At 72.2% G+C, this 54,534-nt stretch carries 53 protein-coding genes (1 of these 53 running past the window's edge); 24 read left to right on the top strand and 29 right to left on the bottom strand.

All coding sequences use genetic code 11. The features are described from left to right. Positions 1-15: 15 nt before the first annotated feature. Both ACWENQ_RS34225 and ACWENQ_RS34220 read right to left on the bottom strand, forming a co-directional pair. Positions 16-924, bottom strand: a complete 909-nt coding sequence (locus ACWENQ_RS34225) for a glycosyltransferase (protein WP_452417916.1) — start codon at positions 922-924, stop codon at positions 16-18. Further along, a complete protein-coding gene (locus ACWENQ_RS34220; RefSeq protein WP_354907020.1) occupies positions 921-1,445 on the bottom strand; it encodes a D-glycero-alpha-D-manno-heptose-1,7-bisphosphate 7-phosphatase in 525 nt (174 codons plus the stop codon). Before ACWENQ_RS34220 ends, ACWENQ_RS34225 begins: the two co-directional genes overlap by 4 nt. A gap of 61 nt (positions 1,446-1,506) precedes the next feature. On the opposite strand from ACWENQ_RS34220, the gene ACWENQ_RS34215 reads away from it, so the two are divergent. The 9 genes from ACWENQ_RS34215 to ACWENQ_RS34175 all read left to right on the top strand — a co-directional run bounded on the left by ACWENQ_RS34215 (position 1,507) and on the right by ACWENQ_RS34175 (position 10,761). Further along, the gene (locus ACWENQ_RS34215; RefSeq protein WP_452417914.1) at positions 1,507-3,126 is read left to right on the top strand and encodes a carbamoyltransferase family protein; all 1,620 of its coding nucleotides are present in this window, start codon (positions 1,507-1,509) and stop codon (positions 3,124-3,126) included. Then, positions 3,123-4,109 carry a glycosyltransferase family 2 protein gene (locus ACWENQ_RS34210; protein WP_452417912.1) on the top strand — a complete coding sequence of 329 codons (987 nt, stop codon included), beginning with the start codon at positions 3,123-3,125 and terminating at the stop codon, positions 4,107-4,109. The genes ACWENQ_RS34215 and ACWENQ_RS34210 overlap by 4 nt, the downstream gene beginning before the upstream one ends. Then, on the top strand, positions 4,106-5,098 hold the full coding sequence (locus ACWENQ_RS34205; RefSeq protein WP_452417910.1) for a glycosyltransferase family 9 protein: 993 nt from the start codon (positions 4,106-4,108) through the stop codon (positions 5,096-5,098). Before ACWENQ_RS34210 ends, ACWENQ_RS34205 begins: the two co-directional genes overlap by 4 nt. Beyond that, positions 5,095-6,282 (top strand): glycosyltransferase, encoded by a 1,188-nt coding sequence (locus ACWENQ_RS34200; protein WP_452417908.1) that lies wholly within the window; start codon positions 5,095-5,097, stop codon positions 6,280-6,282. Before ACWENQ_RS34205 ends, ACWENQ_RS34200 begins: the two co-directional genes overlap by 4 nt. Then, positions 6,267-6,818 carry a D-sedoheptulose-7-phosphate isomerase gene (locus tag ACWENQ_RS34195; protein WP_449925494.1) on the top strand — a complete coding sequence of 184 codons (552 nt, stop codon included), beginning with the start codon at positions 6,267-6,269 and terminating at the stop codon, positions 6,816-6,818. The genes ACWENQ_RS34200 and ACWENQ_RS34195 overlap by 16 nt, the downstream gene beginning before the upstream one ends. Then, positions 6,815-8,158 carry a PfkB family carbohydrate kinase gene (locus ACWENQ_RS34190; protein WP_449925497.1) on the top strand — a complete coding sequence of 448 codons (1,344 nt, stop codon included), beginning with the start codon at positions 6,815-6,817 and terminating at the stop codon, positions 8,156-8,158. The genes ACWENQ_RS34195 and ACWENQ_RS34190 overlap by 4 nt, the downstream gene beginning before the upstream one ends. 94 nt (positions 8,159-8,252) lie before the next feature. Then, positions 8,253-8,930, top strand: coding sequence for an SDR family oxidoreductase (locus ACWENQ_RS34185; protein ID WP_452417907.1), 678 nt, complete (start codon positions 8,253-8,255; stop codon positions 8,928-8,930). Further along, positions 8,921-9,778, top strand: coding sequence for a glycosyltransferase family 9 protein (locus ACWENQ_RS34180; protein ID WP_452417905.1), 858 nt, complete (start codon positions 8,921-8,923; stop codon positions 9,776-9,778). Before ACWENQ_RS34185 ends, ACWENQ_RS34180 begins: the two co-directional genes overlap by 10 nt. Then, positions 9,775-10,761: a UDP-glucuronic acid decarboxylase family protein gene (locus ACWENQ_RS34175; protein ID WP_452417903.1), complete on the top strand. Its 987-nt coding sequence runs from the start codon at positions 9,775-9,777 to the stop codon at positions 10,759-10,761. Before ACWENQ_RS34180 ends, ACWENQ_RS34175 begins: the two co-directional genes overlap by 4 nt. Here the strand turns inward: ACWENQ_RS34175 and ACWENQ_RS34170 are convergent. The 7 genes from ACWENQ_RS34170 to ACWENQ_RS34140 all read right to left on the bottom strand — a co-directional run bounded on the left by ACWENQ_RS34170 (position 10,690) and on the right by ACWENQ_RS34140 (position 16,582). Further along, positions 10,690-12,186, bottom strand: coding sequence for an FAD-dependent oxidoreductase (locus ACWENQ_RS34170; protein WP_449925507.1), 1,497 nt, complete (start codon positions 12,184-12,186; stop codon positions 10,690-10,692). The two genes, ACWENQ_RS34175 and ACWENQ_RS34170, sit on opposite strands and share 72 nt — an antisense overlap. A 5-nt stretch (positions 12,187-12,191) precedes the next feature. Further along, complete coding sequence (locus ACWENQ_RS34165) at positions 12,192-12,608, bottom strand: CBS domain-containing protein (protein ID WP_354907030.1); 417 nt, start codon at positions 12,606-12,608, stop codon at positions 12,192-12,194. A gap of 65 nt (positions 12,609-12,673) precedes the next feature. Further along, positions 12,674-13,906 carry a cysteine--1-D-myo-inosityl 2-amino-2-deoxy-alpha-D-glucopyranoside ligase gene (gene mshC, locus ACWENQ_RS34160; protein WP_354907031.1) on the bottom strand — a complete coding sequence of 411 codons (1,233 nt, stop codon included), beginning with the start codon at positions 13,904-13,906 and terminating at the stop codon, positions 12,674-12,676. 9 nt (positions 13,907-13,915) lie between these two features. Beyond that, positions 13,916-14,575 carry an NRDE family protein gene (locus ACWENQ_RS34155; protein WP_452417901.1) on the bottom strand — a complete coding sequence of 220 codons (660 nt, stop codon included), beginning with the start codon at positions 14,573-14,575 and terminating at the stop codon, positions 13,916-13,918. Positions 14,576-14,588: 13 nt separating this feature from the next. Further along, positions 14,589-15,341 (bottom strand): SCO1664 family protein, encoded by a 753-nt coding sequence (locus tag ACWENQ_RS34150; RefSeq protein WP_354907033.1) that lies wholly within the window; start codon positions 15,339-15,341, stop codon positions 14,589-14,591. Continuing rightward, positions 15,338-15,886, bottom strand: coding sequence for a DUF3090 domain-containing protein (locus ACWENQ_RS34145; RefSeq protein ID WP_449925516.1), 549 nt, complete (start codon positions 15,884-15,886; stop codon positions 15,338-15,340). The genes ACWENQ_RS34150 and ACWENQ_RS34145 overlap by 4 nt, the downstream gene beginning before the upstream one ends. Positions 15,887-15,895: 9 nt before the next feature. Further along, positions 15,896-16,582, bottom strand: coding sequence for a histidine phosphatase family protein (locus ACWENQ_RS34140; RefSeq protein WP_449925519.1), 687 nt, complete (start codon positions 16,580-16,582; stop codon positions 15,896-15,898). A 101-nt stretch (positions 16,583-16,683) separates the two neighbouring features. Between ACWENQ_RS34140 and ACWENQ_RS34135 the strand changes: the two genes are divergently transcribed. Both ACWENQ_RS34135 and ACWENQ_RS34130 read left to right on the top strand, forming a co-directional pair. Next, a complete protein-coding gene (locus ACWENQ_RS34135) occupies positions 16,684-17,631 on the top strand; it encodes an aldo/keto reductase (protein ID WP_354907036.1) in 948 nt (315 codons plus the stop codon). Positions 17,632-17,850: 219 nt separating this feature from the next. Then, positions 17,851-18,735, top strand: coding sequence for a hypothetical protein (locus ACWENQ_RS34130; RefSeq protein ID WP_449925522.1), 885 nt, complete (start codon positions 17,851-17,853; stop codon positions 18,733-18,735). Positions 18,736-18,799: 64 nt separating this feature from the next. On the opposite strand, the gene fabI is transcribed toward ACWENQ_RS34130, so the two are convergent. Continuing rightward, positions 18,800-19,564 carry an enoyl-ACP reductase FabI gene (gene fabI / locus ACWENQ_RS34125; RefSeq protein WP_452417899.1) on the bottom strand — a complete coding sequence of 255 codons (765 nt, stop codon included), beginning with the start codon at positions 19,562-19,564 and terminating at the stop codon, positions 18,800-18,802. 2 nt (positions 19,565-19,566) lie between these two features. Beyond that, complete coding sequence (gene fabG / locus ACWENQ_RS34120) at positions 19,567-20,262, bottom strand: 3-oxoacyl-ACP reductase FabG (protein ID WP_354907039.1); 696 nt, start codon at positions 20,260-20,262, stop codon at positions 19,567-19,569. Positions 20,263-20,339: 77 nt separating this feature from the next. Here fabG and ACWENQ_RS34115 point away from each other — a divergent pair, with 77 nt between their 5' ends. Further along, complete coding sequence (locus ACWENQ_RS34115) at positions 20,340-21,833, top strand: TldD/PmbA family protein (RefSeq protein WP_452417897.1); 1,494 nt, start codon at positions 20,340-20,342, stop codon at positions 21,831-21,833. A gap of 14 nt (positions 21,834-21,847) precedes the next feature. After that, complete coding sequence (locus ACWENQ_RS34110) at positions 21,848-23,203, top strand: metallopeptidase TldD-related protein (protein ID WP_452417895.1); 1,356 nt, start codon at positions 21,848-21,850, stop codon at positions 23,201-23,203. A 21-nt stretch (positions 23,204-23,224) separates the two neighbouring features. Here the strand turns inward: ACWENQ_RS34110 and ACWENQ_RS34105 are convergent, their stop codons facing one another. After that, positions 23,225-24,376, bottom strand: a complete 1,152-nt coding sequence (locus tag ACWENQ_RS34105; protein WP_452417893.1) for a linear amide C-N hydrolase — start codon at positions 24,374-24,376, stop codon at positions 23,225-23,227. Between the two features lie 89 nt (positions 24,377-24,465). Then, positions 24,466-24,678, bottom strand: a complete 213-nt coding sequence (locus ACWENQ_RS34100) for a dodecin (RefSeq protein WP_354907043.1) — start codon at positions 24,676-24,678, stop codon at positions 24,466-24,468. 99 nt (positions 24,679-24,777) lie between these two features. Here ACWENQ_RS34100 and ACWENQ_RS34095 point away from each other — a divergent pair, with 99 nt between their 5' ends. Further along, positions 24,778-25,092 (top strand): DUF3099 domain-containing protein, encoded by a 315-nt coding sequence (locus ACWENQ_RS34095; RefSeq protein WP_354907044.1) that lies wholly within the window; start codon positions 24,778-24,780, stop codon positions 25,090-25,092. Between the two features lie 258 nt (positions 25,093-25,350). On the opposite strand, the gene ACWENQ_RS34090 is transcribed toward ACWENQ_RS34095, so the two are convergent. Both ACWENQ_RS34090 and ACWENQ_RS34085 read right to left on the bottom strand, forming a co-directional pair. Continuing rightward, positions 25,351-26,196, bottom strand: coding sequence for an NTP transferase domain-containing protein (locus ACWENQ_RS34090; RefSeq protein WP_452417891.1), 846 nt, complete (start codon positions 26,194-26,196; stop codon positions 25,351-25,353). 54 nt (positions 26,197-26,250) lie between these two features. After that, the gene (locus tag ACWENQ_RS34085; protein ID WP_449925539.1) at positions 26,251-27,411 is read right to left on the bottom strand and encodes an acyl-CoA dehydrogenase family protein; all 1,161 of its coding nucleotides are present in this window, start codon (positions 27,409-27,411) and stop codon (positions 26,251-26,253) included. Positions 27,412-27,477: 66 nt separating this feature from the next. Between ACWENQ_RS34085 and ACWENQ_RS34080 the strand changes: the two genes are divergently transcribed. Both ACWENQ_RS34080 and ACWENQ_RS34075 read left to right on the top strand, forming a co-directional pair. Then, on the top strand, positions 27,478-28,599 hold the full coding sequence (locus ACWENQ_RS34080) for a CaiB/BaiF CoA transferase family protein (protein ID WP_449925542.1): 1,122 nt from the start codon (positions 27,478-27,480) through the stop codon (positions 28,597-28,599). Beyond that, positions 28,596-29,261, top strand: a complete 666-nt coding sequence (locus ACWENQ_RS34075) for a GntR family transcriptional regulator (protein ID WP_452417889.1) — start codon at positions 28,596-28,598, stop codon at positions 29,259-29,261. The genes ACWENQ_RS34080 and ACWENQ_RS34075 overlap by 4 nt, the downstream gene beginning before the upstream one ends. A 43-nt stretch (positions 29,262-29,304) precedes the next feature. On the opposite strand, the gene moaA is transcribed toward ACWENQ_RS34075, so the two are convergent. After that, a complete protein-coding gene (gene moaA, locus ACWENQ_RS34070) occupies positions 29,305-30,294 on the bottom strand; it encodes a GTP 3',8-cyclase MoaA (RefSeq protein WP_449925547.1) in 990 nt (329 codons plus the stop codon). A gap of 254 nt (positions 30,295-30,548) precedes the next feature. Here moaA and ACWENQ_RS34065 point away from each other — a divergent pair, with 254 nt between their 5' ends. Together ACWENQ_RS34065 and ACWENQ_RS34060 are read left to right on the top strand one after the other, a co-directional pair. After that, a complete protein-coding gene (locus ACWENQ_RS34065) occupies positions 30,549-31,706 on the top strand; it encodes an RtcB family protein (protein ID WP_452417887.1) in 1,158 nt (385 codons plus the stop codon). Positions 31,707-31,808: 102 nt separating this feature from the next. Then, positions 31,809-32,129, top strand: a complete 321-nt coding sequence (locus ACWENQ_RS34060; RefSeq protein WP_452417885.1) for a hypothetical protein — start codon at positions 31,809-31,811, stop codon at positions 32,127-32,129. Here the strand turns inward: ACWENQ_RS34060 and ACWENQ_RS34055 are convergent. Both ACWENQ_RS34055 and ACWENQ_RS34050 read right to left on the bottom strand, forming a co-directional pair. Continuing rightward, the gene (locus ACWENQ_RS34055; protein WP_452417883.1) at positions 32,097-33,323 is read right to left on the bottom strand and encodes a cytochrome P450; all 1,227 of its coding nucleotides are present in this window, start codon (positions 33,321-33,323) and stop codon (positions 32,097-32,099) included. The genes ACWENQ_RS34060 and ACWENQ_RS34055 overlap by 33 nt on opposite strands. Positions 33,324-33,391: 68 nt before the next feature. Next, positions 33,392-34,252, bottom strand: a complete 861-nt coding sequence (locus ACWENQ_RS34050) for an aldo/keto reductase (protein ID WP_452417881.1) — start codon at positions 34,250-34,252, stop codon at positions 33,392-33,394. A 55-nt stretch (positions 34,253-34,307) separates the two neighbouring features. Here ACWENQ_RS34050 and ACWENQ_RS34045 point away from each other — a divergent pair, with 55 nt between their 5' ends. Beyond that, positions 34,308-35,516: a cysteine desulfurase-like protein gene (locus ACWENQ_RS34045; RefSeq protein WP_449925561.1), complete on the top strand. Its 1,209-nt coding sequence runs from the start codon at positions 34,308-34,310 to the stop codon at positions 35,514-35,516. Positions 35,517-35,607: 91 nt separating this feature from the next. Here ACWENQ_RS34045 and ACWENQ_RS34040 read toward each other — a convergent pair whose 3' ends face one another. The 3 genes from ACWENQ_RS34040 to ACWENQ_RS34030 form a co-directional block, all read right to left on the bottom strand. Beyond that, a complete protein-coding gene (locus tag ACWENQ_RS34040; protein WP_354907055.1) occupies positions 35,608-36,096 on the bottom strand; it encodes a hypothetical protein in 489 nt (162 codons plus the stop codon). Between the two features lie 114 nt (positions 36,097-36,210). Continuing rightward, a complete protein-coding gene (locus tag ACWENQ_RS34035; protein WP_452417879.1) occupies positions 36,211-37,512 on the bottom strand; it encodes a hypothetical protein in 1,302 nt (433 codons plus the stop codon). Between the two features lie 67 nt (positions 37,513-37,579). Then, on the bottom strand, positions 37,580-39,409 hold the full coding sequence (locus ACWENQ_RS34030; protein WP_452417877.1) for an AMP-dependent synthetase/ligase: 1,830 nt from the start codon (positions 39,407-39,409) through the stop codon (positions 37,580-37,582). A gap of 150 nt (positions 39,410-39,559) precedes the next feature. Between ACWENQ_RS34030 and ACWENQ_RS34025 the strand changes: the two genes are divergently transcribed. Further along, positions 39,560-41,056, top strand: coding sequence for a peptide MFS transporter (locus ACWENQ_RS34025; protein ID WP_449925570.1), 1,497 nt, complete (start codon positions 39,560-39,562; stop codon positions 41,054-41,056). Between the two features lie 5 nt (positions 41,057-41,061). Beyond that, the gene (locus ACWENQ_RS34020; RefSeq protein WP_354907059.1) at positions 41,062-41,676 is read left to right on the top strand and encodes a trimeric intracellular cation channel family protein; all 615 of its coding nucleotides are present in this window, start codon (positions 41,062-41,064) and stop codon (positions 41,674-41,676) included. Here the strand turns inward: ACWENQ_RS34020 and yczR are convergent. Further along, positions 41,660-43,093, bottom strand: coding sequence for a MocR-like transcription factor YczR (gene yczR, locus ACWENQ_RS34015; protein WP_449925573.1), 1,434 nt, complete (start codon positions 43,091-43,093; stop codon positions 41,660-41,662). The two genes, ACWENQ_RS34020 and yczR, sit on opposite strands and share 17 nt — an antisense overlap. A 64-nt stretch (positions 43,094-43,157) precedes the next feature. On the opposite strand from yczR, the gene yczE reads away from it, so the two are divergent. Next, on the top strand, positions 43,158-43,763 hold the full coding sequence (gene yczE, locus ACWENQ_RS34010; protein ID WP_452417876.1) for a membrane protein YczE: 606 nt from the start codon (positions 43,158-43,160) through the stop codon (positions 43,761-43,763). A 77-nt stretch (positions 43,764-43,840) separates the two neighbouring features. Further along, positions 43,841-45,595, top strand: coding sequence for a glycoside hydrolase family 15 protein (locus ACWENQ_RS34005; protein ID WP_449925578.1), 1,755 nt, complete (start codon positions 43,841-43,843; stop codon positions 45,593-45,595). Positions 45,596-45,699: 104 nt separating this feature from the next. Here the strand turns inward: ACWENQ_RS34005 and ACWENQ_RS34000 are convergent, their stop codons facing one another. Together ACWENQ_RS34000 and ACWENQ_RS33995 are read right to left on the bottom strand one after the other, a co-directional pair. Continuing rightward, positions 45,700-46,569 carry a hypothetical protein gene (locus tag ACWENQ_RS34000; RefSeq protein WP_449925580.1) on the bottom strand — a complete coding sequence of 290 codons (870 nt, stop codon included), beginning with the start codon at positions 46,567-46,569 and terminating at the stop codon, positions 45,700-45,702. A 43-nt stretch (positions 46,570-46,612) separates the two neighbouring features. Further along, complete coding sequence (locus tag ACWENQ_RS33995; protein WP_449925583.1) at positions 46,613-47,581, bottom strand: S66 peptidase family protein; 969 nt, start codon at positions 47,579-47,581, stop codon at positions 46,613-46,615. Positions 47,582-47,611: 30 nt separating this feature from the next. On the opposite strand from ACWENQ_RS33995, the gene ACWENQ_RS33990 reads away from it, so the two are divergent. Then, the gene (locus ACWENQ_RS33990; protein WP_452417874.1) at positions 47,612-48,490 is read left to right on the top strand and encodes a sulfotransferase family protein; all 879 of its coding nucleotides are present in this window, start codon (positions 47,612-47,614) and stop codon (positions 48,488-48,490) included. 100 nt (positions 48,491-48,590) lie between these two features. Here the strand turns inward: ACWENQ_RS33990 and ACWENQ_RS33985 are convergent, their stop codons facing one another. From ACWENQ_RS33985 to ACWENQ_RS33965, 5 genes are all read right to left on the bottom strand, one after another. Continuing rightward, the gene (locus tag ACWENQ_RS33985; protein ID WP_452417872.1) at positions 48,591-50,477 is read right to left on the bottom strand and encodes an ABC transporter ATP-binding protein; all 1,887 of its coding nucleotides are present in this window, start codon (positions 50,475-50,477) and stop codon (positions 48,591-48,593) included. Positions 50,478-50,517: 40 nt separating this feature from the next. Further along, entirely contained in the window at positions 50,518-51,327 is an 810-nt protein-coding gene (locus ACWENQ_RS33980; RefSeq protein WP_354907067.1) for an enoyl-CoA hydratase/isomerase family protein, read from the bottom strand. Between the two features lie 179 nt (positions 51,328-51,506). Beyond that, positions 51,507-51,722, bottom strand: a complete 216-nt coding sequence (locus tag ACWENQ_RS33975; protein ID WP_020547488.1) for a helix-turn-helix domain-containing protein — start codon at positions 51,720-51,722, stop codon at positions 51,507-51,509. Between the two features lie 113 nt (positions 51,723-51,835). Further along, positions 51,836-53,434: an ABC-F family ATP-binding cassette domain-containing protein gene (locus ACWENQ_RS33970; RefSeq protein WP_354907068.1), complete on the bottom strand. Its 1,599-nt coding sequence runs from the start codon at positions 53,432-53,434 to the stop codon at positions 51,836-51,838. Between the two features lie 451 nt (positions 53,435-53,885). Continuing rightward, positions 53,886-54,534, bottom strand: the final stretch of a protein-coding gene (locus ACWENQ_RS33965) for a golvesin C-terminal-like domain-containing protein (RefSeq protein ID WP_452417870.1). 857 nt of this gene lie beyond the right edge of the window; only the last 649 of its 1,506 coding nucleotides appear in the window; its start codon lies beyond the right edge, outside the window; its stop codon occupies positions 53,886-53,888.

The following is a 54,534-nucleotide window of genomic DNA, read 5'->3' as shown; positions in this document are numbered from 1 at the left end:
ACTCCGCGTACCCGGTCACCGGCCCAACAAACTGTTCCAATCGTCAAGGAATCGGGTGAGGCCGTACCGGGAGAGGGCGGCCGTGCGGGCGGCCTTGCCGTACTGGGCGGCCAGGGCGGGGTCGCCGACGAACGCCGACAGCGCCTCGACCAGCGCGGGGAGCCTGGTGGACAGCACGCCCGCCTCCTGGGGGACGGCCTCGACCGCCTCGGTGGCGGCGAGCGCGACGACGGGCAGGCCGATCATCATGGCCTCGATCAGCGAGAGGCCGAGCGAGGTCCAGCGGTAGGGGTGCAGGTAGGCGCGGCGCAGCGCGAGGGCCTGGTGGAGCTCGGCCTGGGGCAGGTCGTAGGCCTTGTAGGGCAGCTCGGCGGCCTTCATCCCGAAGAGGTCGAGCGGCACGTCGAAGGCCGGCAGCAGGTCGGTGCCGGCCACCCGCGCGCGCCGGACCGGCTCGTTGACGACCACGGCGGCGCGCGGCAGCTCGCCGGTGTAGAGGTGGCCGGGGTCGACGACGCCGTGCTCGATGACGTGCACGGGCGCGATGCCGTTGTCCCAGTAGAGGGCGTTGAAGTGGGTGACGTGCACCAGCGGGACGGCCGACTGCCCGGCCAGCGGGTGGCGGGTGGCCGGCACCTCGCCCTTGGGCGTGTTGTGCTCGACGTAGACGCCGGGCACCGTCCTGCCGAGCCAGTCCCTGGCCAGCTCGATCTCGTGCGGGCGCTGGTAGACGACGAGATCGACGTGCTCGGCGGCGAGCCTGTCCCAGGGCACCTCGCGCACCGAGGCCGGCCAGTCGAAGGTCTGCGCCCTGCCCCGCCCGTCGGCGTCGCGTCCCGGCGTGAGCGGGACGAGGTAGGTGTGGCGGCCCTGCACGAAGGAGGTGGTCCACGAGCCGTGGACGTGCCAGAGCAGGATGTTCATGCGCGCACCCGTTCCACCGCTTCGCGCAGGTCGCGGGCGACCTCGGGGGCGGCGGCGATCTCGCTCGGCCGGGTCCTCGGCGTCGGCACCATGATGGCGCGGGCGCCGGCGGCCCTGGCCGCCTCCATGTCCCTGCCGATGTCGCCGATGACCACGCAGTCGGCCGGGTCGACGCCGAGCGTGCCCGCCGCCTTCAGCACCAGGCCAGGGTTCGGCTTGCGGCAGGCGCAGCCGGCGTCCTCACCGTGGACGCAGATGGCCCAGGCGTCGAACGGCCCGAGAAGTTCCTCGACCCGCTCGTTGACCTGATGGAGCTCGTCGGGCGAGATGAACCCTCTGGCCACACCTGACTGGTTCGTCACGACCGCCACGGGAATCCCAGCGGCCCTCAGCGCCCGCAGCGCCTCAACAGCACCGGGCATGGGCTCCACCAGTCGCGGATCATTGTTGTAAGGGACATCTTTTATCAGGGTGTCATCGCGGTCGAAAAGCACGGCCGCCGCTGGGCGTCGCGTGAACATGACCGGTCGCTACCCCGCCTACCTTGTGTTTAACAAGCGCTTCTCTCGGTAGCGGTTCTCCATGAGGTTCCTGGGGATAAACGCGGTCTTCCACGACCCGGCCGCCGCGCTCGTGGTCGACGGCACCGTGGTCGCGGCCGCGGAGGAGGAACGGTTCAGCCGCCGCAAGCACGGCAAGCGGCCCGTGCCGTTCTCGGCGTGGGAACTGCCCGAGCAGGCCGCCGCCTGGTGCCTGGCCGAGGCGGGGCTGCGGCCGGAGGATCTCGACGCGGTGGCCTACTCCTACGACCCCGCGCTGGTCCGGCCGGAGACGGGGGCTCCGTGGGAGGAACTGCGCACCATCTACGCGACCAGGGCGCCGAGCTTCCTGGCCACGGCCCTGCCCGGGCTCGACCCCGCCCAGGTGCGCTTCGTGCCGCACCACATCGCGCACGCGGCGTCGGCGGGGCTGGCCGCGCCGTACGAGGAGTGCGCGGTCCTGGTGTGCGACGGCCGCGGGGAGGCCGTCTCCCACCTGGCCGGGCACTACCGGAACGGCCGGCTGACGACGCTGGCCACGCAGGAGCTGCCGCACTCGCTCGGCCTGATGTACGAGGAGGTGACCGAGCACCTCGGCTTCCTGCGCTCGAGCGACGAGTACAAGGTGATGGCGCTGGCCTCCTACGGCACGCCCCGCCACCTGGACGCGCTGCGCCAGCTCGTCACGGCCACCGGCGACGGCGGCTTCCGCGTCGAGCCGATCGACTGGGGCGGCTTCGCCAAGCGTCTCCGGCCGGGCGAGAGCTGGACCGCCGACCACGCCGACCTGGCCGCCAGCGTCCAGGCGCGGCTGGAGGAGGTGCTGCTGGAGCTGTCGTTCTGGCTGCACGGCAGGACGGGGGCGCGATGCCTGGCGTTGGCCGGCGGGGTGGCGCTCAACTGCGTGGCCAACACCAGGCTGCTGGCCGAGGGGCCGTTCGAGGAGATCTGGGTGCAGCCGGCCGCCGGCGACTCGGGCACCGCGCTGGGCGGGGCCCTGCACCTGGCCCAGGAGCACGGCGAGCCCGCCGCGCCCATGCGAGGCGCCGACCTCGGGCGCGGCTGGAGCGAAGGCGACCTGGCGGCGTGGCTGCGGGTGGCGCGCGTGCCGTACACGCGGCCTGATGATCTGGCCGGCGAGGTGGCCGCGGCGCTGGCCGACGACCGGATCGTGGCCTGGTTCCAAGGCCGCAGCGAGTACGGCCCGCGCGCGCTCGGCCGCCGCTCCCTGCTGGCCCATCCCGGGCACGCCCGCAACACCGAGCGGCTCAACGACGTCAAGGGGCGCGAGCAGTTCCGCCCGATCGCGCCGATGGTGCTGGAGTCGCGGGCGCGTGACATCTTCGGCCGGGGACCGGTGCCCTCGCCGTACATGCTGTTCGTCCACGACGTGCGGCCCGAGTGGCGGGAGCGGATCCCCGCCGTGGTGCACGTGGACGGGACGGCGCGCATCCAGACCGTCTCGCGGGAGCACGACCCGCTCATGGCCGAGGTGCTCGAACGGTTCGAGCGGCTGTCGGGGCTGCCCGTGGTGGTCAACACCAGCCTCAACACGGCGGGCAGGCCCATGGTCGACTCGCCGAGGGACGCGCTGGAGTGCTTCGGCTCCTCGCCGGTCGACGTGCTCGTGTTGGGGCCGTTCGTGGTGCGGAGGCCGGTGTGATCACCGTGGTGATCCCCACGGTCGGGCGGCCCTCCCTGGTGGACGCCATCCCGGACGGGGTGCCGGTGATCGTGGTGGAGGACACCGAGCGGCGGGGGCCCGCGGCCGCGCGCAACAGGGGATGGCGGCAGGCGCGCACGCCGTGGGTGGTCTTCCTCGACGACGACGTGGTGCCCGGCGAAGGATGGCTGAAGACGCTCACCGAGGATCTCGCGGACCTGCCGGAGGACGTGGGCGGCAGCCAGGGCAGGATCGAGGTGCCGCTGCCGGCCGGCCGCCGGCCCACCGACGCCGAGCGCAACACCGCGGGCCTGGCCGGCGCTGACTGGATCACCGCCGACATGGCCTACCGGCGCGACGTGCTGGAGCTGGTGGGCGGTTTCGACGAGCGCTTCCCCCGGGCCTACCGGGAGGACGCCGATCTCGCGCTGCGCGTGCGTGAGGCGGGCTTCCGGCTGGTGAGGGGCGAGCGGCTGACGCGCCATCCGGTGCGGGACGACGGGTTCTGGGCCAGCGTGCGCTTCCAGCGGGGCAACGCCGACGACGCGCTGATGCGCCGGATCCACGGGCCCGGCTGGCGGGCGCGGATCGGGGCGCGGGGGCTGCTGCCGCGCCACGCGGCCACGACCGCGCTGGGGTTGAGCGCGCTGGGCCTGGGCGCAATGGGCCTGGGTGCGCTCGGTCGGGGCGCACTCGGTCGGGGCGCGCAGGGTCGGGGCGCACTCGGTCGGGGCGCGCTGGGTCGGGGCGCGCAGGCTGTCCCGCTCGCCGGCGGCAGGCGCGCCGTGCCGGCCGCCGTGCTGGTCGCCGGGCTGGCCGCCGCGGCCGGGTGGGCGGCGCTCACCGCGAGGTTCGCCTGGGAGCGCATCGCGCCGGGGCCGCGCACGCCTGTAGAGGTGGCCAGGATGGCGGTGACGAGCATCGCCATCCCGCCCGCCGCCTGCCTGCACCGGCTGCGCGGCGAGCTGAGGGTGCGCCGGTGACCGGCACCGTCCTGGTGGCCAGGCCGGACAGCGCGGGAGACGTTCTCCTCGCCGGTCCGGCCATCCGCGCGGTCGCCGCCCATGCCGGGCAGGTGGTGCTCCTGGCGGGGCCGCTGGGCCGGGCGGCGGCCGAGCTCCTGCCGGGCGTCGACCGGGTGATCGAGTGGCGGACCCCGTGGATCGACGCCGATCCGCCGCCCGTCACCCGGCGGCACGTGGCCCGGCTCATGGAACTGCTGCCCGACGCCGACCAGGCGCTGATCCTCACCTCCTTCCACCAGTCGGCCCTGCCTCTCGCCCTGCTGCTGCGGCTGAGGGGCGTCCGGCGGATCGCCGCGATCAGCAACGACTATCCCGGGTCACTGCTGGACGTCAGGGTCCAGGTCGACGAGACCAGGCACCTGCCGGAGGCCGAGCGGATGCTGGCCGTCGCGACGGCGGCGGGCTTCGGGCCCGGTGACGGCGCCGGGCTGGCCGTCATGGCGCCGCCGCCGAGCATCGTCGGCCCGCCCGGCTACGTCGTCGTCCATCCGGGCACGACGGCGCCGGCCCGCGCGTGGCCGCCCGAGCGGCACGCGGAGGCGGTCGAGGCGCTGTCCTGCGAGGGCTTCACGGTGGTGGTCACCGGCGGCAGGGGCGAGCGTGAGCTGACGGCGCGGGTGGCCGGGCGGCACGGCGTCGACTTGGGCGGCATGACGAGCCTGCCCGAGCTGGCCGGGGTGCTCGCCGAGGCGTGCGCGCTCGTGGCGGGCAACACCGGGCCCGCCCACCTGGCCGCGGCCGTCGGCACCCCGGTGGTCAGCCTCTTCGCGCCGGTGGTGCCGGCGGGGCGCTGGGCGCCGTACGGCGTGCCGTGCGTGCTGCTCGGCGACCAGCGGGCCGCCTGCAGGGACACGAGGGCACGCGTGTGCCCGGTCATCGGGCATCCATGCCTGTCGGGAGTGACGGCGGAACAGGTCGTCAAAGCAGTGAGGGAGCTGGTCCCATGAGAGTCGATCTCATCTCCGAGCACGCCGATCCGCTGGCGGCGATCGGCGGGGTCGATGCGGGCGGCCAGAACGTCCACGTGGCCGCGCTGGCCGCCGCGCTGGCGGAACGCGGTCACGAGGTCGTGGTGCACACCAGGCGAAGCTCGCCGGACCAGCCGCGGAGCGTGCCGATGACCTCGGGGGTGCGGGTGGAGTACATCACCGCGGGGCCCGCCGTGCCGGTGCCGAAGGACGAGCTGCCGCCGTACATGCCGGCCTTCGCCAGGGAGCTGGCGCGCCGGTGGGCGGCACGGCCGCCGGACGTGGCGCACGCGCACTTCTGGATGAGCGGCAGGGCCGCGCTGCTGGCCGCGCGGGGGCGGCCGGTGGTGCAGACCTTCCACGCGCTGGGCACGGTGAAGCGGCGCTGGCAGGGCAGGGCCGACACCAGCCCGCCCGGCCGGATCGCCGTGGAGACGCAGATCGGGCAGCGGGCGGCGGCCGTCCTGGCGACCTGCGCCGACGAGGTGACCGAGTTGCGCGCCATGGGCGTGCCCGACCACCGGGTGACGGTCGTGCCCTGCGGCGTCGACCTTCACCACTTCACCCCCGGCGGGCCGCCGGCCGCCAGGGGCGCGGCCAGGCGGGTGCTGAGCATCGGCAGGCTGGTGCCGCGCAAGGGCGTCGACACGCTGCTGCGGGCGCTGCGCGAGGTGCCCGACGCGGAGCTGGTGATCGCCGGCGGCTCGGCCGACGATCCCGAGGCGGTCAGGCTGTCGGAGCTGGCGACCGCCTACGGCCTGGCCGGCCGGGTGCGGGTGATCGGCAGCGTCCCCCGCGACGAGGTGCCCGCGCTGATGCGCTCGGCCGACGTCGTGGTGACGGTGCCCTGGTACGAGCCGTTCGGCATGGTGCCGCTCGAGGCGATGGCCTGCGGCGTGCCGGTGATCGCCTCCGCGGTCGGCGGCCACCTCGACACCGTCGCGGGCTGCGGCGTGCTGGTTCCGCCGCGCCGCCCGCAGGCGCTGGCCCGCGCCCTGCGCGACGTGCTCGACCATCCGGACCGGGCGGCCCAGATCGGCGCGGCGGGCGCGCGCAGGGCCAGGGAGCGCTACGGCTGGCCGCACGTGGCCGAGCAGACGGAGGCGGTCTACCTCAGCGTGCTGGGGGACAGGGTGAGGGGGATGACATGCACAGGCACCTGACCAGGCTGCGCGACGCGCTGTCGATGAGCGCCGACCTGGCGCCGACGGTCGAGGCGTGGGGGCACAAGCTCGCCGACATCCTCGGCTGCGGCGGCAGGCTGCTGGTGTGCGGCAACGGCGGCTCGGCCGCCGAGGCCCAGCACCTGACGGCCGAGCTGGTGGGCAGGTTCAGGGGGGAGCGGCGGCCGTTCGCCGCGATCGCGCTGCACGCCGACACCTCGTCGGTGACCGCCATCGCCAACGACTTCGGCGCCGACGCGGTCTACGCCCGCCAGGTCCGCGCGCACGGCCGCCAGGGCGACGTGCTCATCTGCCTGTCGACCAGCGGCGCCAGCGGCAACGTGCTGGCCGCGGCGCGGACCGCGCGCGAGTGCGGCCTCACCACCTGGTCCATGACCGGCAGGGCGCCCAACCCGCTGGCCGAGCTGAGCGACGAGGTCGTCGCCGTGCCCGAGTCCGACACGGCGACCGTCCAGGAGGTGCACCTGGCGATGATCCACCTGCTGTGCGACTCGATCGAGGAGGCGTGCGCGTGAAGACAGGACCGCTCGTCGTCATCGGCGACACGCTGCTGGACGTCGACATCGAGGGGACGGCCGAGCGCCTCGCACCCGACGCGCCCGTGCCGGTCGTCGACGTCGAGGAGGAACACCGGCGTCCGGGAGGGGCGGGACTGGCGGCGCTGCTGGCGGCCCGCGACGGCGCGCAGGTGGTGCTGGTCACCGCGCTGGCCGACGACCAGCAGGGCCGTACGCTGCGCTCGCTGCTCAACGGCCATCTCGAGGTGGTCAGGCTGCCTCTGCACGGCTCCACCGTGTGCAAGACCAGGCTCAGGGCCCGCGGGCAGACGCTGGCCCGGATCGACACCGGCGACGGGCGCGCGGCCGGGCCCGTGACCGCGGCCGTCCGGGCGGCGGTGCTGGCCGCCGGCGCCGTGCTCGTCTCCGACTACGGCAGGGGCGTGGCCGCCACGCTGGCCGGTCTGCTGGGCGAGGTCGCCGTGCCGATCGTGTGGGACCCGCACCCCAAGGGCACGCCGCCCGTGCCGGGGTGCACGCTCATCACGCCGAGCGAGGCGGAGGCCAGGCAGCTGTGCCCGCTGCCGTACGCCGGCCCCGACCAGGCGGCCCGCCACCTGACCAAGGCCCTGCACGCGCAGGCCGTCGCGGTGACGCTGGGCCCGCACGGCGCGGCGCTGGCCCACGCGGGCGGGCACCACCGCAGGATCCCGCCGCCGACGTTCACCCTGGGCCACGACGTGTGCGGCGCGGGCGACAGGTTCGCGGGCGCGGCGGCGCTGGCCCTGCGCGACAGGCTGCCGGTGGAGGACGCGGTCGCCGTCGGCGTCGGCGAGGCCTCCAGGTTCGTCGAGGGCGGCGGCGCGGCGGCCGTCCGGCTGCAGCACCACGAGATGGGCGACCGGCCGCGCACGCCGCTGGAGGTCGCCGAGCTGGTCAGGGCGAGCGGCGGACGGCTGATCGCCACCGGCGGGTGTTTCGACCTGCTGCACGCGGGGCACGTGAGCCTCCTGCGCCGGGCCAGGGCGCTCGGTGACGCGCTGATCGTGTGCGTCAACTCCGACGCCTCGGCCAAGCGGCTCAAGGGGCCCGGCAGGCCCGTGGTCGGGCAGCGCGACCGCGTGGAGGTGCTGAGGGCGCTGGGCTGCGTGGACGCCGTCATGGTGTTCGACGAGGACACCCCGAGCGCGGCCATCGAACGGCTGCGGCCGCACGTGTGGGTGAAGGGCGGCGACTACTCCGGGCGCCGGCTGCCCGAGGCGGCGGCGCTGCGCCGTGTCGGCGCCGAGACCGTGGTGCTGGCCAGCGTTCCGGGCCGGTCCACGACCGGGCTCATCGCCGCGATGCAGGAGGCATGAGCCGCCACGCGGCAGGCACGAGCCGCCACGCGGCAGGCATGAGCCGCGACACAGGAAGCACGAGTCGCCACGCGGCAAGCACGAGGAGGAATCGATGCTGGGAAACATCCTGATCACCGGAGGGGCCTCCGGACTCGGCCTGGCGGTCGCCGAGGCGGTCGCGAAGGCGGGAGGCAGGCCGCTGGTGATCGACGTCCGCGCCGGGAACGGCTTCGACCAGGCGCCGGCCGACGTGTCCGACCGGGAACAGGCCGAGCGGGCGGTGGCCGAGCTGGCCGAGCGCGCGGGCGGGCTCGACGGGGTGGTCACCGCGGCCGGGATCGACGCCTGCGGCCGGCTGGAGGACGTGCCCGCCGCCGACTGGGAGCGCGTGATCAGGGTCAACCTGCTGGGCACGGCCACGGTCGTGCGGGCGGCGCTGCCGTACCTGCGGCGGTCCTCGGGCCGGGTGGTGACCTGTGCCTCGACGCTGGGGCTGCGCGCGCTCAGCGACGCGACCGCCTACTGCGCGTCCAAGTTCGGCGTCGTCGGCTTCACCAGGGCGCTGGCCGCCGAGCTGGCGGGGCAGGTGGGGGTGACGATGCTGGTGCCGGGCGGGATGTCGACGCACTTCTTCGACGACCGGCCCGAGCAGTACAAGCCGGGCCCCGGCGCCAGGCTCAACCGGGCCGAGGACGTGGCGCAGACGGTGGTGTTCGCGCTGTCGCAGCCGCCCGGCTGCGAGGTGCGGGAGCTGGTGGTCTGCCCGTCCACGGAGACCTCGTGGCCCTAGAGGTCCTGGTGCTGCGGGGGCTGGGGCTCGGAGACCTGCTGACGGCCGTGCCGGCGTTGCGGGCGTTGCGCCGTGCCTTCCCCCGCCACCGTCTCGTGCTGGCCGGGCCCTCGGCGTTGCGGCCGCTGCTGCCGGTGGACGAGGTGATCGAGGTGCGGGGGCCGGGGCCCGTCCCGTACGAGAAGCCTGAGATCGCGGTCAACCTGCACGGCAGGGGGCCGCAGAGCACGCGCGCGCTGCGCGCCACCGGGCCGCGGCGGCTGCTGGCCCACGGGGACGGCGGTCCGGCCTGGCGCGAGGGCGTGCACGAGGTGCGCCGCTGGTGCGAGCTGCTGGAGTGGTACGGCGTGCGGGCCGACCCGGGCGACCTGTACCTCGGGCGCGGCGACCGCGGCGGGCCCGTGGTCGTCCATCCAGGGGCGGCCGCCCCGTCCAGGAGGTGGCCGGCGGACCGGTTCGCGGCGGTGGTCGCCGCGCTGGGCGCCCGGGGCGAGCAGGTGGCCGTCACGGGAAGCGCGGCCGAGCGCGAGCTGGCCGAGCGGGTGGCCGGCGACTCGGGGGCCAGGGTGCTCGCCGGGCGCACCGGGGTGCGCGAGCTGGCCGCGCTGGTCCGCGACGCCCGGATGGTCGTGTGCGGCGACACGGGGGTCGCCCATCTGGCCACCGCCTACCGCACCCCGTCGGTGCTGCTGTTCGGCCCCGTCTCGCCGGCCGTGTGGGGGCCGCCCGCCGACGGGCCGCACACCGTGCTGTGGAAGGGCACGACCGGCGATCCGCACGGCGCCTCCCCCGATCCTGGCCTGCTGGCCATCCACGTCGACGAAGTGATCGAGGCGATGTCGCGATGAGAGCTGTGGTGACGGGAGGCGCCGGGTTCCTCGGCTCCTACCTGTGCGAGAAGCTGCTGGAGCGGGAGGCGGAGGTCATCTGCATGGACAGCTTCCTCACCGGCTCCCCCCGCAATCTGGAGCACCTGCTGGGCCGCCCGGGGCTGCACATCATCGAGTGCGACCTGACCGGGTTCGTGCACGTGCCGGGCGAGGTGGACCTCGTGCTGCACTTCGCGTCCGCGGCCTCGCCCGCCGACTACCTGCGGCACCCGATCGAGACGCTCAAGGTCGGCAGCCTGGGCACGCTGCACGCCCTCGGCCTGGCCAAGGAGAAGGGCGCGCGGTTCGTGCTGGCCTCGACCAGCGAGGTGTACGGCGACCCGCTCGAGCATCCTCAGCGGGAGACGTACTGGGGCAACGTCAATCCCGTGGGGCCGCGCAGCGTCTACGACGAGGCCAAGCGTTTCGCCGAGTCGCTGACCACGGCCTACCGCAACTCGCACGGCACCGACACCGGCATCGTGCGGATCTTCAACACCTACGGCCCCCGCATGCGGCCCTTCGACGGCAGGGCCATCCCCACGTTCGTCAGGCAGGCGCTGGTGGGCGAGCCGATCACGGTGACGGGCGACGGCAGCCAGACCCGTTCCATCTGCTACGTCGACGACACCGTGGACGGCGTCCTGCGCATGGCGGACACCGACTTCGCCGGCCCGGTGAACATCGGCAACCCCGACGAGCTGACCATGATCCGGCTCGCCGAGCTGATCCGCGACCTGGCGGGCTCGTCCTCGCCGATCCGCTTCATCGACCGGCCCGTCGACGACCCGAAGGTCCGCAGGCCCGACACCTGTCTGGCGGCCGCGAAGCTGGGCTGGCGGCCCCGCGTCGGAGCCGAGGAGGGACTGCGCCGTACGGTGGCGTGGTTCTCACAGCTCGATTCGCTTGAGCGGCTCGGTGGCGGGTCCCTGGAGGATCGTGCCGTCCAGCGCGAAGCGTGACCCGTGGCAGGGGCACTCCCAGGTCCGCTCGGCGTCGTTGAAGCCGACGACGCAGCCCAGGTGGCTGCACACGGCCGACACGGCGTGGACCCGCCCGTCGGCGTCGCGGTAGGCGGCGCACCGCTCCCCGCCGACCTTCACCACCGCGGCCTGGCCGGGCAGCAGGCGGGCCAGGTCCTCCTCGCCGCCGGCGCCGAACCGGTCGCCGACGAAGTGGGCGGCCACCGAGGCCTGCGCCTTCAGCAGCGCGCCCGCCTCGCGCAGCGGGTGGATCCTGCGCGGGTCGTACAGACCCGCCCAGGGCCGCTCCTCGCCGCCGATGAGCGCGGCGACGAGCAGCCCGGCCATGACGCCGTTGCTCATGCCCCAGCCGCCGAAGCCGGTGGCCACGTAGGCGTGGCGGGCGCCCGCGTGCAGCGGGCCGACGAACGGCAGGCCGTCGGTGGTGTGGTTGTCCTGGGCGGCCCACCGGTAGACGGGCGCCGCGCCGAACCTCTCCCGCGCCCAGGCGGCCAGCCGGTCCAGCCGGGCGCCGACCCCGCCTTCGCCCGGCCGGTACTGCTCGCCGGTCACCAGCAGCAGCCTGCCGCCGTCGCGGGGCGCCGTCCTGACCGACCGGATGCCGTGCTCGGGGGTGATGTACATGCCGTGCGGGTCGTCGTCCTCGGCGATCGGCACGGCCACGACCAGTTCCCTGCGCGGGACCATGCGGGCGAACAGCAGCGCCCGGTCGAAGATCGGGTAGTGGGTGGCGACCACGACGTCGGTGGCCGTCACGACGCGGCCGTCGGCGGTGCTCACCTTGCCGTCGGCCAGCCGTACGGCGCGGGTCCGCTCGTAGATGCGCGCGCCGCGCGCCTCCATCGCCGCGGCCAGCCCGAGCAGGTACTTGCGGGGGTGGAACTGTGCCTGGGCGCGCACCCTGACCGCGCCCACGACCGGGTACGGCAGCGCCGTCTCGGTGACGAACTCGGCGGGCAGGCCTGCCTGCCTGGCCGCCTCCGCCTCGTCCCTGATCCGGCGCAGTCCCTCGGTGGTGTCGGTGTAGGTGTAGGCGGCGGCCCGCTCCAGCTCGCAGTCGAGGTCGAGCTCCGCGCACGTGCGGGCCACGTGCGCGACGGCCTCCGTCTGCGAGCGGGCGTACAGCCTGCCGTCCTCGGCGTTCAGGGACGAGTAGACGAGCGTGTGCAGGGCCGACAGCTTGGCGGTGGTGTGGCCGGTGACGCCGGAGGCGATCCGGCCGGCCTCCAGCACCACCACCGAGCGGCCGGCCCTGGTCAGCTCCCACGCGATGCTCAGCCCGGCGATGCCGCCGCCGAGCACGGCGACGTCCGCGCGGACGTCGCCGGTCAGCGGCGGCCGGTCGGGCTGGGCCGCGCTGTCCATCCAGTAGGAGGCCATGGACGGCCCGGGGACCTGCTCCATCGCGCTCAGTCGCTGGTGAGCGCGTCGAGCAGGTCGCCCACCTTGGCGTCCGGCAGCGCCTTCGCCACTTCGGCCAGCGCCACGATGCCGACCAGCCGGTGACCGTCGATGACCGGCAGGCGGCGGACCTTGTGCGTGGCCATCGTGCGCAGGATCTCCCTGGCGTCGTGGTCGGCGCCGATGGTGACGGCCTCGCCCTGGGCAAGCTCACCGGCCAGGCAGGACTTCGGGTCCTTGCCCTTGGCCAGCACCTTCACCACGATGTCGCGGTCGGTGAGCATGCCCTTGAGCCGGTCGTCGGTGCCGCAGATGGGCAGCGATCCGACGTCGAGCCTGGCCATCTTCTCCGCGGCTTCCTGGATCGACTCGTCGGCGTTGACGCACTCCGGGTCCGGGGTCATGATCTCCCGTGCGCTCGGCATGATCTGTCTCCCTTCGTCATGCGCCCGCTGCCCGCGGAATCGCCGCCGAAACGGGGACGGATCGGCTACGCGCTCCGGAGGTCGACGCCGAGCAGCGCGTCGGCCAGGTCGCGTACCAGGCCGGGCGCGGCGGCGTCCTGGCCGTCTCCGGCCAGCGCCGCGGCGGCCCACGCGTCGACGGCGGCCAGCGCGCCCGGCGCGTCGAGGTCGTCGGCCATCCGCTCGCGCACCGTGGCCAGCAGCTCGCCGGCGGGCGGCGCGGCGGGCAGCGCCACGGCCGCACGCCACCGCTGCAGCCTGGCCTCCGCCGCCTCGATCTGGTCGCCGGTGTACTCCCAGTCGGCGCGGTAGTGGTGGGCCAGCAGCACGAGCCTGACGGCCATCGGGTCGTGCTCGGTGCGCAGCTTGGAGACGAAGACCAGGTTGCCGCGCGACTTCGACATCTTCTCCCCGTCGAGGGCGACCATGCCGGCGTGCGTGTAGAACTTGGCGAAGGGCCACTCGCCGCTGGCCGCGTAGCCTTCGGAGGCGCCGCACTCGTGGTGGGGGAAGATCAGGTCGGAGCCGCCGCCCGCGACGTCGAAGCCGGCGCCGAGGTTGGCCAGGGCGATCGCCGTACACTCCACGTGCCAGCCGGGACGTCCGGGCCCGAGCGGCGAGGGCCACGACGGCTCGCCGGGCCGCTCGGCCCGCCACAGCAGCCAGTCGAGCGGGTCGCGCTTGCCCTGACGGCCGGGGTCACCGCCGCGCTCGCCGAACAGCGCCAGCATCTGTTCGCGGCTGTAGCCCGACACCTCGCCGAACTTGGGCGCGTCGGCGACGCTGAAGTAGACGTCGCCGTCGAGGGTGTAGGTGACGCCCTTGGCGGCCAGCTGCGCGATCAGCTCAGCGACCTGGTCGACCACCTCGGTCACGCCGACGTACTCGCGCGGCGGCAGGATGCGCAGCGCCCGCATGTCCGTCCTGAACAGCTCGATCTCGCGCTCGGCCAGCTCGCGCCAGTCCTGCCCGGTCTGCTCGGCCCGCTCCAGCAGCGGGTCGTCGACGTCGGTGGCGTTCTGGGTGAAGTGGACCTCGTGGCCGCCGTCCCGCCACACCCTGCTCACCAGGTCGAAGGCGAGGTAGGTGTTGGCGTGGCCGAGATGGGTGGCGTCGTAGGGGGTGATCCCGCACACGTACATCCTGGCGGTCGCCCCCGGCTCGGTGAGCCGCACCTGGCGTGCCGCGGTGTCATACAGCCTCAGGGGTACGGCTCCGCCGGGCAGGCTGGGAACGTCAGGGGCAGACCACGATCGCATGCTTTGACCTTATCCGTCTCGGGAAACACCACGATCAACGCGGGGCAGCGGCACCGCATTCCAGCTGCTGAGATCGGAGAAGTCGTAGTCCAGCCGCGCGCCGATGGTGATCAGCGTGGCCGACAGCGAGGCGTGGACGCGGCCGTCGGGCAGCTCGTGCCGTACGGTGGCCGCCCCCACCAGGTCGTGCCAGTCGGCCGCGGCGTCGAACAGCGGCAGCAGCTCGACCGCCTTGGGGTCGTCGGCGCGGCCGCTGTTGACGATGACGCTGGTGCCCTCGGGCAGGTCGGCGGTCCTCAGCCGCTCGCCGTCCCACGACCACACGCGGGCGCGGGAGCGGTCGGCGACCACCAGGTGGAAGGGGTCGTAGCGGGGCAGCTCGGCCTCGGGCATCCCGCCGGCGACCACGGCGCGCAGCGGCAGCTCGCCCCGGGAGATCTTGGTGCGCTCGTCGGCCGGCAGGCCGTACCCGTTGAGCACCGCGGCGACGCGGGCGCGGGCGGGCAGGGCGGCCAGCCACGTGCCGCCCGCCTTGAGGTCGCGCCCGCCGACGACGCCTGGATACTCGGGCCAGTACTCGCCGGGACCCTCCCACGGCCGATCGGCGAACTCGTCGCGCACACCCAGCAGGCTCAGCGGCTCACCCGTCCGCACGATGACCGTACACACGGGCACAGACTACCTAGATGGGCGGCCAGGGAATCGCGGGCCAGTCCTCCGAGGGGTAGGGGTGCACGCCGGTGTCGAGCAGCCGCCTGACCCGCATCCAGGTGGCCTCCACCTCCGCGAGGGTGAGCAGCTCGCGCAGGCGGCGGCCGAGCGGCCCCGACTCCAGCTCGCGTTCGAGCCTGGCCAGCACGCCGACGGCCTCGCGCGGCAGCGTCTTGCCCCGCCACTGCCACAGCACGGTGCGGAGCTTGTCCTCGGCGGAGAAGCAGACGCCGTGGTCGACGCCGTAGATGGTCTCGCCGTCGGGCAGCGGCAGCAGGTGGCCGCCCTTGCGGTCGGCGTTGTTGACGACGGCGTCGAAGACGGCCATCTTCCGCAGCGCGGGGTGACGGCTGCGGATCAGGCTCATCAGGTCGATGTTCTCGTCGGTGTCGATCCACAGCTGGCACATGCCGGGGCCGAAGGGCCCCTCGCGGTAGACCGTGGGCGGCACGATGCGCCAGCCCGTGGCTCTGGACACCTCGTAGGCGGCCACCTCACGGGCGGCGAGCGTGCCGTCGGGGAAGTCCCACAGCGGGCGCTCGCCGCGCACCGGCTTGTAGACGCAGGCCGCCGAGCGGCCGTCGAGCGTGATGCCGCAGTAGAGGGTCATGTTCGTGGCCTCGACCAGGCGGCCCGCCACTTCCAGCCGGCCGTCTCTGAGTAGCCTGAGGGCAGCGTCTTCGTCGTAGCGAAGGTCTTCAAGCTCGCGCTCGGGCACGCTCACGTAGTGACCTCACCTCCGCGGTAGCCGTTGAGGCGCACGCAGATGTGGCCTTCGGCGTCGAGTGGCTGACCACACAGCGGGCAGGGCGGGCGGCCCTGCGCCACGATCTTCAGCGCGCGCTGGGAGAAGGCCCTGGCGGCGCCCGCGCTGATGTGGACCCTCAGCATGGAGGGCTCCGGCGCTTCCAGGTCCTCTTCGTCGGTGATCTCCTGAGCCTCGACGATGACCTGGTCGCGGTCGGGGTCCCAGGCCAGCGCCATGGTGCCGACCCTGAAGTCCTCGGTGATCGGCTGGTCGAGCGGGGCGTTGTCGATGAGCTCGGTGGGGGCGACGGCCGGCACCTGCGCGCTGCCGCCGGTGCGCCTGAGCACCTCGTCGAGCAGTTCCTCGAGCTTGCCCGCGAGGGCGGCGACCTGCAGCTTCTCGAGAGCGACCGTGGTCAGTCTGCCCTCGGCTCGCGCCTGCAGGAAGAAGATCCGTGCCCCCGGCTGCCCCAGGGCACCCGCCACGAACCTCTCTGGTGGGTCGTAGTCGAAGACCGGCATAGCCCGACCTTACGTGGTTCCTGATCCGCCGCCGACGGCGGCATCGCTCCCGGTGATGTTTTCTCCCCCGTCTTTCTCCTCCGAACCCTCGGGGAGCCGCAATTCCCCCACATCGTTGAGGGTGAGGAGAAAGGGGCGCAAGGGGGTGTAGCGAATGATCGTCACGGAGGCCGGATCAGCCGTTATGCGCTGAAACTGATCGAGGTGGAGGCCCAGAGCGTCGGCGACGATCGCCTTGATCACGTCGCCGTGCGTGCACACCAGGTAGACGCCTTTCTCCCCCAGTCGCTCGTTCCAGTCACGTACCGCGGCCACCGCGCGGCGCTGGACGTCGGCCATCGCCTCCCCGCCGGGGAAGACCGCCGCGCTGGGGTGGTACTGCACGACCTGCCAGAGCGGCTCCTTGGCCAGCTCCGCCAGGGGGCGTCCGGTCCACTGTCCGTAGCCGCACTCGCCGAACCTGTCGTCGGTCCGCACCTCCAAGCCCCGGTCCTCGGCCACGGCCCGCGCGGTCTCCTGGCAGCGGTCGAGCGGGCTGGAGACGACGGCGTCCAGGCGCACCGCGGCCAGCCGTTCGGCCAGCGCCTTGGCCTGCGCGCCGCCGGCGTCGCTGAGATGGACGTCAGGAGTCCAGCCGGCGAGGACGGGACCGGTCAGAGCGGTGAGGCCGTGTCTGGCCAGGAGGACGGTCGCCATGAGACAAGTCTTGCAGGCGTCGATCACGTTTGTTCGCCCGGGCGAGCGGTAGCCTGGCCGGATTCCCTGCCCTGATCGACAGATGGGAGCGCCGGAGCTTCATGGAACAACGCTATGTCGGTCGGAGCGGCCTATCGGTGTCCCGTCTGGGCCTCGGCACGATGACCTGGGGCAGGGACACCGACGCCGAGGAGGCCGCGGCGCAGCTGCGCGCCTTCGCCGAGGCGGGCGGCAACCTGATCGACACGGCCGACGTCTACACCGGCGGCGACGCCGAGCGGCTGCTCGGGCGGCTGCTCAGGGACGCGGTGCCGCGTTCGGAGCTGGTCGTCTCCACCAAGGCCGTGCTCACCCCCGCAGGGCGGCGGCCGCGCGACGCCTCGCGGCGCCACCTCATCGCCGCCGTCGACGCCTCGCTGGCCCGGCTCGGCCTCGACTACGTCGACCTGTGGCAGCTGCACACCTACGACCCCGAGGTGCCGCTGGAGGAGACGCTGGGCGCCCTCGACGCGATCGTCTCCTCCGGCAGGGCGGTCTACGCAGGCGTGTGCGACTACTCCGGCTGGCAGCTGGCCGCGGCGGCGGTGACGCAGCGCGCGACGCCCGGCCGGATCCCGATCACCGCCGCGCAGGTGGAGTACTCCCTGCTGGCCCGCGACCCCGAGCGGGAGGTCCTGCCCGCGGCCGAGCACGTGGGCGCCGGGGTGCTGGCCTGGTCGCCACTGGGCAGAGGGGTGCTGACCGGCAAGTACCGCACCGGCATCCCCGCCGACTCCCGCGCCGCCACCCCGCACTTCGCCGACTTCGTCCGCCCCTACCTGGACGAGCGCTGCCGCAGGGTGGTCGAGTCGGTCACCACCGCCGCCGAGGGGCTCGGCGTCTCCCCCCTGGCGGTGGCCCTGTCGTGGGTGCGTGACCAGCCGGGCGTCTCGTCGGCGATCGTCGGCGCGCGCACCCACACCCAGCTGAAAGGCATCCTTCAGGCGGAGGACGTGGAACTGCCCCGCGAGATCCGCGAGGCGCTTGACGACGTCTCCTCCCTCGACTGACGGGCTCCGCCCGCGCGCGGCCGTGCGGGACATGCGCCGAGATGATCAACGTGAGTAGGCTGGGCCTGTCTTTCGCGCGTCCGGGTTCGTCGCATGTCCGGGCAGCCGAACGAGAGTCACCCTCGCGTATCACTACTCGATATCGAATCGTAACTTTGCGTGGAAAACGGCTTCGCCTCAACAAAGCTGTCCATCGGGAGAACGACACAGGAGGGGTAGATGGGCGCAGGACGCCACAGAACCACGGTCTCGGCCGGCCTCCTCGCGCTGGCGCTGGCCGCGCTTCCGATCGGCGCCGGCTCCGCGCAGGCCCAGGCGCGCGACTGCGAGCGCGGCGGCGGGTTGCTGTCCGGCGTGACCAGCGGGGTGTGCGACCTGGTCGACGGGGTGACCGACGTGGTCGACGGCGTCACGGGCAACTCGCTGTCGCCGGTGACCGAGACCGTCGACAGGACGACGGACACCGTCCTCGCCCCGGTGGGCGAGGTGGCGCCCACCGCCAAGCCCGCTCCCACCTCCACCCGCTCCCCCGGCACCCCGCGCGAGGAGCCCGGCGGGCAGCCGACCGGCCGCGGCGACGACCTGGTCTCCAGCACCCTGGAGGAGGTCTGCCTGCCGGTGCTGGCCTGCGAGGGTGAGGGCGTGCTGAGCCCCGTCGAACGGCCCGCGACCGAGCCGCCCGCCTCCGCCGAGCCCGCCGCGAGCCCTTCGCCCTCCCCCAGCGCCACGCCTGCCAGGCGGCGCAAGGACGCCGTGACGCCGCCCACCGAGGCAACGGTGCCGCCCATGAGCAGGCCGCAGCTCAGGACCACCCGTGAGGTCGTGCCGCCCGAGCCCGCGCCCGTCGACCCCGACGACCCGCGGGTGGAGCTGCTGTGGCCGGGGCCCTTCTCCGAGAAGCTGTCCGACCGCATCGGCGGCCAGGTGGTCCGGCCGAGCGAGCCCGAGTCCGACGTGCTCGGCACCACGCTGACGGCGGTGCTGCTGGCCTCGGCGGTGCTGGCGGCCAGGGTGATGCAGTCGCGGCGGGGCCGCGAGGAGCGTCCCGAGTCGATCCCGTTCGAGCCGATGCGCGTCGGCGGCGGTCGCCACCGCCTGGCCTGACCCGGGGTCGGCGCCCTCCGGCGGGTGCCATGGCCGCCCCGGGCCGCTGGCGGTGCCGGCGGAGCTAGGCGCCCATGGCGTGGACGCCGCCGTCGACGTGGACGATCTCGCCGGTGGTGGCGGGGAACCAGTCGGACATCAGCGCCACGCACGCCTTGGCGGCCGCCTCGGTGTCGGCCAGGTCCCAGCCGAGCGGCGCCTTCTCCGGCCAGCTGTCCTCGAACTCCTTGAAGCCGGGGATCGACTTGGCGGCCATCGTGCGCAGCGGACCGGCGGCCACGAGGTTGACCCTGATGCCCTGCTTGCCGAGGTCGCGGGCCAGGTAGCGGTTGGCCGACTCCAGGCCCGCCTTGGCCACGCCCATCCAGTCGTAGACGGGCCACGCCTTGGTGGCGTCGAAGTCGAGGCCGACGACGGCGCCGCCCTCCTTCATCAGCGGCAGGCAGGCGACCGCGAGCGACTTGTAGGAGTAGGTGGAGATGTGGAGGGCCGTGGAGACGTCCTCCCACGTGGTGTTGAGGAAGTTGCCGCCGAGCGCGGTCTGCGGGGCGAAGCCGATGGAGTGGACGACGCCGTCGAGGCCGTCGACGTGCTCGCCGACGCGGGCGGCCAGGGTGTCGAGATGCTCGTCGTTCTGGACGTCGAGCTCGATCACCGGCGGCGTCTGCGGGAGCCGCTTGGCGATGCGCTCGACGAGCGACAGGCGGCCGAAGCCGGTCAGCACGACCGTGGCGCCCTGCTCCTGGGCCAGCTTGGCCACGGAGAAGGCGATGGAGGCGTCGGTGAGGACGCCCGTGACGAGGATGCGCTTGCCATCGAGGATGCCCATGATCAGTGCCCCATTCCGAGTCCGCCGTCGACGGGGATCACTGCCCCGGTGATGTAGGAGGCGTCGTCGCCGGCCAGGAAGCGGACGACACGCGCGACCTCCGCGGGGGACGCCTGGCGGCCCAGCGGGATGTTCTTGACGATCGCCTCGTGGTCGAGGTCGGCGGTCATGTCGGTCTGGACGAAGCCGGGGGCGACGACGTTGACCGTGATGCCGCGCGAGCCGTACTCGCGGGCGAGGGAGCGGCCGAAGCCGATCAGGCCCGCCTTGGAGGCGGCGTAGTTGGACTGGCCGGCCTGGCCGAGCATCGCGATGACCGAGGAGATGAGGATGATGCGGCCGCGCTTGAGCTTCATCATCGGCCTGATCGCGCGCTTGGCGACGCGGTAGGCGCCGGTGAGGTTGGCGTCGATGACGTCGGTGAAGGTGTCTTCCTTCATCATCGCCAGCAGGGTGTCCTTGGTGATGCCGGCGTTGGAGACGAGCACCTCGACCGGACCCTGCTCGGCCTCCACCTTGGCGAAGGCCGCGTCGACATCCTCCGCGCTGGTCACGTCGCAGCGGACGCCGAACAGGCCCTCGGGCGGCTCGCCCGATCGGTAGGTGACCGCGACGTTGTCGCCTGCCGCGGCGAGTTCGCGGGCGATCGCGAGGCCGATGCCGCGATTGCCGCCGGTGACGAGTACAGAGCGTGCCATGGCACCTGACGCTATCTCCTACCGGCCGGTATCCGCTTGTCCGGGTGGCACAAGATCACAGGGCTAGGATCGTTGACATGCGCCAGATCGATCCCGACTTCCTCGCCCTGCCGCTCAGGCAGCTCGCGGACGCCGCGCTCCAGCGCGCCCGCGACCTCGGCGCCTCCCACGCCGACTTCCGGCTCGAGCGCGTGCGCGCCGAGACGCTCGCCCTGTACGACGCCAGGCTCGAAGGGGCCATGGACGCCGACGACCTCGGCTACGCCGTACGGGTGGTCAAGAACGGCACGTGGGGCTTCGCGGCCGGCCTGGTGCTCACGCCCGAGGCGGCCGCCGAGGTGGCCGCGCAGGCCGTGGCGGTGGCCGAGGTGAGCGCCCCGATCAACAGGGAGCCCATCGAGCTGGCGCCCGAGCCGGTCCACGCCGATGTCACCTGGGTCTCCCCCTACGACATCGACCCGTTCTCGGTGCCGCAGAAGGAGAAGGTCGCGCTGCTGGCCGACTGGTCGGCCGGGCTGCTGAAGGGCGCCGACCACGTCAGCGCCCGGCTCCTGCAGGTCAAGGAGCAGAAGTTCTACGCCGACACCGCCGGCACGGTCACCACCCAGCAGCGGGTCAGGGTGCATCCCGAGCTGAACGCCATGAAGGCCGGCCCCGACGGCTTCGACGACATGTCGACGATCGCGCCGCCGGTCGGCCGCGGCTACGAGTACCTGACCGGCGGCTTCTACGACTGGCAGTCGGAGCTGGCCGCCCTTCCCGAGCTGCTGGCCGAGAAGCTGGCCGCGCCGTCGGTCGACGCCGGCGAGTACGACCTGGTGATCCACCCGTCGAACCTGTGGCTGACGATCCACGAGTCGATCGGCCACGCCACCGAGCTCGACCGGGCCCTCGGCTACGAGGCGGCCTACGCCGGCACCAGCTTCGCCACCTTCGACCAGCTCGGCTCGCTGGTGTACGGCTCGCCGGTGATGAACGTCACCGGCGACCGGACGGTCGAGCACGGCCTGTCGACGGTCGGCTACGACGACGAGGGGGTGGCCACCCGCGAGTTCGACATCGTCAGGGACGGCATCCTGGTCGGCTACCAGCTCGACCGCAGGATGGCGCTGATGAAGGGCCTCGGGGCGAGCAACGGCTGCGCCTTCGCCGACTCGCCCGGCCACATGCCGATCCAGCGCATGGCCAACGTCTCGCTGCGGCCCGAGCCCGACGGCCCCTCCACCGAGGAGCTGATCGGCCGCGTCGAGCGCGGCCTGTACATCGTCGGCGACAAGAGCTGGTCGATCGACATGCAGCGCTACAACTTCCAGTTCACCGGCCAGCGGGCCTTCCGCATCGAGCACGGCGCCGTCGTGGGCCAGGTCCGCGACTTCGCCTACCAGGCGACCACGACCGACTTCTGGGGCTCGATGGAGGCCGTGGGCGGGCCGCAGACCTACGTGCTCGGCGGCGCCTTCAACTGCGGCAAGGGCCAGCCGGGCCAGGTCGCCCCGGTCAGCCATGGCTGTCCCTCGGCGCTGTTCCGCCATGTCAGGATCCTCAACACCGTCCAGGAGGGTGGAAAGTGACGTCTCCTCAGGAAATGGTCGAGAGGGCGCTGGAGCTCTCCCAGGCCGACGACTGCGTCGTCATCGCGGACGAGGGGTCGACGACCAACCTGCGTTTCGCGGGCAACACGCTGACCACCAACGGCGTGGCCAGGTCCGCCCAGCTGACCGTGATCTCGATCGTGGACGGGCGCGTCGGCGTGCTGTCGCGCGCGGCCGTACGGCCCGAGCAGCTGGCCGAGGTCGTGGCGGCGGCCGACGCGGCGGCGCGCGAGGCCCAGCCCGCCGAGGACGCCAGGCCGCTGGTCGAGGGCGCGGCGACGAGCGCCACCTGGGCCGACCCGGTGCGGCCCACCTCGATCGGCGTGTTCGGCGACTTCGCGCCCGCGCTCGGCGAGACGTTCACCGCGGCCGAGGCGGGCGGCAGGAAGCTGTACGGCTTCGCCGAGCACACCCTGACCTCCACCTTCCTCGGCTCCTCCACGGGGCTGCGGCTGCGCCACGACCAGCCGACGGGGCGCCTGGAGCTGAACGCCAAGTCGGCCGACCTCAAGCGCTCGGCCTGGTCGGGGGTCGCCACCCGCGACTTCTCCGACGTCGACGTGGCCGGGCTCGACTCCTCGCTGGCCCAGCGCCTGGAGTGGGCCAAGAACCGGATCGACCTGCCGGCGGGCCGCTACGAGACGCTGCTGCCGCCGAGCGCGGTCGCCGACCTGATGATCTACCTGCTGTGGTCGTCGGGCGCCCGCGACGCCCTCGACGGCCGCACCGTCTTCTCCAGGCCGGGCGGCGGCACCCGCGTCGGCGAGCGGCTGTCGCCGCTGCCGGTCACGCTCACCAGCGATCCCCTCGCGCCGGGCATCGAGTGCGCGCCGTTCGTCACCGCCCACGCGTCCAGCCGCCGCAGCTCGGTCTTCGACAACGGCCTGCCGCTGGCGGCCACCGACTGGGTGAAGGACGGCACGCTGTCGGCGCTGCTGCAGACCCGCCACTCGGCCGAGCTGAGCGGCCTGCCCGTGACGCCCGCGGTCGACAACCTGATCATGCACGGCGGCGACGGCGGCCGGACGCTGGAGGAGATGATCGCCTCCACCGCGCACGGGCTGCTGGTGACCTGCCTGTGGTACATCCGCGAGGTCGACCCGCAGACGCTGCTGCTGACCGGGCTCACCCGCGACGGCGTCTACCTGGTCGAGCACGGCGAGGTCGTCGGCGAGGTGAACAACTTCAGGTTCAACGAGAGCCCGGTCGACCTGCTCGGCCGCGTGAGCGAGATCGGCGAGAGCCGGCAGACGCTGCCGCGCGAGTGGAACGACTACTTCACCCGCACGGTCATGCCGCCGGTGCGGGTGCCCGATTTCAACATGTCGACGGTCAGCCAGGCCAACTGAGCGCCGGCCCGCCCGGAGGGCTCACTCCTGCGGGCGGGCCAGCGACAGCGTGTGCACCTTGCCCCAGCGCTTGGCGGTGACCAGCCTGGCCGTTCCCGCCGCGAGGTCGTAGACGACCGACCAGCGGGTGTGGCCCTGGGCGACGCTCTTGAGCAGCTCGAGGCCGTCGGTCTTGGAGTCGATGGTTCTGGTCAGCCTGGTGTGGCGGTCGTCGGGCGTGCCGCTGACGACGCTCCAGTTGGTCAGCACGCGGTCCTCGACCACGTTCATCCTGCCCTTGCCGTACTCGACGACGGCCGAGTCGCCGCTTTTGTCGACGATCAGGTAGTGCACCTGGGGCCCGCCGGTGAAGTCGACGTTGTAGGTGCGCATCAGGGCCACTGCCTCCTTCACGGTGGCGGCCCGGTCGAGCAGCACCCGCATGATCCGCACGCTGCCGAGCGTGGGCCGGTCCGGCATGGGAGCGGGCAGCTCGGCGGTGGGCGTGGTGGCCAGGCCCACGGCCAGGCCCTTCTCGTTCATGCCGTCGAAGGGGGCCAGCACCGCGTGGCCGAGCCGCCGCCGCTGGACGGGGTCGGACAGGTCGGGGGCGGCGGACGAGCCGAGCAGGTAGGAGGCGTCGGCGATCGACAGGGAGGCGTAGCCGTCGGGCGGGTCGGCCCGCACGACGATCGCCGGGTTGGGGTCCCAGTCGAAGTTGCGGCCGAACTCGGTGCCGCGCAGGAACAGCGAGCACGCCCAGCCGTCGGCCTTGCGGGCGAGCTCGTCCTCGGTGAGCGGCGCCTCGGCGTCGTAGCCGCCGTCGAAGGTCATCTCGTACATGGGCAGGTCGTCGAGCTGCCTGATGCTGGCGGAGGTGCGGGCGATCTGGTCGGGCGTCTGGCGCAGGACGGGCGAGGACGTGGCCGCCCCCTTCTGCTCGCTCGGATGCTGGGCGCTCGGTGCGGGGGAGGCGGCCCGGCCGGTCACGGGAACGCTGGAACAGCCCGTCGCCAGCGGTACGGCCAGCGCCAGCGCGGCCACCAGCGAGCGGGCCCCGCGGCCGCTGTCACGGCCGGCCCTGACGCCGGTCCCGCGGCTGTGGTCGCGGGCGGCTGCCTGGCTGTCGTCGCGGACGGCTCCGCGACCCGCGCCCGGTAACGACCGCGAGCCGATGCGGAGGAGCGGTGCCATCACGTGATCCCTTCGCCGAGCCCTTTTGGTACCGCAGTGTGCCCCGCGAACCCGGCGAAGTCACGCCTCCCACGAAACGGTGACAGAGATCAGGCGTCCTCGAGCCGGAAGCCCACCTTCATGCCCACCTGGTAGTGGGCGATCTCCCCCTGGTCGATGTGTCCGCGGATCTCCGTCACCTCGAACCAGTCGAGGTGACGCAGCGTCTGCGAGGCCCTGCGGATGCCGTTGCGGATGGCGTCATCGAGGCTCTCCCCCGACGTGCCGACTATCTCGGTCACCCGATACGTTCGATCCGACATAGCTGCTCCTCCCTTACCTGAAAGCCATGATCGCATGACCAGCCGTACCGTTCATGGGGCTCATCGCGCCGGCGCCGTCCGAGGTCTACGGTGGAAGGTGTGAAGCGCTGGCGCCGCCAGAAGGACGTGCACAGGGTGACCGACGCCCGGCCGTCCCTGAGTGCGGACATCCACCGCCGGGAAAAGATCTACCTCATCCAGATGGGCATCCGGACGATCTGCCTGATCCTGGCGGTCGTGGTTCCTGTCCCGTGGCCGTACCGGCTGCTGTTCATCGCCGGGGCCGTCTTTTTGCCATACATAGCGGTTATAGGTGCCAATGAGCGGGGAAGAGATGCGCCGCCTCCGACCTTTTCCAACCCCTCCCATGACCAAGGCGAGATACCGCATCACCGACGCGAGATCGGGTCGTGACTAAGTCTTGACGCATCCCACGGGTAGTAGGTGTACGCTTTAGCCAAGCGCTCCGGTCCCCCGTCGGAGTGCTGGTGCCGGCGTTCCGGGCCCCCGTCGGAACGCCGATGAAGCGATGCCGGGTGGTTTGCCCCCGTAACCACCCGGCATCGCCCTTTTCTCCCCCAATTTCGTTGCGGCCCGCCGGTTGGATAGGCCTGCTTTCCCAAAATCGTTTGCCGGCGGGTTCACAGCAAATCTTCAGCTTGACCGGGATCTTCAGTCGTCGGTCAAGGTCTCTGTCGTGGCGCGTTCCCAGTTACGGGCCAGCGTCGTGATCCGTTCGACGGCGTCTTCCGGCGCGGTGCCCATGCCCTGGGCAAGGCCGAGCAGGTAGGCGGTGAGCGGGGCGGCGGGGCGGGCGACGCCGTGGGCGACCTCCTTGGTCAGCTCCAGGACGAGGTCCCTGTCGACCCGGGAAGGGTCGACGCCCAGTTCCTTGCAGGCCAGTGCGGTCCACTCGGCCAACACGTTCATCTGTGCCACCTTTCGAAGATCGTCCAATGTGTCGCAGTCGAGCCACGGGGTTCCCGGCAGGCGCAGCCGTACCGGGTCGAGGGGGGCCAGCAGGGCGTGCAGGGAGCGGCCCTGGTAGCCGGCGAGCGCCGCGCGCAGCGGCGCGGTGCGCCACGCCCCGGCCAGCCACTGCTCGCGCCCCTCGTCGTCGACCAGCACCGCGCCCACCCTCTGCCGGCCCGGCGCGCGCCCCGGGTCCGGAGCGGCGGGGGCGCGGCCGGGTGCGGTGGCGGCCTGGAGGAGGGCGGTCACGCAGGCGGGTTCCATGAGCGGCAGGTCACCGGCCAGCAGCACCACCCACGGGGCCGCCACCAGGTCGAGGCCCGCCCGCAGCGCCGGCACAGGCCCGCCGCCCTCGGGCTCCTCGCGGGTGAACAGCACGCCGGGCAGGTCGCGCGGCGGGCCCACCACCACGACGCGCTCCGCCTCCCGCACGGCGGCGGCGACCCGTTCGAGCAGCGTCCTGCCGCCGAGCCGCAGGCCCGGCTTGTCCCTGCCGCCCATCCGGCGCGCCGCGCCGCCCGCGAGAATGATCGCGTCATGCCCCATGTGCACACCGTACGGCGTCCGCCGGGGTGATCACACGGTCCCCGCCGGGGACCGTCAGGCGAAGGCCGCGTGGCCGGTCAGCGCCTTGCCCAGGACGAGGGCGTGGATCTCCGAGGTGCCCTCGTAGGTGAGCACCGACTCCAGGTTCACCGCGTGCCGGATCACCGGGTACTCCAGGGTGATGCCGCTGGCACCCAGGATGGTCCGGCACGTCCTGGCGATCTCCAGCGCCTCGCGCACGTTGTTGAGCTTGCCCGCGCTCACCTGCTCGGGGGTGATCGTGCCCGCCTCCTTCAGCCGTCCGAGGTGGACGGCGAGCAGCAGCCCCTTGCCCAGCTCGAGGGCCATGTCGGCGAGCTTGTCCTGGGTGAGCTGGAAGGCGGCCAGCGGCCTGGCGAAGACCTCCCGCTCGCCCGCGTAGGCCAGCGCCGTCTCCAGGCAGTCGAGCGCCGCCCCCATCGCGCCGAACACGATGCCGAACCTGGCCTCGTTCAGGCACCGCAGCGGTCCCGACAGGCCGCGGGCGCCCGGCAGCACGGCCTCGCGCGGCAGCCGTACCTCGTCGAGGACCAGTTCGCTGGTGACGCTCGCGCGCAGGGACACCTTGTGCTTCAGGTCCCTGGTGGTGAAGCCGGGCGTGCCGGCGGGGACGAGGAAGCCGCGGATGCCCTCCTCGGTCTGCGCCCACACGACGGCCACGTCGGCGACCGAGCCGTTGGTGATCCACATCTTGGTGCCGTTCAGCACCCAGTCGCCGCCGTCGCGCTTGGCGCCGGCGCGCATGCGGGCCGGGTCGGAGCCGACGTCGGGCTCGGTCAGGCCGAAGCAGCCGATGCGCTCGCCCGCCGCCATGGCGGGCAGCCACGCGTTCTTCTGCTCCTCGCTGCCGTAGCGCCAGATGGCGTACATGGCGAGAGAGCCCTGGACCGACACCAGGCTGCGCAGCCCGGAGTCGGCGGCCTCGAGCTCCAGGCAGGCCAGGCCGTAGGAGACCGCGCCGAGACCCGGGCAGCCGTACCCTTCCAGGTGCATGCCGAGCAGCCCCAGTCCGCCGAACGTGCGGGCCAGCTCGCGCGCGGGGATGACGCCGTCCTCGAACCACTGGGTCAGGTGCGGGCGCAGCTCGCGGTCGCACAGGCGGCGGACCGTGCTCCTGATCTCGCGCTCCTCGTCGGTCAGCAGGCCGTCGACGGCGAACAGGGCGGTGGGGTGCATGGCGGAGCCTCCAGATTGGATCCAATATTGAATATCCAACATGGCACAGCATAGGCTGCCCTGCCTATGGAGACTTCAGGAGCGCTGTCCGGACTGCTGGTGGCCGACTTCAGCAGGGTGCTGGCCGGCCCGTACGCCACGATGCTGCTCGGCGACATGGGCGCCGACGTGGTGAAGGTGGAGCGGCCCGAGGGCGGCGACGACACCAGGGCATGGGGCCCGCCGTACGCCGACGGGCAGGCGACCTACTTCCTCGGCGTCAACCGCAACAAGCGCTCGATCGCCCTCGACCTGCGCGACCCGGACGACCTGGAGGTGGCGCGGGCGCTGGTGGCCAGGGCGGACGTGCTGGTGGAGAACTTCAGGCCGGGCACGATGGAGCGCATGGGGCTGGGCTACGAGGCGGTCCGCGAGCTCAACCCCGGCCTGGTCTACTGCTCGGTCACCGGGTTCGGCGCTGGCAAGGGGGCCGACCTGCCCGGCTACGACCTGGTCGTCCAGGCGGTCGGCGGGCTGATGAGCGTGACGGGCGAGCCCGAGGGCCAGGGCACCAAGACCGGCGTCGCGCTGGTCGACGTGATCACCGGGCTGCACGCGGCCTTCGGGATCCTGGCCGCGCTGCGCCACAGGGACCGGACGGGGCAGGGCCAGCGCGTCGAGGTGACGCTGCTGACCTCGCTGCTGTCGGCGCTGGCCAACCACGCCTCGGCCTACGCCGCGGCGGGCGTGGTGCCGCGCGCGATGGGCAACAGGCATCCCAGCATCGTGCCGTACGAGGTGTTCGAGGCCGCCGACCGGCCGATCGTCATCGCCGCCGGCAACGACCGGCAGTTCCGCGCGCTGTGCGCGGCGCTCGGCCGCGACGACCTGGCCGCCGACGCCCGCTACGCCACCAACGACGCCCGGGTGCGGGCCCGTGGCCTTCTGGTGCCCGAACTGTCGGCGGCGCTGGCCGGGCGGAGCGCCGACGAGTGGTTCGCGGCGCTCACCGCGGCGGGCGTGCCGTGCGGGCCCATCAACGACGTGGCCGGCGCCTTCGAGCTGGCCGCCTCGCTCGGGTTCGAGCCGGTGGTCGACGGGCAGGTGGCCAACCCGGTGGGACTCGGGGCCACGCCCGCCGCCTACCGGCTGCGGCCGCCCGCGCTCGGGCAGGACTCCGACTGGGTCCGTGAGATATTGGGGCGATGAGCCCGCTCGAGGAAGAACGCCGCCGGCCGCCCACGGCCCAGCAGTTCGTGCTCGGCGAGCTCCGCAGGGCCATCACCACGGGCAGGCTGCGCCCCGGCAGCCCGATCAGGCAGGACGCGCTGGCCGAGGAGTTCGACGTCAGCAGAGTGCCGCTGCGGGAGGCGCTGAAGACGCTCCACGGCGAGGGCCTGGTCACCTACCAGGCGCATCGCGGCTACTTCGTCGAGACGCTCTCGCTCGACGACCTGCGCGAGGTCTACCGCATCAGGGAACTGCTGGAGGAGGAGGCGGTACGGCGGGCCGTCCCCCGCCTGACCGCCGGCGATCTGGCGCGGCTCGAAAGGGCGCAGGACGAGGTGGAGCGGGCCGCCGCCGCGGGCGACGTGCAGGAGATGGCGGCGGCCAACAGGGTCTTCCATCTGACGCTCTTCGAGTGCGCCGGGATGCCCCGGCTGGTGCGGCTGATCAGGACGCTGTGGGACACCACCGACGCCTACCGGTCGATGTACTACGGCGACGGGGGCAACAGGGAGCGGGTCGTGAGCGAGCACCGCGCGGTGCTCGGCGCGCTGCGGGCCGCCGACGCCGACGCCGCGGTGCGCCTGCTCGACGAGCACCGCGCGCACGCGGTCGCCGCCCTGTCGGCGGTCCTCGACGGCTGACACCGGCGGCGGACACCGGCGGCGGACTCCTACCGGCGGCTGATCAGCCTCCGATGGCCGACATCGGCCTGACCGGCTGCAGGAACGACGGGTCGTCGATGCCGTGGCCGGCGCGCTTGCCGCGGACCGCGGCGATCCAGCGCTCGGCCAGTTCCTCGTCGGTGGCGCCGTCGCGCAGCGCCGCCTTGAGGTCGGACTCCTCCCTGGCGAACAGGCAGTTGCGGATCTGGCCGTCGGCGGTCAGCCGTACCCTGTCGCAGGCTCCGCAGAACGGGCGCGTCACCGAGCCGATCACGCCCACCCGCGCCGGGCCGCCGTCGACGAGGAAGCGTTCGGCGGGCGCGCTGCCCCGCTCCTCCAGGTCGTCAGGGCACAGGTCGAAGTCGGCGGCGAGCAGGGCGAGGATCTCGTCGGCCGTGACCATGTCGGCCCGGCTCCAGCCGTGCTGGGCATCCAGCGGCATCTGCTCGATGAAGCGCAGCTCGTAGCCGCGCTCGAGGCAGAAGCGCAGCAGCGGCACGGCCTCGTGCTCGTTGACGCCGCGCATGAGCACCGTGTTGACCTTGACCGGCCGCAGCCCCGCCCGCTCGGCCGCCTCGAGACCCGCGATGACGTCCGCGAACCTGTCGCGATGGGCCAGGCGCTTGAACGTCTCGCGGTCGAGGGTGTCGAGGGAGACGTTGACCCGGTCGAGGCCCGCCTCGGCCAGCGGGGTGGCGAGCCTGGCCAGGCCGATGCCGTTCGTGGTGACGGAGATCTGCGGCCTGGGCGCCAGCGCCGAGGTGCGGGCGACGATGTCGACCAGCTCGCGGCGCAGCAGCGGCTCTCCCCCCGTGTAGCGCACCTCGGTGATGCCGAGGCGTTCGACCCCGATGGTGACCAGGCGGACGATCTCGTCGGCGGTCAGCAACTGGGCGTTGGGCATCCAGTCGAGGCCTTCGGGCGGCATGCAGTAGGAGCAGCGCAGGTTGCACTTGTCCGTGAGGGACACCCGAAGGTCGGTCGCCACCCGGCCGAACGAGTCCTTCAGCACTGGGCGGTCACCTCCTAGCTCATCGAGGGGAACACGTGTTCAGCCTATTCCATGGCGCCACATGGAACCGAGCCCGCCCCGTCCGTGCGTCGGCCGTGACCCCGGGTACGGCCGGCTCGGCCATGCGGTTCGGGCGTATCCGCACCGGTGCCGAATATCGTCGGCGGAGTGAGCGTCGGCGAAAAGATAAAATGAGTGGGATTTCCTTTCTGGTCACGCCACACTGATCAAGAACCAGTAAGGAGATTGTTCTCATGTCGCCGAACCAGCCCGCACCCAACCTGCTGTCGTGGGCCAGCGAGATCGACGAAGGCGCGATCATGCAGGCCGCTCGTGCCGCTCGCCTGCCAATCGTCTCCGGCCACGTCGCTCTCATGCCGGACGCCCATGTCGGCATCGGTGCGACCGTCGGCTCGGTGATCCCCACCAAGAACGCGATCATCCCGGCGGCCGTCGGCGTGGACATCGGCTGCGGCATGGTGGCCACGGAGACGACGCTCACCGCCGCCGACCTGCCCGACACCCTGGCCGCGCTGATGCCGATGGTGGAGCGCCGCATCCCCGCCGGCGTCGGCAAGGGCCACGACGACCCGTCGGTGGACCTCGCCCTCGGCGACCTCGGCCTGCCCCACACCGACCTCGACCAGCGGCTGACCAAGAAGGTGTCCGACCAGTTCGGGACCCTCGGCTCCGGCAACCACTTCGTCGAGGTCTGCCTCGACGAGCGTGACCGGGTCTGGACGGTGCTGCACTCGGGGTCGCGTGGCATCGGCAACCAGCTGGCCACGATGCACATCGTGAGCGCCAAGAAGCTGATGAAGAAGCAGGAGATCGGCCTGGAGGACCCGGACCTGGCCTACCTGGTCCAGAACACTCCGGAGTTCACCGCGTACATCGAGGACATGCTGTGGGCCCAGCGCTACGCCATGGCCTCGCGCGCCCGGATGGACAAGGTCCTGATCAACGCCCTGTTCAGGGTCGCCGGCATGGGTCAGCGGGTGCGCACGATCAACTGCCACCACAACTTCACCCAGCAGGAGACCCACTACGGCAAGTCGCTGTGGATCACCCGTAAGGGCGCCATCAAGGCCGACAGGGGCGACGAAGGCGTCATCCCCGGCTCGATGGGGACGCGCTCGTACATCGTGCGCGGCCGCGGGAACCCCGAGTCGTACAACTCCTGCTCCCACGGCGCGGGCCGCCGCATGTCGCGCACCAAGGCGAAGCGGGAGCTGTCGGCGGCGTCCCTGACGGCGGCGATGAGCGGCCGCACCTGGAACGCGGACCGGGCCGCCGCGCTGGTGGACGAGCACCCTGACGCCTACAAGTCCATCGACCAGGTGATGGCGGACCAGAAGGATCTGGTCGAGGTGCAGCACACGTTGCGGCAGATCTTCAACTACAAGGGATGACATTCCCGAACGGGACGCCCTCGCCCATTATCGCGGCGGGGGCGTCCTTTCTGCTTTCACGCTGTCGAAATCGAACTTCACGGGAAAGACGTTCTCCTCGCCATGATCACGCATCCCGAGCGCCTGGAGCGCGGGCATCCGTTCCGGCAGTGGAAGACGTGGACGCTGCCCGGCACCCGGCTGACCCTTACCGGCTATTCGCGCGCCAACGACAAGACCTTCTTCCACGTCCCCGAACTGAAGCTCGCCCTCGACGCCGGGCTGGCCGAGGGCCGTCAGGTCGACACGGTGCTGCTGATGCACACCCATCTGGACCCGGACATCCCGGGCAACCCTTTTACCCCGTACACCTCCGTCCGCGGGCTCCGGCCGGGTGCGCGTCGGCGGGGTTCAGGACCCGGGGGCGGCCGAGGTGACCGGTAACGCGACGGGACGGTAGGTCAGCCCGTCGCTCCACTCGACCGCCTCGGCCGGGATCGCCAGCCGCAGCGTGGGACGTTTGACCGCCAGGGCCCGGACCGCCTCGGTGAGCTCCACCCTGGCCAGCGCGGCGGCCAGGCAGCGGTGCGGGCCGTACCCGAAGGCCAGGTGCGGGTGGGGCGGCTGCGCGCCGAAGCGGTGGATGTCGAAGCGCTCCGGGTCGGGGAAGGCGCTCGGGTCGTGGTTGGCGGCGTTGAGGTTCGGCAGCACGACGGAGCCGGCCGGCAGGGTGCCGCAGGACACCTCGACGTCCTTCGTCATCCTGCGCATGAACGCGCTGGCCGGCGGCCCGTCGTAGCGCAGGATCTCCTCGGCCGCGCCGGCCGCCAGGTCCGGCCGGGCCACCAGTTCCGCCCACTGCGCGCGGTGCAGCATGAGGCGGAAGGCGCCGCGGGAGACCATCGAGGCGGTCGTCTCGTGCCCGGCGGTGATCAGCGAGAAGACCGTGTTGACCAGCTCCCCCTCGGTCAGCCGGTCCTCGTCGTCCCTGGCCTGGACGAGCAGGTCGATGAGATCGTCGCCGGGTCGCGCGCGATGCCGGGCGACCAGGTCGGCGGCGTAGGCCATGAACTCGGTGTAGGCCCGGTGGCGGGCCTGCCCGGTCGCCGTGGAGGTGGTGAGGAACATGTCCGTCCACGTCACGAACCGGTCGTAGTCGGCGTGGGGCACGCCGAGCAGCCGGCAGACGACCTGGCCGGGCAGCCGCACGGCGAAGGCGGCCACCAGGTCGAACTCCTCCCCCAGCCCGTCGAGCAGTTCTCCGGCGATCCTCGCGATCCGGGGCCGCCACGGCTCGGTGCGGCGGGGGGTGAAGGCCGCGTGCATGATCCGCCGGTAGCGGGTGTGCTCCGGCGGATCCTGGTTGATCAGCGCGTCCGGGTCGTCGTCGATGCCCATGCCGCTCACCAGCCGAGGCAGTCCCGGCAGGCGCAGGTTGCGGCTGGAGGCAGCCGACCCCAGCAGGGTGCGCACGTCCTCGTACCGCACGGCGACCGGGACCAGGTCGCCGCTGGGCATCGCGGCCGGGTCCAGCGGTCCCTCCGCGCGGCGGCGGGCGAACTCCGGCGGGGGCGTGCCCAGCGGTCCGGGCACGATGTCGGGCCAGGTCTGCTGGTGCGGGTCGGGTTCGGCGGTCATCGCATTCCCTCCGGTCCGGGCGGCGCGAAGGCGGCCCATGCGGAACGTATGCGGGGCGATGCCCACGGTCAACGGCCGAGGCGGGCCAGTTCGTCCGGCGTCAGGGCCAGGTCGGCGGCGGCCGCCGAGTCGAGGATGCTCTCCGGACGGCTGGCGCCCGGGATGGGGATGACGACGGGGCTGCGGGCCAGTTCCCACGCCAGGCACACCCGCTGCGGCGAGACCCCGCGCTCGGCCGCCACCTCGTTGAAGGCGGCGTGCGCGGCGCCCAGGCCGGCGGCGGCCGAGATGCCGCCGAGGGGCGACCACGGCAGGAACGCCACCCCCAGCTCGGCGCACACGTCGATCTCCGGCTCGCTGGTGCGGAAGCGGGGCGAGTACTCGTTCTGCACGCTCGCCAGCCGTCCGCCGAGGATGTCGTGGGCCTGCCTGATCTGCGCGGGATCGGCGTTGGAGATGCCCGCCAGGCGGATCTTGCCCTCGTCGAGCAGGTCGCGCAGCGCCCCGATGCTCTCCTCGTACGGCACGGCCGGGTCGGGCCGGTGGTGCTGGTAGAGCCCGATGGCCTCCACACCGAGGGCCTTCAGCGACCGCTCGCACGCCTGGCGCAGGTAGGCGCGGCTGCCGTTCAGGCCCCAGCCGTCGCCGGGCGTGCGGGTGTGGCCGCCCTTGGTGGCCACCAGGACGGCGTCGCGGTCGCCGCTCCACAACGCCAGGGCCTTGGCCACGAGCCGCTCGTTGTGGCCGAGCTCCGCGGTGGTGGGCGCGTACGCGTCGGCGGTGTCGATCAGCGTGACGCCCGCGTCGAGGGCGGCGTGGATGGTCCTGATGGAGCGCGCCTCGTCGGGCATGTGGTCGGCGACCGACATGGGCATGGCGCCCAGGCCGATGGCGCTGACGGTGACGTCGGCGATGGATCGGTTCCTCATGGGCACCATCCTCGCGGCTGGAGTTCGGTCCAGGGCAAGCGCAGGATGGTGATTCATGAGCTTCGACGTGACTCGGGTACGCGCGCTGTACCCCGCTCTCTCCGACGGGCACGCATGGCTGGACGCCGCCGCCGGCACCCAGGTGCCGCGGACGGTGATCGACGCGATCGCGGGCGCCTACCGGGCCGGCATCGGCAACGCGCACGGCGCGTTCGCCGCGAGCGCCCGCTCCGACGCGATCGTGGCCGAGGCCCGCGCCGCGGTGGCCGACCTGGTGGGCGGCGAGGCCGGCGGCGTGGTGTTCGGCGCCAACATGACCACGCTGACCTGTCGTTTCGCCGCCACGCTCGCCCGAACCTGGGCCGAGGGCGACGAGGTGGTCGTCTCCCGGCTCGACCACGACGCCAACGTGCGCCCGTGGGTGCAGGCGGCCGAGCGCGCGGGCGCCGTGGTGAGGTACGCGGACATCGTGGTGCCGTCGGGCGAGCTGCCCGCCGAGCAGTACCGGCGGCTGGTCACCGAGCGGACCAGGCTGGTGGCGGTGACGGCGGCCAGCAACGTGCTCGGCACGATCCCGGACGTGGCCGAGATCGCCGCCGTCGCCCACGGCGCGGGCGCGCTGGTCTACGTGGACGGCGTGCACGCCACCCCGCACGGTCCCGTCGACATGGCGGCTCTCGGCGCCGACTTCTACGCCACCAGCGCCTACAAGTGGTGTGGCCCCCACGTCGGCGCGGTGGTCGCCGCCCCGACGCTGCTCGACTCGCTACGGCCGGACAAGCTCGCCTGCTCGCCCGACGAGGTGCCCGCCAGGTTCGAGACGGGCACGCTTCCCTTCGCCGACCTGGCGGGCGTGCGCGCGGCCGTGGAGCACCTGGCCGCCCTCGACCCTGACGCCGCGGGCCCGCGCAGAGCGCGGATCCTCGCCTCGATGTCGGCCGTTGCCGCCTACGAGCAGGCCGAGCTCGCCCACCTGCTCAAGGGCCTGGCCGCGCTGCCCCTGGTACGGCTGGTCGGCGCCCCGCGGCGGCGCACCGCCACCGCCTACTTCACCGTGGCGGGCCACTCACCGCGCCGGGTGGCCGAGCACCTGGCCGCGCGGAAGGTCAACGTGTGGGACGGCCACTGTTACGCGTGGGAGCCCACGAAGGCGCTGGGCATCAGGGACACCGGGTCGGCGGTGCGGGCGGGGCTGGTCCACTACAACGACCGGGCGGAGATCGACCGGCTGCTGGAGGCCCTGGACGAGCTGTCCCGCCCGTGACAGCGGGAGTGGGAGGGACCTCACCGGCGAGGGCACCTGGCGCGGGAAAGACAAGAGCCCCGGCCGGGGCCGGGGCTCTTGCGATCACCGGCTAGTGGCCGACGACCTTCACCCAGTCGGTGGCCTCGGCCGGCTCGAGGTACCAGGCGCCCTCGAACACCGCGCGCCACGTGCCCGAGGTCCAGGCGCGCTCGCGCGTGTAGAAGTAGCCGTCGCGCCCGGTCCTGACCGTGTCGACGTGCTCCCAGCGGCCGGAGCCGTCCGGCCTGAACAGGATCTCGATGTTCTTGCCGCCCAGCCGCTTCCAGCCGCCCGCCTGCTTGCAGTGGTCGGCGTGGCGGACCACGACGAAGCCGTCGATGTAGTCCTCCTCGCACTCGACCGAGAGCTTGCCCTCGATCGAGATGCCGCGGCCCTTCCACGCGGGCTCAGGACCGACGTCGAGCGACAGCCTGGTGTGGCCGCCGTCCCAGTCGGGGTCGCGGTCGTAGCCGGGATCGGCGAGCGCGGTGCCCGTGGTCGCGAGCACCGAGGCGCCGAGCGCGGCGGCCACCGCGCCGGCGGCGAGTCGTCGCATCATCTGAACTTCCTCTCCCCGTTGAAGACGCGCTCGGGACGGAGTGCGTCACCACCACCGACGAGTCAAGGTAAAGAAAAGTTGCAGTAAAGAAGCTAACGATCTGGTAACGCCGGCTCAGCGCTGGGTTCTGGCCTGCTCGGCCGCGTAGGTGTCGGTTCCCCCGTAGCGGACCCGCCACATGCCGCGCTCCCGGCCCGGCAGGCGCCGGTCGAAGCGTCCGGTCTCGCCGGTGGTCACGACTCCGACGGGACGCCAGTCGGCGTCGGCGTCCTGGCGGTAGAGGATCTCCAGCCGCTGCCTGGCGAACGGCGCGAAGTCCGAGACGCCGCTGGGGTCGACCCGGTGCAGCGACCCGCTCAGCCGTACGCCCCGCGCCGGGCCCGCGTCGCTCACGCGCACCGAGCTGAGCTTGGTCTCGCGGCGCAGGTTGAAGGTGGCGTAGGCGGTGACACTGGTGCCGTCGTCCGCCGTGGCGGTGGCCGTGATGGTCCAGGCGCCCGCGGGATAGAAGCGGTTCAGGGGCTGGGTGGGCAGGAAGCGCCAGGTCTCCCACCTCCCGTCACGGTCGACGGGCTCTCCGTCCGGACCGGCGGGCGGCGCGGGCTCCTGCTCCGGCGCCGGCTCGGACGAGGGGTCCGGCGCCCCCGCGAGGTCACCCGCGGACCCACTCGTGGAATCGGTCGCGGCGTCGGCTGCGGCGTCGGTCGCGGGGTCGGCTGCAGCCGCGGCGTCGGTCGTGGAGTCGGTCGCGGGGTCGGCGGCTACGGAGTCGGCCGTGGAGTCTGCTGCGGGCTCGACCGTGGAATCGGCTGCGGCGTCGGCCGCAGGTTCAGCCGCAGAATCAGCCGCGGAGTCAGTCGTGGAGTCGGTCGCGGCCGAGGGCTCGAACCAGGGCTCTCCCGGGTGCGGGGGTGGCGGCTCGCCCGGCCAGGAGATCGCCCCTCCTATCACGCCCTCGGTGGACGGGCGCTTCGCGCGCGGGAGTTGGACACGGCCCTCGCCCCCCTCGTCGGCGGGCGGTGGCGCCACGGGGGGCTTCGGTGCCGCGAACGCGGGAGAGACCTCCTCCGGCGACAGGACACCTGCCGCGGGCTGGTGGACGTTCAGGGGTACCAGCGCCAGCCTCGCCACCGGCGCCTGGGACACGGGGCCGGGGAGCCTGCCGCCCCCGACGGGCTTGCGGCCGAGTACCGGGCCCGGCGGAGCGCCCGGCTCGACCTTGATGGTCACGCCGTTCTCCTCGGCTCCGCTGGCCACGACGTCGATCACCAGCTTCACCGAGCCGTGCGGACCCACCACGGGGTCGCCGGGACGGATCGTGATTTCCTTGATCGCGAGGGGGGCGGGCGCCTCGACCAGAGCGGGACCGGTCAGTGTCCCCGCCACCAGCGATGTGAGCAGGACTGTCTTGGTCATGAGTTGGACGGTAGGAACCGCCCGGCAATGCCCAGGGGCGAGACACACGCCCCTGTTGGCAAAGGTGTCACCCGGAGTAGAGGCCCTCGATCACTTCGGCGTACTTCGCGTGGATCACCCTGCGCTTGAGCTTGAGGCTCGGGGTCAGCTCGGCGGTCTCGGCCGTCCACTCGTCAGGCAGCAGCGCCCACTTCTTGACCTGCTGCACCCTGGCCAGCTTCGCGTTGGCCGCCTCGACGGCCGTCTCGACCGTCTTGACCACGTCGGGGTGCTCGGCCAGCTCGGCCAGCGTGGTGAACGCGATGCCCTGGGCCTGCGCCCAGCCGGGGGCCACCTCGCCGTCGAGGGTGAGGACGGCCACGGGGTAGGGCCGGTTGTCGCCGTAGGCGAGCGCCTGGCCGATGAGCGGGTGCTCCTTGAGGTGGTTCTCGATCGCGGCGGGCGAGATGTTCTCGCCGCCGGCGGTGATGATGAGCTCCTTCTTACGGTCGACCACCCGGTAGAAGCCGTCGTCGTCGACGGTGCCGATGTCGCCGGTGTGCAGCCAGCCGTCCTCGTCGATCAGCTCCTCGGCCGCCCTGCCGAGGTAGCCGCCGGTGTTGAGCGGGCTGCGGGTGAGGATCTCGCCGTCCTCGGCGACCCGCACCTCGACGCCCGGCTCGGGCCTGCCGACGGTGCCCAGCTTGTAGCAGGCGGGACTGTTGGCGGTGAAGGCGCCGGTGGTCTCGGTCATGCCGTACACGTCGATGACGCGCAGACCGAGCCCGGCGAAGAAGCCCTGCACGTCGTCGGGCAGGGGGGCGGCGCCGGTGGCGGTCCACTCGGCGCGGTCGAAGCCGATCATGCCGCGGACGACCGACAGTAACGCGGCGTCGGCGGCCTCGAAGGCGGCCTGGATCTCGGGGGTGACGGCGCGGCCGTACTGGCCGGCCTCGATGTAGGCGCGGCCCGCGGCCATGGCCTGGCGTGCCTTCTGCTGCTGCTCCTCGGGCTGGGTGGCCAGCAGGGCCTGGAGCTTGGCCATCGTCTTCTCCCACACCCGTGGCACCCCGAAGAACATCATCGGCCGCACCTGGCCGAGCGTGGCGCCGAGGGCGGCCAGGTCGGTGCAGAAGTGCACGTGGGAGACCTTGGTCAGCGGCAGGTAGAGGCTGAGGACGCGCTCGGCGATGTGGGCGTAGGTGAGGTAGGAGATCTGGGTGCCCTGAAGGGGCAGGGCGGTCATGCGGTCGGTGGCGGCGCACTCGTAGAAGACGTTGGCGTGGGTGAGCGGCACGCCCTTGGGCATGCCGGTGGTGCCGGAGGTGTACAGGACGGTGAGCACGTCGTCGGCGCCGACCGCCTGCCAGCGGGCCTCGACGGCCGCGGGGTCGACGGCGAGCCTGGCCCGGCCGAGCTCGAGGAAGTCGTCCCAGCTCAGGAAGCGGTCGGTGGAGGGCGTGCCGTCCAGCAGGATGATCCTGCGCAGGTCCGGCAGCCGGTCGAGGACGGGCTCCCAGCGGGCCAGGTCGGCGGGGCCGCCGAGGACGGCGTACCTGGCGCCCACGTTGTCGGCGACGAAGGCGATCTGGTCGGGGGCGAAGGTCGAGTAGACCGAGCAGGACGTGCCGCCCGCGTGGACCGCGCCGAGGTCGGCCAGCACGTGCTCGCTGCGGTTGACCATCATCAGCGCCACCGCGTCGCCTGGCTCCATGCCGAGCGCGAGGAAGCCGGCGGCGATCTCGAGGACCCGCTGCCTGGCCTGGCCGTAGGTGAGCGTGCTCCAGCCGCCCTCGACGGGGTCGGAGTAGGCGGGTGAGTCCGGGTACCGCTCGGCGATCTGCTTGAGCTGCTCACATACCGTACGGCCGGCGATCTCCCGAAGGATCTCGGCCTGTACCTCAAGGACATCGGCCATGACGCGCGCCCTCCATGTCAGTGCCCACTTGCATGAGTGGCATGCATCGCATCACACGGCGTTACCCACCGACAAGACCTGGGCAGGGGACAAGAACGCGTCATCACCACCAGTTGTCGATCACATGCGCCGCGTCATCGGGGGGACGGGATGAGGACGGCAGACAAGACCTTTTTCGGACATCCGTGGGGCTTGGCCACGCTGTTCGGCACCGAGATGTGGGAGCGCTTCAGCTTCTACGGCATGCGCGCCATCCTGGCCGCCTTCCTCATGGCCCCGCCCATCCGCAACGGCCTCGGCCTGCCCGAGGCCACGGCGTTCGCGATCCTCGGCGTCTACCAGGGCATGGTGTACCTGACCGCGCTGCCCGGTGGCTGGGTGGCCGACCGGGTGCTCGGCGCGCGCAGGGCCGTGCTGCTGGGCGGCGTCATCATCATGTGCGGCCACATCAGCATGGCCCTGCCGGTGAAGGGCCCCTTCTTCGTCTATCTCGGCCTGCTGCTCATCGTCTCCGGCACCGGCCTGCTCAAGCCGAACGTCTCCGGCATGGTCGGCTACCTCTACCGGGAGGACGAGGACGCCCGCCGCGACTCGGGCTTCTCGCTGTTCTACATGGGCATCAACATCGGCGCGCTGGCGGGCATCAGCCTCACCCCCGTCCTGGCCGGCGACTCCCACTGGCACCTGGCCTTCGGCGCGGCCGCGGTCGGCATGGCCTTCGGCCTGACCTGGTACGTCCTGGGCAAGCGGAGCCTGCACGGCGCGGGCGAGCGGGTGCCGCAGCCGCTGACGCCGGCCGAGCGGCGGGTGGCCGTCAGGTGGGTGCTGGCCGCCGTCGCCGCGCTCGCCGTCATCGCCGCGCTGCTGAGCGCGGCGGGCCTGTTCACCGAGGACGGCATCACCTGGACGGTGACCGCGATCATCGCGTTGGTCACGATCTTCTACCTCAGCTACATCATCCACGGCGGCCACGGCATCACCCCGCTGGAGCGGCGCAGGTTCGGCGCCTACATCTGGCTGTTCTGCGCCGCCGTCATCTTCTGGATGATCTTCGACCTGGCCCCCGGGCCGGTGACCAACTTCGCCATGAAGAGCGTGGACCTGGAGTTCTTCGGGTTCACGATTCCCGCGGGCTGGACCCAGAACCTCAACTCGCTGTTCGTGATCGTCTTCTCACCGATCTTCGCGGCGCTCTGGCTGACCCGATGGGGAAGCAGGGTGAGCAGCCCGATGAAGTTCACCTTCGCCCTGTTCATGGCGGGCCTGAGCTTCGTGGTGCTCGCCTCGGCCGCCACCGTCGCCGCCACCGGGATCAAGGTCTCCATCCTGTGGCTGGTCGTCATGTACCTCATGCAGACGATCGGCGAGCTGACGCTAAGCCCGGTGGGCCTGTCGGTGTCCACCAAACTCGCCCCCCACCACTTCAAGGGCCAGATCCTCGGCGTGTGGTTCCTGGCGGCCGCGCTCGGCGACGCCATCGGCGGCCAGACCTACCGGCTGACCGCCTTCCTGACGCTCCCGCAGTACTACCTGGTGCTGGGCGGCATCGCCCTGGCCGCCGGCCTGTTCCTGCTGATGTTCGTGGGCAGGCTGAAGGCGTTGATGGGTGACGAGGACGTGGCACCGGGGCAGGCACTGACACACTGACCTTTGTGTCTGAACTGCTCGATCTCGCCGGAATCTTTGTCTTCGCCCTGTCCGGCGCGCTCATGGGCGTCCGCAAGCGCCTCGACGTCGTCGGCATGGCGGTGCTGGCGTCGATGACCGCACTGGGCGGCGGGATCATGCGCGACCTGATCCTCAACGTCCCGCCCGCCGCCTTCCAGAGTCTCGGGTACGTGCTGGTGCCCATCGCCGCGACCGTGATCGTCTTCTTCTGGCATCCGCAGGTCACCCGGATCATGCCGGTCCTGCTGGTGCTCGACGCGGCGGGCCTCGGCCTGTTCTGCGCCGTCGGCACGGAGAAGGCGCTGCTGTACGACCTGTCGCCGCTGCACGCGACCCTGCTCGGCGTCACCACCGCCGTCGGCGGGGGCGTGCTGCGCGACATGCTGGCCGGCGAGATCCCCACCCTGCTCTACGACCGCCAGCTGTACGCCGTGCCCGCGACGCTCGGCTCGGCCGTGATGGCCGCGCTGTTCGAGCTCGACCTGCACGGCTGGCCCGCCGTGCTGGCCTCCGCCGTGCTGGCCTTCGGGCTGCGGATGCTGGCCATGAAGTACGGCTGGCGGGCCCCGCTGGCCAGCGGCGTCAAACCATCCGAATGAGCGGGTCCCTCGGACGGGCGCCGACCGGTCCCCTGGCCCTGGCCGTCGCCAGCCTGGCGACCGCCTCGGTGATCACCTGCGGCGGCTGGGTGTACGGCAGGCGCAGGTAGCCCTCGAGGGTGCCGCTCACGCCGAACCACGGGCCGGGCGCGAGCCTGACCCCGTGGCAGGCGGCGCTCTCGGCCAGCGGGGTGGCGCCCTCGCCGGCCAGCCGTACCCACAGGGTGCCGCCGCCGCGCGGCACGGTGAAGCTCCACTCGGGCAGGTGCTCGCGCAGCGCGGTGACCAGCGCCGCGCGGGAGGCGCCGAGCGAGCGGCGGCGCTCGGCGCGGGCCTCCTCGATGCGGTCGAACAGCCGGGCGACGATGAGCTGCTCGAGCACGGGGCTGGCGATGTCGACGGCCGCGCGGTGCACGGCCAGGCCGCGCGCCAGGGCCGCGCTGGCGCGGATCCAGCCGATGCGCAGCCCGCCCCACCACAGCTTGGACGCGGAGCCGATGGTGATCACCCTGCTGTCGGTGTCGAAGGCGGCCATCGGCGCGGCTCTCGGCACCTCGTCGACCGCCAGCTCCGCCCATGTCTCGTCGACCAGCAGTGTGGTGTCCATACGCCTGGCGTGGCCGACGACGGCGGCGCGGGTGGCGTCGTCCATGAGCGCGCCCGTCGGGTTGTGGAAGTCGGGCATGAGGTAGGCCAGCCGGGCCGCCGACTGCCGCATGGCGCCGGCCAGCAGGTCCACCTGCCAGCCCTCGGCCGAGACGCCGACGGGCACGATGCGGGCCGACCTGTGGCGGGCGGCGTCGATGGCGTGCGGGTAGGTGGGCGACTCGACCACGACCGGGTCGCCGGCACCGACCAGCAGGCTCATGACGAGCTGGAGGGCGTGCTGGGAGCCGGTCGTCACCAGGATCTGCTCGGGGCGGGTGGCCAGGCCGCGGGCGGTGTAATGGGCGGCGATGCGCTCACGCAGCTCGGGCAGGCCCATCGGGTCGTAGCCGGTGCCCATGCCGTACCTGGGCAGATCCTGGACGGCCTCGGCGACGGCCTCCGGCAGCAGCGTGGTGGCGGCGGGGGCGGCGCAGTGCAGCTGGAGCAGGCCGTCGTCGTCCACCGACAGCCAGGGGTTGTCGGCGCACACCGAGGGGTCGGGCAGCGCCGTCCAGCTGCCCGCGCCCTGGCGGCTGTCGAGGTAGCCCTGCTCGCGCAGCAGGTCGTAGGCGGCGGTCACGGTGGTACGGCTGACGCCGAGCTCCTGGGCCAGGTGCCGTTCGGCGGGCATCCGCATCCGCACCGGCACCCTGCCGTCCCGCACCAGGGCGCGCACCTCCTGGGCCAGCGCCCGGTAGTACGGCCGGGCCGACCGGTCGGCGTCGAGGAGGCGTCCGAGCTGATGGGCGGACAGGTGGCGATCCGACATAAGGCCACTTTCGCCGATTGGCCCTTTTGGCGCAAGCCATTGGCCTTGGAGGATAGCGGCCATTATGAGCGAGATATCCGTACCGTCCCTTGGCTCTCTTCCGTCCCGCCTGGTCCGCCTCTACGGCGGCCTGGCCCTGTACGGCATCGGCATCGGCCTGCAGGTCGAGTCGAACCTCGGCAACGACCCCTGGGACGTCTTCCACGAGGGCCTGGCGATCAGGACCGGCATGACCATCGGCACCTGGATCATCGCGGTCGGCGCGCTGGTCATGCTGCTGTGGATCCCGCTGCGGCAGAAGCCCGGCATCGGCACGATCAGCAACATCGTCTTCCTGGGCCTGTTCGCCGACGCGGCGATGTTCGTGCTGCCGGCACCCGGCCACTGGGCCCTGGCGTGGACCTACCTGCTGGTGGCGATCGTGGCCGTCGCGCTGGCGACCGTCCTGTACATCGGCGCGGGGATGGGCCCGGGGCCGCGCGACGGGATCATGACCGGCCTGATCAGGCTCGGCCTGTCGGTCCGGCTGTCCCGCTTCCTCATCGAGATCACCGTCGTGGCCGTCGGCTGGCTGCTCGGCGGGACCGTCGGCATCGGCACGCTGCTCTTCGCCGTGGCGATCGGCCCGATCACGCAGTTGTTCACCCGGCGCTTCCCGCTGCCGTCCTGAGCGCGAAGCGGGCCGACACCACGAAATCCACCTGTCCGCCCATGCCTGGCGGTCAAGGTCGCTGTACCGTCGGGTTCATGCGGATCGAGGACTACGCCCTCATCGGAGACATGCAGTCGGCGGCGCTGGTGGCTCGCGACGGGTCGATCGACTGGCTCTGCCTGCCCAGGTTCGACTCGCCGGCCTGCTTCGCGGCGCTGCTCGGCAAGGAGAGCAACGGGCACTGGTGGCTCGGACCCACCGGCCGGCCGGCGGCCGACCGGCGCCGCTACCGGGGCGAGACCCTGATCCTGGAATCGGAGTACGACACCCCCACCGGCACCGTCAGGGTGATCGACTTCATGCCGCCCCGCGACCGCAACCCCGACGTGGTGCGCATCGTCGAGGGTGTGTCCGGCACGGTGGAGATGTCCACCCAGATCAGGATCCGCTTCGACTACGGGAGGATCGTCCCATGGGTGCGCCGCAGCGACGGCCACCTGCAGGCGATCGGCGGCCCCGACTCCATCTGGCTGCACTCCCCCGTCCCGCTCAAGGGCGGCGACTACGCCCACCGCGCCACCTTCCACGTCAAGGAAGGCGAGCGGCACGCCTTCGTCTTCACCTGGCACCCCTCCCACCAGCCGATGCCGCGGCTGATCTCGGCCGACGAGCACCTCACGCAGACCGAGGAGCTGTGGGCCGAGTGGGTGAGCCAGTGCACCTACAAGGGCCCGTGGCGCGACGCCGTGATCCGCTCGCTCATCACCCTCAAGGCGCTGACCTACGACCCCACCGGCGGCATCGTCGCCGCCCCCACCACCTCGCTGCCCGAGGACCTGGGCGGCGTGCGCAACTGGGACTACCGCTACTGCTGGCTGCGCGACGCCACCATGACGCTCGACGCGCTCATCGGCTCCGGGTACCTCGACGAGGCGGCCTCCTGGCGGGCCTGGCTGCTGCGGGCCATCGCGGGCAGGCCGCAGGACCTGCAGATCATGTACGGCGTGGCGGGCGAGCGCCGCCTGCCCGAGATGGAGCTCGGCTGGCTCGACGGCTACGAGGACTCCCGCCCGGTGCGCATCGGCAACGGCGCGGTCAACCAGCTGCAGCTCGACGTCTACGGCGAGGTGCTCAACTGCCTCTACCACTCGCGCACCTCAGGCCTGGCCCCCAGCGACAGGGCGTGGTCCATCCAGCGGGAGCTGCTCGACTACGTCGAGGAGCACTGGGACGAGCCCGACGAGGGCCTGTGGGAGGTGCGCGGCCCGCGCCGGCACTTCACGCACTCCAAGGTGATGTGCTGGGTGGCGATGGACCGGGCGATCAAGCAGGTGGAGAACTTCGGCCGCACCGGCCCCGTCGAGCGGTGGCGCGAGGTGCGACAGCGCATCCACGACGAGATCTGCTCCAAGGGTTACGACCCGGTCCGCAACACCTTCACCCAGTCCTACGGCTCCGTCGAGGTCGACGCGTCGCTGCTGCTGATCCCGGTCGTCGGCTTCCTGCCGGTCGACGACCCCAGGGTGAGCGGCACGGTGAGCGCGATCGAGCGGGAACTGCTGACGGACGGGTTCGTGCTGCGCTACCCGGTCGCCGCCGACAACGACATCGACGGCCTGCCGGGCGGCGAGGGCGCGTTCCTGGCGTGCAGCTTCTGGCTGGTGGAGGTCATGGCCATGCAGGGCCGTACCGAGGAGGCGCGCGAGCTGTTCGAACGGCTGCTGACCCTGCGCAACGACGTGGGGCTGCTGGCCGAGGAGTACGACCCGCGCTACGGCCGCCTGGTCGGCAACTTCCCCCAGGCCTTCTCCCACGTGCCCCTCGTCCACGCGGCCCGCGCCCTGTCATAGAGCCCGGTCGTGGGGTCGTCCCGGGCCTGCCCTGGGGGCCGTCCCGGGCTTGCCTGGGGCCGTTCTGAGGCCCGTTCTGGGCGCTGCCGGGCGCGCTCCCCCGGTCAGGCGGCCAGGCGGGCCAGCACCCTGGCGAACTCGGGTGGCGGGGCCACGACGAGCCGGGTCTGGCCGTCCTGCAGGACGATGTCGGCGCGGATCAGCGTCAGCATGCCGGCGTGCCACCAGTAGACCTGCTGGCTCAGCCCCCCGGCGCGCTCGGCGTGCAGGCGCAGCCGCTCGATGGCGCGCACGACGCCGATGCCGTCGACCGGGTAGAGCAGCAGCGTGGCGGGGTCGGGCAGGATGACCAGCACCCCGTCCTCCGGCACGGCGACGTACTGCTCGAGCCAGCGCAGGTGCGCGGCCGCGGCCACGGTACGGCCCGACAGCCGCCAGGCCTGCAGCCCGGCGAGGTCGAGATGCGAGAGCGTCAGCCGCTCGTCCTGCCGGACGTTGCCCAGCGCCAGGTCGAGCGCCTGGCCCGACGGGATGGGCCAGCATCCGGCCTCCTCGGGACGCACGAAGCGGGTCCCGACGGTCAGCAGCTCGACCAGGTCGCCGTTGAGCGAGCGGCCAACCACCCTGGTGAGGTCCTCGACCGCGTCGACCGACTCGACCCTGGTGCGCAGCAGCGGCCTGACCTGGTCGAGGTCGCACACGTCGAGCAGGTCGTCGGCGGCGGCCACCGCGTTGGTCAGGTGCTCGGAGACCAGCACGGGCCAGTCCTCGCGGGAGCGGCGGCCCGCCTCGCGGCGCAGGCCCGCCAGCCGTACCAGGATCTCCCTGCCGCCGCCGAGGGTGAGCGAGCCGCCGTCAGGGGCGAACGTGCAGGTGTAGCCGAGGGAGTCGGCGACGAGCGCGAGGAGGGAGTCGAGATCGATGTCCTCGACGGATCTCCGGGAGGGCTCCCGGTCGCGCCTGAAGAACTTCACGCGTCCCCGACCTCCGGAATCGTCGCTTTTCTCCCTATGCGTCTTACACTGCCTGCTCCATGCCACCATGCAGACCAGTAAGGGAGCACGATTCGGTATCGATAACACCAAGCGCTCCGAGCCACACAGACCTCTGTGGTGTGCCGTGCCCCACGGTCAACCCCGCGATGATCGGCACGCCCAGCGGCCCGAGCCGTTCGGCCAGCACCGGGTAGGGGTCGCCGCACTCTACCCAGGAGCCGAGCGCGATCCCGCGCACGCCGTCGAAGGCGCCGGCCTGCAGCAGCTGGGTGAGCATCCGGTCGATCCGGTACGGCTGCTCGCCGACGTCCTCCAGCAGCACCAGCCTGCCCGCGAAGGACGGCTGGTAGCGGGTGCCGCACAGCGAGGCCAGCAGCGCCAGGTTCCCGCCCGCGAGCACGCCCTGGGCGCGGCCCTCGCGCAGGACCCTGTCGCCCGTGACGGGCGGCGGGGTCGTGGCGAAGAGCGCGGCCCGCAGGTGGTCCCACGTCACCGGCTCCGGCTCGGCCTCGAAGGAGAGCGGACGGCAGGCGGGCATCGGACCGTGGAGCGTGGGCAGGCCGAGCTCGACGCCGAAGACGTGGTGCAGGGCGGTGATGTCGCTGGAGCCGAGCAGGATCTTGGGGCCCGCGGCGCGCATCTCCCGCCAGTCGAGCAGGTCGAGGATCCTGGCCGCGCCGTACCCTCCGCGCGAGCAGAACACCGCCGAGACGGCCGGGTCGCACCAGGCGGCCTGCAGGTCGGCGGCGCGGTCGGCGTCGGTGCCTGCCAGGTAGCCCTCGCGGTCGAGCACGTGCCGGCCCAGGACGACCTTCAGCCCCAGCCCTTCCAGCAGCTTCACCCCCCGCTGCAGCAGCGTCGCGTTCGGCGGCCCTGACGGCGAGACGATGGCGACCGTGTCACCCGCGCCCAGGCGAAGCGGTCCTGATCCGGAGCCGGCGCCCGCTCCCGGGGTCGCCGTGGCCGATGTTGGCGTGGCCGGTTCGTTCACCCGGCAAACGGTGTCACACTTACCTGACGTATGCGACCTCCGCCCCACATTCTCGTGGTCAACGGCATCAAGGTCCGCAGGCCGGTCTTCCTGCTGGGAGCTCCTCATTCCGGCGCGGACCTGCTCGCGCGTGCCCTGAAGCGCTCCCCCGGCTTCCACATGACCATGGGCCGCCAGTCGGTGGCGCACGTGGTGCACGCCTTCGCCCGCCGCCCGTCCATCGGGCGCAGCTCGGGCGCGGTCAGGGTGCTGCGCGACTCCCTCGCCGAGTCGTGGCAGGTGCTGCCCGGCTCGTGCGGCCAGTGCGCGCTGCCGTGCCGGGAGGCGGGCGGCGTGACCGGCAGCGGTCCCTGCGTCGCCACCGCCACCGTGACACGCTTCGGCGACGCGAGCCCCGACCTGCTCTACAGCGCCGAGGTCCTGCTGCGGGCCTTCCCCGACGCCCGCTTCGTGCAGCTGATCCGCGACGGCCGCGACGTCGCCTGCGACATGGCCGCCGACCCCGACTGCCTGGCCTGGTTCAAGCCGCCGATGATGGCCGACGACACCGAGTTCCCCAACACCTTCCTCGGGATCAACCGCGACGAGCACCGCGACCGGTGGAAGACCATGCCGACGGCGGGCAAGTGCGCCCTCCGCTGGCGCAGCGCGGTGCGGCTCAGCGCCGCCCTGCGCCGGCAGCTGCCGGCCGAGCAGCTGCTCACCGTCCGCTACGAGGACCTGGTCCACTCCACCGGCGAGAGCGTCGCGTCGCTGTCGGGCTTCCTGGAGACGAGGGTGTCGAAGGTCGCGCTGTACGGCACGCGCATCCCGGAGGTGGGTGGGTGGCGCACCCGGCTGCGTCCCGACGACCGCGAGCTGGTGGAGAAGGTCGCCCGCGAGGAGCTGACCAGGCTCGGCTACCTGTAGGGGCCGGGCTCGGCTGGCTGTAGGGGCCGGGCTCGGCTGGCTGTAGGGGCCGGCTCGGCGCGGTGCGGGCGGCTCGACCGGTGGTCGCGGGGCGCGGGGTTCAGGACCGCTCGCGCGCCTCGGCGGCGAACTGGGTGCGGTAGAGCTCGGCGTAGGCGCCGCCGCGGGCCAGCAGCTCCTCGTGCCTGCCGCGCTCGGCGATCGTGCCGTCCTGGACGACGAGGATCTCGTCGGCCTCGCGGATCGTCGACAGCCGGTGCGCGATGACCAGCGAGGTGCGCCCCGCCAGCGCCGTCTTCAGCGCCCGCTGCACCGCCGCCTCCGACTCGGAGTCGAGGTGGGCGGTGGCCTCGTCGAGCACGACCACGCTGGGCGCCTTCAGCAGCAGCCGGGCCAGGGCGAGCCGCTGCTTCTCCCCTCCCGACAGCCGGTAGCCGCGGTCGCCGACCACGGTGTCGAGCCGGTCGGGCAGGCCCTCGACCAGGTCGGCGATCTGCGCGGCGCGCAGCGCCTCCCAGATCTCCTCGTCGTCGGCGCCGGGCTTGGCGTAGCGCAGGTTGGCGCCGATGGTGTCGTGGAACAGGTGGGCGTCCTGCATGACGACGCCCACGGTGTCGCGGATGGAGGCGAGAGTGGCGTCACGCACGTCCAGCCCGTTGAGCCGGACCGCACCCTCACCGACGTCGTACAGGCGCGAGACCAGCGAGGTGATGGTGGTCTTGCCCGCCCCTGACGGCCCGACGAGCGCCACCAGCCGCCCCGGCCGGGCGGCGAACGAGACGCCCTTGAGGACGGGATGCGCGGGGCTCGTGTCCTGCCTGGCCACCGACTCCAGGGAGGCCAGCGAGACCTCCTCGGCGGCGGGGTAGCGGAAGTGCACGTCGTCGAACTCGATCGTCACCGGGCCGGCCGGCACCGGACGCGCTTCCTCCTTCTCGGCGACCATGGGCCGCAGGTCGAGCACCTCGAAGACGCGGTCGAAGCTGACCAGCGCGGTCATCACGTCGACGTGGACGTTCGACAGCGAGGTCAGCGGGCCGTACAGGCGCATCAGCAGCGCCGTGAGGGCGACCAGGGTGCCGAGCTCGAAGTAGTCGCCCACGGCCAGGACCCCGCCGATGCCGTAGACCAGGGCCGTGGCCAGGGCGGCGACCAGGCCGAGCGCGACCCTGAAGACGGTGCCGTACATGCCCACGGTGACGCCCACGTCGCGGACCCGGGCGGCGCGCCTGCCGAAGGTGTCGGCCTCCTCCTCCGGCCTGCCGTACAGCTTGGCGACCATGGCGCCGGCCACGTTGAAGCGCTCGGTCATCACCGAGCTCATCTCGGCGTCGAGCTGCATCTGCTCGCGCGTGAGCGCGGACATGCGCCGCCCCACCCACTTGGCGGGGAAAATAAAGATCGGCAGCAGGACCAGGGCGACCAGCGTGACCTGCCACGAGAGCACGAACATCGCGCCCAGCACGAGGACCAGGCTGATGACGTTGGAGACGACCGACGACAGCGTGCTGGTCAGCGCGCGCTGCGCGCCGATGACGTCGGTGTTGAGCCTGGAGACCAGCGCGCCCGTCTGGGCGCGCATGAAGAAGGCCACCGGCATGCGCTGGACGTGGTCGAAGACCTCGGTGCGCAGGTTGTAGATGAGGCCCTCGCCGATGCGGGCGGAGAACCACCGCTGGGCCAGCGTCAGCCCGGCGTCCAGCGCGGCCAGCGCCGCGATCGCGACGGCGAGCCAGACGACGACGTCCGGCCGCTTGGGCAGGATGCCGTCGTCGATGATGGCCTTCATCAGCAGCGGGTTGGCGACCACGATGACCGCGCCGGCGACCACCAGCACCAGGAAGGCGGTGATCAGACCGCCGAAAGGCCGGGCATGGCCGGCTATCCGCCTGACCGTGCCAGGCCGGAGCCGCTGCTTCATGACCGACTCGTCACGGCGCAGCGATCGCATCGTCTGGGGCGCGAAGCCCCCACCCATCATCGTCATCGGCAATCTCAGCACCCGCTGGGCGGCACCGATTCCCTGATCAGCTCCCGGCGAACAGTGTCCTGATCCTGACCTGCTGCTCGGCCCGCTCGGCCGCCGCCTGCTCCTCCAGGGTGCGCCCCGCCGCGCCCTGGAGCAGCCGCTTGGTGGCCGTGGCCGCGTCGCGGTTGGTCGAAAGCAGCTCGGCCGCCTTGTCCTGTACGGCCTGCGCCAGCCCTTCCCTGCTGACGACCCGTTCGGCCAGCCCGATCCTGAACGCCTCCTCGGCGCCCACGACCCTGGCCGTGAGACAGATGTCGATCGCCTTGGCCGTGCCGACCAGATCGACAAGGGGCTTGGTCCCCGTCAGGTCGGGCACGAGCCCGAGCGCGGGTTCCTTCATGCAGAACTTGACGTCTTCGGCCACGATCCGCAGGTCACAGGCGAGCGCCAGCTGGAATCCGGCGCCGATGGCGTGACCGTGAACCGCGGCGATGGAGACGATCTCCGGACGGCGCAGCCACAGGAAACCCTGCTGGGCCTGTTCGATCCGCTGCTCGAAAGACTTCTCGTCGAGTTGTGCCGTCGAGCTGAACGAGCCCTGTCCTGGCACCCCCTCGGGTGTGAACATCCGCAGGTCGATCCCTGCTGAGAAGGACGGTCCCTCACCTTGGACCACGACGATTCGAACCTGCTCGGGCAGGTCGTCACCGATCCGAGCCAGAGCCGACCAGGTAGCGAACGTCTGTGCGTTCCGCTTGTCCGGCCGATCCAGCGTGATCGTCGCGATCTCACCGTCCACCTCGTAGCGCAGACCGGCCTCCTCGAAGGAGACGTCCGCCGCACTCCCCCCAAGCGTCGCTTCCGCCATCGCTCACTCCCGCGTGGTCACGGGTAGCGTCCCGACCTGTGACGGTCGGGTCCGCTCCCTCGCTGGTCCGTCGCGCCCGAGCCTACCGATTCCCTAGAATGAGGTTCTAGTAGGGCCCGGGCGGGACGGCACGCTGACTGGGAGACGAGCGGCTGCGGTCGCGCGTATCCGAGGCGGCCTCAGCGCTTGGACTTGCCTCGGGTGGCCCCGCCGCGTCCGCGCAGAGTCACACCGGACTCGCTGAGGATGCGGTGGATGAACCCGTATGACCGGCCGGTCGAAGCGGCCAGGGCGCGGATGCTCTCACCCGCGGCGTAGCGCTTCTTCAGATCGCCGGCCAGTTTCTCACGGTCGGCCCCGGTGACCCGGGTGCCTTTCTTCAGAGTCTCGGCCACGAGTACCTCCTGTAGTGCCAGACTTCCGCAGCGTTACTCCGCCATGATCAGTCATTTCAGCGGGATCGGCTACCTACTCCAGGGGAAAAGATCCCTACCCGCTCAAATTAAGATCAGGCAAGTGCCACAAGATCGGAAAATTCAGCGCTCCAAGCGTCTTCAGTTCCGTCAGGTAGCAAGATCACCCTATCGGGTTGCAGCGCCTCAACAGCACCCTCGTCGTGCGTAACCAGGACGATCGCCCCAGAATAGGACCTAAGTGCCGAAAGTACCTGCTCTCTGCTGACGGGGTCGAGGTTGTTCGTGGGCTCGTCGAGAAGGAGGACGTTGGCGCTCGAGAGCACCAGGATGGCCAGGGCGAGACGGGTCTTCTCGCCGCCCGACAGCACGCCGGCCGGCTTGTCGACGTCGTCGCCGGTGAACAGGAACGAGCCGAGCACCTTGCGCAACTCGGTGTCGGTGAACGTGCCGCCCGCCGACTGCATGTTCTCCAGCAGCGTGCGATCGCCGTCGAGGGTCTCGTGCTCCTGGGCGTAGTAGCCGACCTTGAGGCCGTGACCCGGCTTGACCTCGCCGGTGTCGGGCTTCTCGATGCCGCCGAGCAGCCGTAGCAGCGTGGTCTTGCCGGCGCCGTTCAGGCCGAGGATGACGACCCTGCTGCCCCGGTCGACGGCCATGCTGACATCGGTGAAGATCTCCAGCGAGCCGTACGACTTGGACAGGTCCTCGGCCGTCAGCGGCGTCTTGCCGCAGGGCAGCGGGTCAGGGAAGCGCAGCTTGGCGACCTTGTCGCTCTTGCGCACCTCCTCGGTGCCCGACAGCAGCCGGTTGGCGCGGCGCATCATGTCCTGGGCGGCCTTGGCCTTGGTGGCCTTGGCGCGCATCTTGTCGGCCTGCGACAGCAGGGCGTTGGCCTGCTTCTCGGCGTTGGCACGCTCGCGCTTGCGACGCTTCTCGTCGGTCTCGCGCTGGGCGAGATAGGCCGTCCAGCCGACGTTGTAGATGTCGATCACGCTGCGGTTGGCGTCGAGGTGGAGGACCTTGTTGACCGTCGCTTCAAGTAGACCAACGTCGTGGCTGATGATCACCAAGCCTCCCTGATGGGAGCGCAAAAAATCCCGAAGCCACCCAATTGAGTCGGCATCTAGGTGGTTTGTCGGTTCGTCCAGAAGGAGAGTTTCTGCACCGCTGAAGAGAATTCGGGAGAGTTCGACCCTTCTGCGCTGGCCGCCGGACAGGGTTTCCAGCGGCTGCTTGAGCACCCGGTCGGGCAGCCCGAGGCTGGAGGCGATGGAGGCCGCCTCCGACTCGGCCGCGTAGCCGCCGAGGACGTGCATCTGGTCCTCGAGCCTGCCGTAGCGCTTGACCGCCCGGTCGCGCACCTTCGGGTCGTCGCTGGTCATGCCTTCCTCGGCGGCGCGCAGCTTGCGCAGCACCTCGTCGAGGCCGCGGGCCGACAGGATGCGGTCGCGGGCCAGCACCTGGAGGTCGCCCGCGCGGGGGTCCTGGGGGAGGTAGCCGATGCTGCCGGAGGCGGTGACCGTGCCCGCGGCGGGGACGCCCTCACCCGCGAGCACCTTGGTCAGGGTGGTCTTGCCCGCACCGTTGCGGCCGACGAGACCGATCTTGTCACCGGGGTTGACGCGGAACGTCGCGTTCTCGATGAGCAGGCGCGCTCCCGCGCGCAGCTCGATATCACTGGCGATGATCATGGTTAGGAGGACACTCCCGGGCTAGGAAAGTCGGTCAGGCGGCGGGGGCCGGTCAATCGGGAGTGTGCATGGGGATCAGTGTACGGGCCGGGGCACGCCTCCTCCCCTTGTTAACGGGCTGGGCGGGGCAGGGCTTCCCGTGACGGCGAGAAGGGCGGCCCGCGGGCCGCCCTTCTCCTCGATCTTCGGTTCTCCCCTGAGGGGACTCAGCGGGCCGGACCGGCCGCCCGTCCATGGACCGGAGACAGGTCCGGATCCCCGCCACCCGGCTTCCGCCGCTTCGCGGTCCGGATCCCCGCCACCCGGCTTCCGCCGCTTCGCGGTCCGGTGACCTGGGACACAGCGCCCCGTGAGCCGGGTCAGGGTCCGGGGTTGGGGTCCGGGGGCGGGGCAGCCGGGTCCGGGTCCGGGTCCGGGGCAGCCGGGCCGGGGGCGTTTCGGTGGTGGTCGGTCAGAGGCGGGTGATGCGGACGGCGTCGGCTATGACGTAGCCGGTGCCGGAGGTCCAGCGGCTGACGCCGACGACGTCGCGATCACCGGCGTTGAGCGTGAAGGTGCCGATGCTGCGCCAGCCGCCGCCGCCCGACCGCTGGTCGACGTAGACCGTCTGGTTGCCGCTGGAGGTGGCCACGATGTAGGGGGCCGAGCTGTTGTAGCCCGGGTCGGAGGGGTACCAGACCTCGACCCGGTAGCTGCCCGTGCTGGGCAGGTTGGCCCGGTACCATGCGGGGTCGCTGGCCGCCACGGGGTTGGCGAAGCGGTAGTCGGCGCCGTAGCGCTGGGCGGAGTAGCTGGAGGTGCCCCAGTTGCCGCTGGCGGTGAACGCGCCGGTGTTGTCGATCGTGGTGGACCACGAGCCGCCGCCACCGCCGGTCACGTACGACATGTAGGTGGTCCAGTTCCAGTACTGGCCCGGGTCGGTGTGCGTGGCGCCGGGGACCTCGTTGTGGCCGATGATGTGGGCGCGGTCCTTGGGGATGCCGTACTTGTCGCAGATGTTGCGGGTCAGGGCGGCCGAGGCCCGGTACATCGCGTCGGTGAACCACGAGGCGTCGCTGATGAAGCCCTCGTGCTCGATGCCGATGGAGCGGGTGTTGTAG

This window comes from Nonomuraea sp. NPDC004354 (assembly GCF_053602555.1).
Note: the sequence above shows the minus strand (reverse complement) of the source record. Positions and strands in the feature narration are given on the sequence as shown.

Bases quoted from the DNA above. Each gene is read 5' to 3' on its own strand.
- ACWENQ_RS34225 (WP_452417916.1), bottom strand. From the start codon at position 924: ATGAACATCCTGCTCTGGCACGTCCACGGCTCGTGGACCACCTCCTTC.
- ACWENQ_RS34220 (WP_354907020.1), bottom strand. From the start codon at position 1,445: ATGTTCACGCGACGCCCAGCGGCGGCCGTGCTTTTCGACCGCGATGAC.
- ACWENQ_RS34215 (WP_452417914.1), top strand. From the start codon at position 1,507: ATGAGGTTCCTGGGGATAAACGCGGTCTTCCACGACCCGGCCGCCGCG.
- ACWENQ_RS34200 (WP_452417908.1), top strand. From the start codon at position 5,095: ATGAGAGTCGATCTCATCTCCGAGCACGCCGATCCGCTGGCGGCGATC.
- ACWENQ_RS34195 (WP_449925494.1), top strand. From the start codon at position 6,267: ATGCACAGGCACCTGACCAGGCTGCGCGACGCGCTGTCGATGAGCGCC.
- ACWENQ_RS34185 (WP_452417907.1), top strand. From the start codon at position 8,253: ATGCTGGGAAACATCCTGATCACCGGAGGGGCCTCCGGACTCGGCCTG.
- ACWENQ_RS34175 (WP_452417903.1), top strand. From the start codon at position 9,775: ATGAGAGCTGTGGTGACGGGAGGCGCCGGGTTCCTCGGCTCCTACCTG.
- ACWENQ_RS34170 (WP_449925507.1), bottom strand. From the start codon at position 12,186: ATGGAGCAGGTCCCCGGGCCGTCCATGGCCTCCTACTGGATGGACAGC.
- ACWENQ_RS34165 (WP_354907030.1), bottom strand. From the start codon at position 12,608: ATGCCGAGCGCACGGGAGATCATGACCCCGGACCCGGAGTGCGTCAAC.
- mshC (WP_354907031.1), bottom strand. From the start codon at position 13,906: ATGCGATCGTGGTCTGCCCCTGACGTTCCCAGCCTGCCCGGCGGAGCC.
- ACWENQ_RS34145 (WP_449925516.1), bottom strand. From the start codon at position 15,886: ATGCCGGTCTTCGACTACGACCCACCAGAGAGGTTCGTGGCGGGTGCC.
- ACWENQ_RS34140 (WP_449925519.1), bottom strand. From the start codon at position 16,582: ATGGCGACCGTCCTCCTGGCCAGACACGGCCTCACCGCTCTGACCGGT.
- ACWENQ_RS34135 (WP_354907036.1), top strand. From the start codon at position 16,684: ATGGAACAACGCTATGTCGGTCGGAGCGGCCTATCGGTGTCCCGTCTG.
- ACWENQ_RS34130 (WP_449925522.1), top strand. From the start codon at position 17,851: ATGGGCGCAGGACGCCACAGAACCACGGTCTCGGCCGGCCTCCTCGCG.
- fabI (WP_452417899.1), bottom strand. From the start codon at position 19,564: ATGGGCATCCTCGATGGCAAGCGCATCCTCGTCACGGGCGTCCTCACC.
- fabG (WP_354907039.1), bottom strand. From the start codon at position 20,262: ATGGCACGCTCTGTACTCGTCACCGGCGGCAATCGCGGCATCGGCCTC.
- ACWENQ_RS34115 (WP_452417897.1), top strand. From the start codon at position 20,340: ATGCGCCAGATCGATCCCGACTTCCTCGCCCTGCCGCTCAGGCAGCTC.
- ACWENQ_RS34110 (WP_452417895.1), top strand. From the start codon at position 21,848: ATGGTCGAGAGGGCGCTGGAGCTCTCCCAGGCCGACGACTGCGTCGTC.
- ACWENQ_RS34105 (WP_452417893.1), bottom strand. From the start codon at position 24,376: ATGGCACCGCTCCTCCGCATCGGCTCGCGGTCGTTACCGGGCGCGGGT.
- ACWENQ_RS34100 (WP_354907043.1), bottom strand. From the start codon at position 24,678: ATGTCGGATCGAACGTATCGGGTGACCGAGATAGTCGGCACGTCGGGG.
- ACWENQ_RS34090 (WP_452417891.1), bottom strand. From the start codon at position 26,196: ATGGGGCATGACGCGATCATTCTCGCGGGCGGCGCGGCGCGCCGGATG.
- ACWENQ_RS34085 (WP_449925539.1), bottom strand. From the start codon at position 27,411: ATGCACCCCACCGCCCTGTTCGCCGTCGACGGCCTGCTGACCGACGAG.
- ACWENQ_RS34080 (WP_449925542.1), top strand. From the start codon at position 27,478: ATGGAGACTTCAGGAGCGCTGTCCGGACTGCTGGTGGCCGACTTCAGC.
- ACWENQ_RS34075 (WP_452417889.1), top strand. From the start codon at position 28,596: ATGAGCCCGCTCGAGGAAGAACGCCGCCGGCCGCCCACGGCCCAGCAG.
- ACWENQ_RS34065 (WP_452417887.1), top strand. From the start codon at position 30,549: ATGTCGCCGAACCAGCCCGCACCCAACCTGCTGTCGTGGGCCAGCGAG.
- ACWENQ_RS34060 (WP_452417885.1), top strand. From the start codon at position 31,809: ATGATCACGCATCCCGAGCGCCTGGAGCGCGGGCATCCGTTCCGGCAG.
- ACWENQ_RS34055 (WP_452417883.1), bottom strand. From the start codon at position 33,323: ATGACCGCCGAACCCGACCCGCACCAGCAGACCTGGCCCGACATCGTG.
- ACWENQ_RS34050 (WP_452417881.1), bottom strand. From the start codon at position 34,252: ATGAGGAACCGATCCATCGCCGACGTCACCGTCAGCGCCATCGGCCTG.
- ACWENQ_RS34045 (WP_449925561.1), top strand. From the start codon at position 34,308: ATGAGCTTCGACGTGACTCGGGTACGCGCGCTGTACCCCGCTCTCTCC.
- ACWENQ_RS34040 (WP_354907055.1), bottom strand. From the start codon at position 36,096: ATGATGCGACGACTCGCCGCCGGCGCGGTGGCCGCCGCGCTCGGCGCC.
- ACWENQ_RS34035 (WP_452417879.1), bottom strand. From the start codon at position 37,512: ATGACCAAGACAGTCCTGCTCACATCGCTGGTGGCGGGGACACTGACC.
- ACWENQ_RS34030 (WP_452417877.1), bottom strand. From the start codon at position 39,409: ATGGCCGATGTCCTTGAGGTACAGGCCGAGATCCTTCGGGAGATCGCC.
- ACWENQ_RS34025 (WP_449925570.1), top strand. From the start codon at position 39,560: ATGAGGACGGCAGACAAGACCTTTTTCGGACATCCGTGGGGCTTGGCC.
- yczR (WP_449925573.1), bottom strand. From the start codon at position 43,093: ATGTCGGATCGCCACCTGTCCGCCCATCAGCTCGGACGCCTCCTCGAC.
- yczE (WP_452417876.1), top strand. From the start codon at position 43,158: ATGAGCGAGATATCCGTACCGTCCCTTGGCTCTCTTCCGTCCCGCCTG.
- ACWENQ_RS34005 (WP_449925578.1), top strand. From the start codon at position 43,841: ATGCGGATCGAGGACTACGCCCTCATCGGAGACATGCAGTCGGCGGCG.
- ACWENQ_RS33990 (WP_452417874.1), top strand. From the start codon at position 47,612: ATGCGACCTCCGCCCCACATTCTCGTGGTCAACGGCATCAAGGTCCGC.
- ACWENQ_RS33985 (WP_452417872.1), bottom strand. From the start codon at position 50,477: ATGACGATGATGGGTGGGGGCTTCGCGCCCCAGACGATGCGATCGCTG.
- ACWENQ_RS33980 (WP_354907067.1), bottom strand. From the start codon at position 51,327: ATGGCGGAAGCGACGCTTGGGGGGAGTGCGGCGGACGTCTCCTTCGAG.
- ACWENQ_RS33970 (WP_354907068.1), bottom strand. From the start codon at position 53,434: ATGATCATCGCCAGTGATATCGAGCTGCGCGCGGGAGCGCGCCTGCTC.